Below are 57,671 nucleotides of genomic sequence, written 5' to 3' on the forward strand. Positions count from 1 at the left end.
TTGGTGCAAACTTTTTGGCCAAAAGAGTACATAGGGCCATTATACCTTGAAGATAGAGCAAAAGAGGCATACAAAGCTGTTGGAGAATTTCTGAGGTTTTATCAGCTTAATAAGATATTTTTCGGTAAGTCTACTTGCGAAAGTATAGATATGCTAATTAAGGAGTCCTTGCGTATTATAGAAGCTATGAGAGATTCACATTAATAGACGGCACTGAAGACTCGCAAGTAAGACAAAAAGATGTATGGCACGATGCATGGAACTCTATAAATGCATCCATACCTCATTGAAAGAAGAGTTAGAGAATGATTTCAGACAATTAATGGGGGTACTTTAACTTCAATTATACATAAGGCTTTTTTTTTCGTATCTCTATGTATCTTATTAGATGCAATGTAATTAAACTCAGTTTTTATGAATAGAAACGAGTATTTTGTGAAGTGTAAAATCCAATAAAAAATAAAATTTCAAGAAATTAGCTGATATTTATAGATCAGCAAGTTTATGTTTAGACGTTAATCTGGAAGGTCGCTATAGTTAGTTCAAGAATAATGAATAAGGAGATTAACGATGAAAAAAAATTGTTTGGCGTTTATGACTGTTTTGCTTATAGTACTGTTGTTTTCTCAGTCGACAACAAGAGCGGCATCTCCATTGAGTAATAAGGTAGATGGCATGCTTGGATTTTCTCCACCTACAGGAACTGAAGTTAAGGCAAGTAGTGAGTATTCTATTTACGTTGCGAAAAATGTAATTGATAGGAAATTAAAAAACGAATGGAATGCTGGTACATATAATGGTAGCATAGAGCTTAAATTTCCCGAGCCAACTGAGTTAAACTTTGTTCATATTAGCACTGCAGCAGAGCCTATTAGAGCGGTTTCATATCAAATATATGGTCTAAAGGATGGAAAATGGACCGCTATAAGTCAAAAAGAAACACAATCATTATCAGAAAGGTTCAACACACCTCCGCCAATTAAAGTTACACAAGGAAAATACGAAGGAATAAAGATTGATGGAGAAGGCGGGTCTTCTTGGTTGGCAATTGATGAGATAACTTTAGGTATTTTAGAAGATATTAGATTAAATGGTTCCGTTAAAGGAACGACTGCCACCTTAAATTGGAATACAATAAATGATGCAACAGGATATAAACTGCAATATGGTACTGATTCAGGGAGTTATAAAGATTCGGTTACAATTGAAGGGAAAGAAAGTTCAGTTTACCAAGTGCCTAATTTAGAATACGGTAAAACTTACTACTTTCAAATTGTTGCCATATTTAATGGAGTGGAAACCGTAATTTCCAATGAAGTTGTATTAGCTGTGAATGAGAAGGAGACCGACACTCCAACACCAGAACAACCTCCTGGCGACCGTGCGATTCTCGTCGTTACCATGACAACAGGTTTGGAGAAAGAATTCGACCTAAGCATGAAAGAAGTAAATGATTTCATCAACTGGTATGAAGCCAAGCAAGCGGGAAGCGGAAAAGCATCGTATGCGATCAATAAACACGACAACAACAAAGGGCCATTTAAGAGTCGGAAGGATTATATCCTGTTTGATCGGGTGTTGACGTTTGAGGTAAGTGAATACTAAAAAATGTGAAGTTCCTCCAGCTTAGCTGAAGGGGCTTCTTTTTGCTTCCCAGTGATGAATGAGCCAATACAATTACCCGAAAGGCTTGTTTCATCTTATTTTAGTGTAGCGTTTACAAAAAAACAGGATAACGAGCACAAAATGCAAAAGCGGATGTCCTTGACTGAACGATTGTGACATACCATTAGAGTGAAGGCTGATCTGTAACGCAGGGATTGAAGCCTTCAAGCATAGCCATGAATGGCGGATGGGAGAGCTGTAATGACAAAACGGGTAATTCTGTTGGAAGAAGGTACGGCAGAGATGAAAGGGCTAATGGGCAGTAAAGGGGCTGATCTTGCAGAACTTATCCATGCAGGGTGGTCTGTCCCAGCCGGATTTGTGGTCACAACGGAATGCTGTCGCGAGTTCTGTACCCGTCTTGGACATCTTTCCGGTGAAGGAGAGGAAGAGATTATTAACGCGATCCGGCATCTGGAACAGCAAACCGGGAAGTTCTTCGGACATTCGGTGAACCCGCTACTACTCGCGGTACGTACGGACCAGGATCGAACCTCAGCAACTGCGACACAATCACTGCTCAATGTTGGTCTGAATGATGTTACTGTGGAAGGACTCGCACGTCAAACTGGTGATCGGTTGTATGCACTCCAATGTTATCTAGATTACTTAGAGGAATATGGACAGCTGGTATATGCAATTCCGTCTGAATCTTTCACAGAAATATCGAGTCACGTCAAGGGTCGGGATGAAACGGAACTTGAATTAACCATTACCGAGTTTAAATATTTGATCGAAGGGGAGGGGCGTAACCCTTTTCCTCAAGATGTTCAAATTCAATTCAAAGAAGCAGTACGTGCGGTATATCATTCACAGCGTATTAAAGCATCCAGATCTCAGGACGAGATCATGCGTAAATCATATTACATCTCTTCGGAGCAAAGCGCTCCTGTTCTTATACAGACGATGATGCATGGAAAATGTGGAGAATCAAGCGGGATCGGAACAATATATACGTGTAACCCACTTACAGGAGAAAAGGGAATTACAGGACAATATGTCCCAACCGGGAACGCGAGCCAGACAGATCACAGCCTGGAGCGTTTACGGAATGACGAACCTGAGCTGTACACAAGTTTGCTGGAGATAGGTAGCCAGCTGGAGACGCATAAGGGAGAAGTGCAGGAAATCACCTTTGTGATTGAATCCGGCGCGTTGTATGTTGTGCAGACCCAGCCCGCACGATTATCCTCAACAGCCACACTGAGGAGTACTGTGGATTTTGTCCATGAAGGACTCCTCACCAAGGAGGATGCACTTCTTCGCATCGAACCTGCGCATATCACGGAAGTGTTGAAGCAACACTACACAGATTCTAACAGCGAAGCGAGCAATGGACATCTGCCCATACAGATCCAGCCAGTAACTAATGATGAATGTCCAGCTTATAACAACTCAGATTCACTTTTATCAGCAGATCTGCAACTACTGTTCAAGTGGGCTGATGAAGTGAAAGAGCTGAAGGTACTGGCCAATGTAGATCATCCACAGGATGCCATGACAGCACGGCTACAAGGGGCCGAGGGAATAGGTCTATGCCGGACGGAGAACATGCTGTTATCACCTGCGCGGTTACCATTTGTACAAAAAATGATTCTGGCTGACAGCGAATCCGAGCGCAGGCGTGGTTTGGAGCGTCTGTTGCCGATGCAGCAGTCTGATTTTGAACAAATATTCGAAGCGATGGATGGATACCCGGTAACGATACGTTTGCTCGATTCGCCGTTGCATGAACTGTTACCGGATCTGGGAGTGTTGGAGAAACGACGTGAGTGGTTACAAGCAGAGGAGTGGCAGGAGCAAAAAGACCATCAGGTTGAACTGGAGGAACTGGAGCGTGTCATTCGCAGAGTCTCTGAATTGCATGAACATAATCCGACATTGGGGCAACAGGCTTGTCGGCTGAGTACGGTATTCCCGGAAATCGTTGATATGCAGCTGGAAGCGATATTCCGCGCAGCGGTGAAAGGCATCCGGGAAGGCTGGTGGGTACGTCCCGAGATTATGATCCCGCAGATCGGTCATGTGCATGAACTTCAGGTGATGAGAGACCTGGTGGATCATGTGGCTGACCAAGTGCTGGGTGAAGAAAAGCGGCATTGTCTCTATAGAGTAGGGGCGATGATCGAAGCTCCGAGAGCGGCGCTGACGGCGACTCATATTGCACGCCAGGCTGACTTTTTCTCGTTTGGCACGGATGAGCTGACAGAGATGACATTTGGATATAGCCGTCATGAAGCTGAGAAGCGGCTCCTTCTCCTTCAACGTGATACGGACTCTCGTACGGTAACGAATAATCCATTTCATGTGTTGGACATTGAGGGAGTCGGACAACTGATTGAGATGGCGGTAGTCCAAGGTCGAATTCGAAAACCTCATCTGAAGACAGGGATCTGTGGGGAAAATGTTGTGGACCTGGAGTCGATTACGTTCTGCCACCGCATTGGACTGGATTACGTAAGCTGTTTGCCTGAACAGATCCCTTATGCACGAATTGCTGCTGCACAAGCAGCCATTAAGGCACAGAGAGAGGGAGCAGACACGCAGAACACGGATATTTCTACAATTGCGTAACGCTCACCCTGTCCTACACGGAACTTCCATGGAATAGCAACCAGAAAACTGTTATACTGAAATATGCGTTTTGTAAAATGAACGTAAAATTTCAGGGTAAGGGTTGAAAGCGACCATGTATAATTCCAAAAATGAACGAACTTCATCACGGACCTTATTCGCCGTGTTATTCATTCTTATGCTGCTGAAGCTGTCACTGCTGCGGTATTTCTTTTTCCAGGGTCTGTCCGGCATCGGTCTGTTAACTGACGCATTAGGCGCACTAACCGTGGTATGCCTGCTGGATCTGATCGTGCCCAAAGGCTGGAAGCGAGCAGTATACGGAGGATTCAATATTCTGTTTTCTCTGGTGTTGTTCGCGGCTACGCTGTATAACGTTCATTTCAGTTCGGTACCCACATATACCGCGCTAAGTGAGTTGGGGCAAGTTGCCCAAGTACGGGGAAGTATCGGACCACTGGTACGACCGGAGCACTTTCTGTTTTTTGCAGACATCGTACTGGCATTGCCAATATGGTTGATTATGCGCAAACGTGCTGGCGGGCGTAACCACAGTAGTTACCGCGATAGCGGTTTGACGTTTTGCAGAATTCGCAGACGTTACTGGGGCAAGCTCGGCGTTGCGCTTACTGCTGCATTCTGCATCGTGCTGTCTGGCAGTTTTATTGTCAAAGGTGAAACGATTGATAACGAGTTGGTGCGAGCCGAGAATCTCGGTTTCCTGAACTACCAGGTATCGTCTGCCATTCTGACGAGCAAAGAAAATGAGGCCATTGCCAATGGCAACATTAACGAAACCATTGCCAAGATCAATGAGCTGGTTAGCCAGTATCCGTATCAGGATAAACCAAGTGACGGTACAGCCGTGAAAGCCAAATATTTTGGTCAGGCCAAAGGTAGTAACCTGATTGTACTGCAACTGGAGTCCTTTCAGAATTTCCCGATTAATGCTTCATTGGATGGTCAGGAGTTAACACCGGTACTGAATGATCTGGCCAAAGAAAGCTATTATTTCTCTCATTTTTTCCAACAGATCGGACAGGGAAACACATCAGATGCGGAGTTCATGTCGAACACGTCTATCTATCCAACCGGAGTTGTTCCCATGTCAGCAGGGTATAGTGACCGTGAACTGCCGAGTCTTCCCAAGTTATTAGGTAAAGAAGGATATGAGTCCGAGACGTATCACGTTAATGACGTCACCTTCTGGAACCGGAACAAAATGTATCCGGCACTCGGATTCACTCGTTACTTCGACAAGCCCAGCTTCGAGAACGACAGATTCAATGACTTTGGACCATCGGATGAAGAGCTGTACCGTGTAGGTGTGGAAAAAATGACTGCGCATCAGGCTGCGACTCAGCCGTTCTATGCTCAGTTCATAACGGCATCGAGCCACTCGCCGTTTACGGTTCCCGCTGATCGTGCACGGATCACGATTCCTGCGACCATCACGAACAAGCTGCTTCACGATTATCTGCAAGCGATCAACTATACGGATTATGCCATCGGTCAACTCATTAATGAGTTGAAGGCGAACGGATTATGGGATAATACTACTTTAGTTCTCTACGGAGACCACTTTGGTCTGCCTGCTGACGAAGAGATTACACAGCAAATCCAGGCCAATCTGGGCGTTGCTTATGACGGCAAAGTAAGTCGATTCAACATCCCGTTTATGATCCACACGCCGAAACAGACCAAAGGACAATTGATCGAGCAGCCTGGCGGTCAGCTGGATATGCTGCCAACGATCATGAATCTGATGGGAGTTTCGCTCCAGGATGAGAAATTCACTGCCTTCGGACATGATCTGCTCAACATGGACCACAATGCCTTTGGTATCCGGTATTACTTGCCAACGGGTTCATTTGTCAACGATGACATTATGTTTATCCCGGGTGCGGGCTTTGACGATGGAACAGCCTATTCGCTGAAGACATACGAGACGGTAACGGATTTGGAACCGTATCGTGCCGATTATGAACATGTGCTCAGCCTGATGAAACTGTCTGACGAGTATGTGAAGTTGTTACCGAAACGTGCACCATAAATTAATTTTCTGCAATAGGTCAGATCAAAAACGTCACCAGTTCAAAAGCTGGTGGCGTTTTTTTGCATGTTTCTTGCACAAGTGTGGTAATAAAGAGGATAACTAAAGTTTGAAACTGTAATAATTAATGTTACAATGGAATGAGCAAGAATGAAGTGAGCAAAAGCGCGTAATATTCGCAGATCTCATATTCACAGAACTTATGAACCTAACAGACGAGAGGATTGAATATATATGAAACTGAGTGTACTCGAACATGGACATATCAATGAAGGACGAAGTGTACAGGATACGTTGCAGGAAACGGTGAAACTCGCACAACATGCGGATCAATTGGGGTACTCCCGGTTCTGGATGTCGGAGCATCACGGTAGTGGTGCGCTGTCATTCTCCAGTCCTGAAGTTATGATTGCACATGTGGCTGCACATACGGATCGGATTCGCGTAGGTTCCGGTGGCGTTATGTTACCTCATTATAGTGCTTATAAGGTTGCGGAGAATTTCCGTCTGCTGGAAGCTTTGCATCCGGGGCGGATTGACCTGGGGATTGGCAGAGCACCAGGCGGCATGCCGATTGCCAGCAGAGCTCTGAATGAAGGGAAATCATCGAATGTACAATTCTTTCCGCAACAGATTGCGGATCTGGGTGGATACTTCCATGAGCAATTGCCCGAGGATCATCGGTTTGCATCTCTGGTAGCCGGACCATCGGTTCTCACGGTACCAGAAGTGTGGTTGCTGGGTTCCAGCTCCGAAGGTGCAAGAATTGCTGCGGCACAAGGGACGTCGTATGCGTTTGCCCAATTCTTTGGAACACCAGGCGGCGAAGAAGCGATGAAACATTACCGCAGACATTTCAAACCGTCCATCCTGAATGACAAACCACATTCAATGATTGCTGTCTCGGCATTCTGCGCGGAGACAGAGGAAGAAGCTGCTGAACTTGCACGCAGCAATGAACTTTTCTTCTTACGCCTTGGACGAGGTCTTGAACAAAGTTCATTCCCATCTCTGGAGACGGTGAACAACTATCCATACACAGCGATGGAGATGGAACAGATTCGTCAACGTCGTTCTTTTTCCATCGTGGGAACACCGGATCAGGTGAAAGACAAAATTACCGCAATGGCTGAACGCCATGAAGCAGATGAAGTCATTATTGCATCAGCGGTCCATTCGTTTGAAGCACGTCTGCGCTCATTCGGCTTGATTGCAGAAGCCTTTGGACTCAAGCAGGACTAATGGTAAGCAAGCGGGAATAACTACTCTGAACAGACTGGAATCTTGCTCATGCAAGGTTCCAGTTATACTCTTGCGTGATCAGGGAGAGGAGAGATTCACATGCGCAGATGTGTCATTAGTGATATTCATGGCTGTTACGATGAATTTAATGCACTGCTTAAGCTTGCAGATTATAATCCGCAGCAGGATGAATTGATTTTACTCGGTGATTATGTGGATCGCGGTCCAAGCAGCAAACAGGTCATCGAACAGATTATGCAGCTTCAGCAACAGCACGATATTATGGTGATTAAAGGCAATCACGATGCCATGATGGTCAAGGCGTTAACCCAGGATGTTGAGCAATATGATCAACACTGGATTCGTAATGGCGGATTACAGACGATGGCAAGTTATCTGGATCTGGAACTTACTTATGATGAGCAACAGATAGATTGGGAAGCTTATGCTGAAGCCAAAAAGTGGATACGTACACACTATGAACACCATCTTCGTTTTCTGGAACAGCTTCCGCTGGTGTACGAGATTCCGGGTTATATTTTTGTGCATGCCGGGATCAACCCGGATATCGAGGATTGGAGAAGCCAGTCCGAGCGGGACTTCATTTGGATTCGTGAATCATTCTATTCCAGACCAACAACGATTAGAGAGACGGTCGTATTTGGACACACCCCCGTGAAGCATTTGCATGATGAGACAGGCATTTGGTTTGACCCGAGCGGAGACAAAATTGGCATTGATGGTGGTTGTGCCTACGGAGCACAACTGAACCTGCTGGAGATTAGCGAGGACGGCAGTCTACAGACCTTTTTTGTACGGCAAGGGCAGAGCGCGGAAGAGCCTGAGATTTAATGTTTTCGTTGCGTATCAGAGTTTCGTATGCTAATTTATAAGGTTGTACGATGGAATAAATAGGATACATACCATATCAGCTTGAGGGGAATGAACCAAGTTTGGCTATTTTCCAAAATGACTTGCCTGAGAATGATTTGCAATTAATTCGCTGTAAAGGGATTGGAATTTAGCCTTATTAGCGCTATAATCAGTAAGGTATGATTGAAATATGACATATATTTTCTATATAAGTTCAACTAAACTTTTTACACGAGAACGGAGAGGACAGAAAAAAGCTGGAGAAGCGGAGCGTTCGCCTTTATCACCGGATTTTCCCTTTAAAAGGGAATCAAAAAATCTGGGGATAACAGCGATCGGAAGGTTATTCTGTCATCGGAGTGGCAAGTGTAAACATTCTTTGGTTGAACTTATATAAATCAGAATTGACGGAGGGCTATGAATATGGAAAAAGCGTTAATCTTCGGTCACAAAAATCCCGACACGGATACGATCTGTTCGGCAATCGCCTATGCGGATCTCAAAACAAAATTGGGTCAGGACGTTGAAGCTGTTCGTCTCGGCGAAGTCAATGGTGAAACCCAGTTTGCACTGGATCAATTCAAAATTGCAGCACCGCGTCTGATTAAAACCGCTGCAAATGAAGTAAACAAAGTTATTCTGGTTGACCACAACGAGCGTCAGCAAAGTGTAAGCGATATTGAGGAAGTGACTGTTGTTGAAGTTATCGACCATCACCGTATTGCTAACTTTGAGACAAGCGGACCTCTGTATTTCCGTGCAGAGCCTGTAGGTTGTACAGCAACCATTTTGAATAAAATGTACAAAGAAAATGGTATTGAAGTGAGTGCACCGATTGCTGGTCTGATGTTGTCTGCCATTATCTCCGATTCCCTGTTGTTCAAATCCCCGACTTGCACAGAGCAGGACGTAGCCGCTGCACGTGAACTGGCTGCCATTGCTGGTGTAGATGCAGACACTTATGGTCTGGACATGCTGAAAGCCGGTGCGGATCTGAGCCAAAAAACAATTGCTGAACTGATTTCCCTGGATGCCAAAGAATTCGTAATGGGTCAATCCAAAGTGGAAATTGCACAGGTTAATGCTGTTGACGTGAATGATGTTCTCGTGAAGCAACCTGAGCTTGAAGCAGCTATTGATGCGATCATTTCCAGCAAAGGTCTCGACCTGTTTGTATTTGTCGTAACAGACATTCTGAACAACGATTCCGTAGCTTTGGCATACGGTACATCCACTAAAGCAGTGGAGAAAGCCTACAATGTGACGCTGTCTGATAGCAGAGCTATCTTGAAAGGCGTAGTATCACGCAAATCACAAATTGTACCGGTTCTGACGGAAGCATTCAACACGCTGTAAATCAAACCGATTGGCATATTCATACGCTGATATGTATTACAAATAAGTAGCAACACCATCCTAGCCTGCTCTGATCCGTAAATGGTCAGGACAGGCTTTTGATGTAGAGGAGGAAGAATGATGATCAAAAATGAAAAGATCAAAGCAGCCGAAGTGCAGCTGACCGGCCTGAATGGTGAAGATCTGGGTGTCATGTCCACGCAGGAAGCACTTCTACTTGCGAAGCAGCATAAAGTGGATCTGGTGTGCTTGTCCTTGATGACGAGTCCACCGCCATGCAAGCTGATTGGCGCAGGAGCAGCCAAAGCGGAAGCGCAGCAGGCGAAGAAAAAAGCGAGCAAATCCCCCGATAAACGTAAAGTAAAGGAAATTCGCTTGAACCTTGCGATGGAAGATCATGACCGGGAGACGAAGCAGTCTCAGGCGGAGCGCATTCTGAAGAAGGGTGATTCGGTAAAACTCGTCATCCAGGTGCATGGAGCCAAAGAAGGAGTTGCAGGCAAGGAGTGGGCTGAGCAGCTGAGCAAATCGCTGGCTGAATTCGGTAGCAAAACGACAGGTGTTCAGGTAAGTGGTAAACAGGTTGTTGTGCAACTGGACCCGAATGCGTAAACTGCCAGGTGCGATCCTCGGTGTAGTACAAAGGTAAGGCGAATGTTGATGCAGTAATGATCTTTTGGATGTAAAGAAAGCCCAATGAGGTGGCAGGCTAACTGCTGCTGTATTGGGCTTGTTTGTCATCACTTGGATTGAGGAATTGTTCGCAATTGAATGCAAAAGCCGTTTCCGTTTCAGTAGTTCAACTGCGTAAATAACGGCTGCCACCAAGTCGTACATATAACTGTCCGGGTAAAACAGGCGTAGAACCAGCGGCCATATTATTCTGGCTGTTTTTGGCGAATCGGGATAAATAAAAGAAGTCCGGATAGATCACCATATCCATTAAGTAGGCGGAGACTCGGCTACCTGGAACGCGGAACTGATTCAGGGTACGTATAATCTCTTCGCCACTTGCAATACCAATGCCATGACCATAATACAAGTTCTCGCGCAGCATGAACGTATTCTCTCCCTGCCACTCAGGGGTTTCCGGAGAAACATCTGGATTTTTGAAATACAGCACATCTCCTGGCAGGGCGGTTTCGCTACCGTTTTTTTCGGTTAATCGCAGGTCACTGTCATAATGCCAGTCAAAGAGTAACAGATTGCGAAACAGGGAATTAAAGGCGTCTTCGCGAATGCTTCCCAGCACGCCACCATACAGCACAATAACGGTAGCTGTTGCACATTCAAAAGCATATAAGTGTCCATTCCTCCAGATATCCCGGATGCCGTCGGCGGGGGTCACGTTTGATCTTAGCTCAAACCCACCTTCCGCATTACGATTCCAGTAGGCAGGATTACATCTGGATTTTTCAAAGGATGCAAAACTCACACCGCTTCGATCCAGCCCTTCCGCGGCTTCCACGAGAGAGCCCCTCAAGTCCCATTCAAATCGAAGATGATCCATGGATTGGTACACATACCTCGTTGGACGATTCTGGAGTTGCTGTAACCAATACCATTCAAAATCAGACCATTCCGAGCGGTTCAGCTGGACGGGTTGATTAGCAACAATGATCATGATCCATAACCTCCGTTCCTATTCGAATATTCAACATTGTATAATCGGGAGAGCACGGGTATTGTGTAGTATATGTCGATTCATGCAGGGATTTTGTCTGACCTCGTTTATAAATCATGGCATTTGGGGTAGTACTCTATAGATGAAGTTATGTTCAGGTCGATCTATTCATACGGAATACATTCAGATTCTCATAAAGGAGGACATGTAATGTCGAAATCCATTACAGAGAGCCGATCTCTGTTCGAACAATTGTATACGCACGCACCAATCGGCATTGCTGTCGCATCGCATGTAAATGGACGGTGGCTGCAGCTTAATCCTGCATTTTGCGAGATGCTTGCATACAGTGAAGATGAACTGATCGATACTTCGGTCATACATATGATCTACGAAGAAGATCTGCATATGGAGGAATTCCGCAGCAAGTTCTGGGAAATGACTCATGAAACAAGTCCGATGTACGAGACGGAGGTTCGTCTGAAACGAAAGGACGGTTCGTTATTGTGGGCAACCATTAGAGCATGCATTGTTAGGGATGAAACGAATGGTGAGCCATTGTATTTGCTGGTACAAGCTGCTGACATTACGAAACAAAAAGATGCAGAGGAAATCCTCATTGTGCAACGTAAACAATTGGAAGAGAGCAGTCGCATCTCTCGACTGCTGGCGGAGTCTTCACTAGACCTGATTGCAATACATGATGCCGATTCAAGTCGTACATTTAAATATGTATCAAATGCATGTAAAAGCATGTTGGGCTATGAGTTGGAAGAAGTTATAGGTAAGCCGGGAACATTTGTTATCTATCCGGAGGATGTGCCTTTGGTTGAAGCGTACGTAGAAGAGCAGAGAAAGGGTCTGGCTCCCAAACGGCTTAATTATCGCCTGTTACATAAGGATGGATCTACGGTATGGGCAGATACGATTACGCACTATGTATATGACGATTCAGGTGAATTAATGGAGATGGTCGCCGTAACCCGGGATATCACAGCCAGCCAGCAACAACAGTTAAGCATGCAGGAGTACAGATCGTTATTTGACTGTAATCCCCTAGGTGTGGCTTCTCTTGATCTGGAAGGCAATCTGCTGAAAGCAAATATGGGTCAGGAACAGTTGACAGGACACACCAAGGAGGAGCTGCTGAGTCGGCCTTTTGATCACCTCATTGATCCTGTGGATCTGGAGAAGACTCGATATCATTTTGAGGAAACGGTGAAGGGCAATGCACAGAGCTACGAGATAGGTTTAATTCACAAAAATGGGCAGCGAATTGAAACAAATGTGATTAATGTTCCTATTATACTTGAGGACAAAGTTGTTGGGGTCTACGGGATTACGAGTGACATTACAGAGTCCAAACGTTACGTCGAGGAAATCGAGAATCTTAGTTATGAACGGGCATTGATTTTGAATGGCATGTCTGAGGGTGTTATTGGACTGGACCTGGAAGGGAATCTGAACTTTGCCAATCCGGCCGCTGCGGAGATCATGAACTTCTGTCCAAGTGAATTGAATGGCAAACCATTAGAACAGATGATGATCCAAATGCAGAGCGAAGGCATCCCCTACCCATCCAAGGATACACCAATTCTACAGGCTGTTCGTGAGGGACGAGGTCTGCCACGTACCGAATCCGTATTCTGGAGACAGGATGGGTCCAGTTTCCTGGCAGAGTTCCAATTGAAGCCGATTATGGATCAGGGTAGAACGCGCGGAGCAGTGTTGGTTTTCCGTGATATGACATCTGTTAAGGACATCATACGTGCCAAGGAAGCAGCAGAGCATGCAGACCGGGCAAAGTCCGAGTTTCTCGCCATCATGAGTCATGAGCTTCGTACGCCATTAAACGGCATCATGGGCATGGCCCATCTGTTAATGGAAACCGAGCTGGATGATGAGCAGAAAGGTTTTGCGGAAATCATGATTGATAGCGGCGAATCCCTTTTGTACATTTTGAACGAAATTTTGGATTTCAGCAAAATCGAAGCAGGCAAAATGGATCTTGAGCGCGCACCTGTAGATATTAAGGCGATGCTGGGTGGGGTGATCGAGCTGTTTGCACTGAAGGCATCAGAGAAAAATATTGAACTCTATTGTGAAGTGTCGGATCATATTCCTGAACGCATTCGAGGGGATGAGACACGAATCCGGCAGATTTTGATTAATCTGGTGGGTAACGCCGTTAAATTCACAGAGAAGGGCCGTATTATGGTGAGCGTAGGTGCTGATTTTTCAGATGAGCATGGTCAGGATAACCTGATGTTGACCTTTAAGGTGAGAGATACGGGGATTGGCATTCCAATAGAAAAGCAGCATCAGTTGTTCCAATCCTTCTCACAGCTTGATCCGGCCATCAATCGTAAGTTTGGCGGGACAGGTCTAGGCCTTGCGATCAGCAAAAAACTGGTAGAATTAATGGGCGGCGCGATTGGTGTACAGAGTGAGATCGGTGAGGGGGCAGAATTCCAGTTCACCCTCGTAGTGGAGCGGTGGTTAGAGGAGAGTAATGACCCAATCGAAATCACCACGAATGATGAACTGCAATTGGATCGAGCGAATCTAGCCCATGACATCAAAATTTTGATTGCTGAGGATCAAGCGGTCAACAGTCATCTGTTGGAGGAGATGCTGCGAAAGTTTGGCGGAGTATGTGATATCGTTGAGAATGGTGCACAGGCCGTCGATTCATTGAACAAGATTCAATATGACCTGGTGTTTATGGATATTCAAATGCCCGTTATGGATGGGATTGAAGCGACCTGCCACATCAGACAGACCCACCCAGAAATACCGGTTATTGCAGCGATTACAGCTTTTGCAGGCGCCGGTGACCGTGAGGAGTGTCTGAAATGCGGGATGCAGGACTTTATCAGCAAACCGTTTCATTCCACAGAGATTAGCCGCGTACTGAATACATGGGTTCCATATATTCGCTCTCAAAGGGTAACGTAACAGAAAAATAACCTGCGCCTTGAAATTCAAGGTACAGGTTATTCTGTCATTTACGACCAGCCTCCGATTAAACCGGAGAGAGTCACACATTCGTCATCTTCCAAATCTGCAATCAGAGTGAGTTCTTCGTTGTCTTGTGGATCAACGGAGAATAATTCACGGCGTCCGTCCTCATGCACAATAATGACTAACTGATGGCCGCCCTTTGTATCAAACTGGTACTTAACTCCAATACCAGGTAGTGGGCATTCGCGGATATTCATGAAACCTGTCACCTCTTTAGCTTTGCTTAATAAAAAATTAACCGTTCACACAGTACGGATGTATTCTACTATCCATAACACCGTTTGGCAAGTCACAAATAAAATTGGTGTGAAGAATTAATTTTTTCCGCGATGTGATCTTGCACTGTGGCGCTGTCTGGCCCGCCTGCGACGAACAAAAAACCAAATGAGCAGAGCAGCAATTAATAATAGACCAATGACTGCAATTATGATGATATTCCGGATATTAGGAACCTGTACAGTCAGATCCAGTTTATTCATCTGGAGGGGTGAAACGTGCCAAATGAGCGTTTTTCCGCCATCCTCCACTTGATCCGCATTCGAATCGGCTGCTTTGATGGGCAAAGACAACTTAAAGTCAAAGTTAACGTCTTTTAACAAGAGGTTTTTAAGAAAGCTAGGCACCTTGTTAATTTGATTTTTGATCTCACCATCGGGCATGGACTCCATGAGATCGGCTTCTGCTGTAATGTGCATCTTGGAAGTGAAGAAGCCGGGGGAAGTTGTTTGTTCAACTTTGATCCCTTGTGGTAACTTGGACGTATCAAAACTGGTTTTATTGCTTTTTTCATAATGGGTGGTCGCTGTGAGCTGCTTCTGATCTCCCTGTTCCGAAACCTCTGCCTGGAAGTTATTTCGATTCAATGCATCTGCGATCAGAGGCATGAGATTGTCTTGTCCAATTTTTCCAAGAGCAGAGTTCTTTACGTTGAGATTGAGATCCAGATCCGTTGATCCATCCATATTTACCGTTAGATGGGCTTCTCCATCAGCACAGGCGGTCAAAACAGATAACATAAGGGCTAATAAAACAGTAAGAAATAGCTGACGTAAGGGAATGCGAGTTGACATGTCTTTCAACCTTTCTGCGTAAAAATCCAAATTCCATTTCATAGAAGTATAGTATACACCGTAAGCATGGCGGATGAAACTTTGCACCGTGCAGCGAGGTACGTATGATTTAGTGTGATCGGGGAAATAATCCATTTATTAAAATTAAAGATTTCGTATTTTTGTCAATGTTCGGTCAATTCAAACGGCGCTTCACCGTGTACACTAGTAGTAGTGTGATGAATATACGGAAGCAGGGAGGTTACATTCATGACATATATCATTATTATGGCCGTTATTATGGTCGTGGGCATGGTCGGAATGGGCTGGTTCTATCAGATTATGGATAAAGACCAAAGCTAGTATTGTTTAAATGTGAAAAGAAGAGAGACAACCTATAAGCTGGCTTCGCTAACGCGAGGCGGGCTTATTTGTGTGGGGAAAATTTTGAGGCACTGACCTTACATAAGTAAGTAATATTTGTAACCATTCATGTTGCACGATTTGACCGATGGACAAATATTTTTCGTAATTATGGGATTTTTTAGCTGCTCTTTTGTATAATAGGGGGTAGTTTAACTCGGGATACTCCCGAAATTCTGCCAAACAGGAAAGGGTGTACATAAATGAAATTTAGTGAGTATACGTATACACGTCCGAATCTGGAACACATCAAGACATCTTTCCGTGAGCTGTTGAGCGGTTTTGAAGCTGCGGCAACGGTTGAAGAACAGAGTGGGTTCATGGATCAGATTAACGCGCTGCGCAGTGATTTTGAGACACAAGCCCAATTGGTCTACATCCGTCATTCCATTGATACCAATGATGAGTTTTACAAGGCGGAGAACGAATTTCTGGATGAGAATGCACCAATTGTACAGGAATACATTACGGATTTTTACCGTGCATTGGTTAACTCCAAATTCCGCAACGAGTTGGAACAAAAATGGGGTTCACAGCTGTTCCAACTGGCGGATCTTTCACTGAAAACATTCAGCCCGGAAATTATTGAAGAACTTCAGAAGGAGAACAAACTTTCCACAGAATACAATCAATTGATCGCATCCGCTAAAATTCCGTTCGAAGGTGAAGAGCGTACGTTGCCACAGCTTCATCCATTTGAACTGTCCACGGATCGCTCCATGCGGGAGCGTGCTTCGGAAGCCAGATACACGTTCATGGCTGAACATGAAGCTGAATTCGATCACATTTACGACGAACTGGTTAAAGTACGTACACAGATCGCGAAGAAACTGGGTTATCCAAGCTATGTGGAACTTGGCTATGATCGCATGAACCGTACGGATTACAACGCCGAGATGGTTGCTAATTTCCGGGCACAAGTTCGTGATTATATCGTGCCTGTGGCGACCAAGCTCAGAGAGCGTCAGCGTAATCGGATTGATGTGGAGACGCTGTATTATTACGATCAGGGCTTCAGCTTCAAGACGGGTAACCCGACACCTAAGGGTGACGCGGACTGGATTATCGATAATGGTAAAAAAATGTACGCTGAATTATCACCAGAGACGGATGCATTTTTCCAGATGATGACCGAAAACGAGCTTATGGATCTGGTAAGCAAAAAAGGTAAACAGGGCGGCGGATATTGTACGTTCCTGAACGATTACAAAGTGCCGTTTATCTTCTCCAACTTCAACGGTACATCCGGTGATATTGATGTATTGACACATGAAGCAGGTCATGCTTTCCAGGTGTATGAGAGCCGTGATTTTGCAGTGCCTGAATACAACTGGCCGACATATGAATCGGCTGAGATTCATTCCATGAGTATGGAGTTTTTCACATGGCCGTGGATGCAGTTGTTCTTCAAGGAAGATACGGACAAGTACAAGTTTGATCACCTGTCTTCCGGTCTGTTGTTCATTCCGTATGGTGTAGCTGTGGATGAATTCCAGCATTTTGTGTATGCGAACCCGGATGCAACTCCAACGGAGCGCAAGCAGGCTTGGCGCAACATTGAGAAGACCTATCTGCCACACATCAATTACAAAGATAATGCGTATTTGGAGCAAGGTGGTTTCTGGCATAAACAGGGTCACATTTTCTCATCGCCATTCTATTACATTGACTATACGTTAGCACAAATCTGTGCATTCCAGTTCTGGAAACGCAGCAATGAGGACATGAAGTCCGCATGGGCCGACTATCTGACATTGTGCAAAGCGGGAGGAAGCCTGTCCTTCACTGGATTGGTTGAACTGGCTGGATTGAACTCTCCATTCGAGGATGGCTGTGTATCCTCCGTAATTGGTGAGATTGAGGCATGGCTTGACGGCGTGAACGATAAGGCGCTGTAAGCCTTCGTAAGGATGCTTTTAGTGTAAGTACCTTCGGTAAAGGTATAAGTAGTGGATAAAGCTTTAAGATAGATAAGTAAGACGACTTGGAGACCTTCGGGTGTCTGGGTCGTCTTTTTCATTACGGGGAAAAATCAACCTCAAGTGTAACATTTATCGGATTCATTGTGATTTATTTCACTATATCTGAAAACGGATTCAGTTACAATGAAGATAGTAAATCAGGGGTTACAGGAGGCTGGTTCAAATGGCAACACATGCATATTATGTTCCGCCCGTGAACTTGATGGGTAGAGGCTGTTTACAGGAAGCAGGTCAGATGATTGAACAGATGGGTATCCGCAAGGCGCTGGTTGTAAGTGATCGCCAATTGATAACTTCAGGCGTTGCTGAACAGGTACTGTCTATACTAAGAAAATCAGGGTTAGACTATGTAGTATATGATGAGGTTCAGCCTAATCCAACATGTCAGAATGTACATGATGGACTACAAGTATTCCAGGATCATGGCTGTGACGCCATTATATCGATAGGCGGAGGTTCACCGCAGGATGCTGCCAAAGGCATTGGTATTGTAGCTACGAACGGTGGGCATATCCGCGAATATGAAGGATTTCATCAATCAAAACATAAGTCCGTGCCACTTGTGGCGGTTAACACAACGGCTGGCACATCGAGTGAGGTGACAATTAACTACGTGATTACAGATGAGGAACGTAAAGTGAAGATGGTGATGGTGGACCGCAACAGTCTGGTCTCCCTGTCGGTTAATGATCCGGAGCTGATGCTCAGCAAACCTGCAAGTCTCACAGCGGCCACAGGAATGGATGCGTTGACACATGCCGTAGAAGCCATGGTTACACCGGGTGGATTTACAGTGACAAGTGCGACAGCTGCTGCAGCTGTTGAACTGATCTTTGAATATTTGCCAAGAGCGGTGAGAGACGGCAGTGATCTGGAAGCGCGGGAACATATGACGTATGCGTGTTTCCTTGGCGGGATTGCTTTTAATAATGCGGGGCTGGGTTATGTCCATGCGATGGCGCATCAACTGGGTGGCGTATATGATCTGCCGCACGGTGTCTGTAACGCAATGTTACTCCCCTATGTGGAGGAGTTGAACGCCAAGCATGTACCAGGCAAATTCCGTCATATTGCTAAGGCAATTGGTATGGATGTGAAGGGTAGAAGTGATGAGGAGTGTTCCGATTACGTCATTGAGGCCATTCGTCAGCTATCGAAGGAAGTCGGCATTCCTGAGAAACTGTCTGAACTGGGTGTAAAAGATCCCGATGTGGAACTGCTTGCCGATAACGCGATGAAAGATGCCTGTGCACCAGGCAATCCCTATCAACCGTCCAAGGATGAGGTGATGGAGCTGTTCCGCAAGATTATATAAGTGAGAACGTATCGAGTCGGAGGGGATCCGGCTCTTTTTTGTTTTTCAAATCTCGGATATTATATCTATGCCTTTGGGCATCTTCACAAATGGAGTTCAATGCGTAATAATGTAGGTCGGGCCATTGGCAACATATGACATCGACATCAGGAGGCATCATGAGACTTAGTACAAGTAACCTAAACACCTATATTAAGCAATATGAGACTTATTTAAGCGTGGAGCGTAATCTATCTCTTAAATCTATTAAAGCCTATCTGTCTGATCTCAACAGACTTGTAGAATGGCTTGATACTAAACATATTCATGATGTAACTAGAGAAAATTTACGAATGTATCTGGAACAATTAAACAGTGAACACACGCTTAAAGACTCGACCATTAAAAGAAAGTACATATGCTTCAAAGCATTTTTTAATTATTTGGTTCAAAGCGGAGATATAATCGAGTCCCCAATTATTGGTTTCGGAAAAAAATTCAAAACGGCAAGACGTATTCCAAAGACACTTTCTGTCAATGAGGTTGAAAAGTTATTAAATGCACCACAAGAGCACATGAAACAATTACACACGAGTTTTAGAAGAAGAATCAACCTTCGCAACGATGCTATCATTGAACTGCTCTATGTTATTGGAATTCGTATTGGAGAATTAGTGAATATTGATATGGAGCACATCGATCTCGAAGAGAAAACCGTGTTGATTTTTGGAAAAGGTCGTAAGGAGCGATTGCTCTACATTTCAAGCAGCGAAGTCATCCATAAAATTAAAACATGGTTGCATGCCCGCGAACATTTCGACCCCCAATCTGATGCCTTGTTCCTCAATAAATATGGTGATCGACTCTCCATTTACTCCATTGAGGATATTTACTCTAAATACAGGGACTTGTCTAAGGTTAGCAAAAAATCAACACCTCATTATCTCAGGCACAGTTTTGCTACACATCTGCTGAACAACGGTGCAGATTTACGATCAGTCCAAGAAATTCTCGGACATACCAATGTCAGCACGACCCAAATATATACAGAAGTGTCTGTTGAACGGAAGAAGGATGTGCTGTCGAGGTTTAATCCGAGAAATAATCTAAAAGTGTAGAGTAAAACCTCCAAATAACTATAAATTATTTGGAGGTCTTGTGATGAAAAGTATAGATAATAAAGAGGTTATAGATTTTTATAATAGTCATGAAGATATTTGGCCAGAGGGTGATAACTGGCATAAGTACACAAAACAACAACTAACACGGTATGTAAACAAGTATATAAAAAAAATTAAAAATGATATTCCATTAAACATACTTAATGCAGGATCAGGAGGCAGCACATATAATCTTAAAGAAGAAATGCACCATTTAGATTTAACGGGTAAATACATATCTCACTTCAATAAATATACTGTTGGAAGTGTTGAAAACATGCCGTTTGAGAACGAGTCATTTAATTTAGGAATTTGTGTTGGAAGTGTGCTTAATTATTGCAATGCGACTAATTCAATATCTCAACTTTCGAAAGTTATCTCTTCAAAAGGATACTTAATCCTAGAGTTCGAGAGTAGTTGGAGTATGGAATTCTATAAGTCATCAGTTCATAAAAAAAACGTTGAAATGGCGGTTACACAGTACTTTAATACAGAACATAAATTATGGGTTTATTCCAAGAAATATATCCATCAAATACTAAAACAAAACGATTTCAAAGTAATTGATTTAGATAGGTTTCATATATTAAGTAGTTATGCTTATAAATACTATAAAAATGAGAATAAGGCGGCACTATTCGCTAATTTTGATATTCTTTTTCGCTTTATTCCAGTTCTTTCACAGTATAGTCATAATATAATAATGCTGTGCCAAAAACATTAAAATTTGTCTCCCTTCTTGCTTGTCACCCATACAACAATAGCTGAAATTATAGCAGGAGCAATTCCAGCAAAACCATATGAGATATCGAGACTAAATCCAAGTAACTTAAACAGATAAATTGATGCAACAACTGTTAATATAGGAATGAATATTATGGATAGTCCCATGATCATATATTTTATTGTTTTACTTCTTTTTTTACTTGCTGGAACTGAACCTGAAGTTATTTGGATATGTGAATCATCTATATAACTTTTGTTGTACTTGACAGCAACATTACTCTTATCATTCATACTTTTTTTAAAATAACTATAATGCTTATCTAAATTAATTTTGTACAATTTCAACTCAGATTCCTCTAAAAATGGAATGTACCAATTAAAGTAATAAGAGTAATATATATTCTTTACAATACTATCGACAGTATCTCTAGAGAGTTGTGATATCTCTGAATTAGTTTGCAAATAGAGCTTGCACTGAAACGAACTCTCGAAGTTATTATTTCCTAATTGTGGTTGTACATAATCAATATCAATACAGCAGAAATTTTCCATATAGATGAGTTTCTTTAAAAATGCACTTTCCTTGTCGATTTGCTTTCCATTTTCACGATCACTAATTTCAGTGATCCAATAATCGACCGAAAAATTCATTCTATCTTTAAAATAGTTTTTTATTAAACTGAATACTGGAAAGAATACAGCATTTACCCTAAAATCCTTGCTAAAAGTAATGTAATCAAATAAAACAAATCTGTTATGCGAGAAATACGCTGTTTCTGAGAACCCAATGACTACATTATCTAGATAAACTGCAAAAACCATAAAGTTAAAATCAGCATTATCTCTACTCTTGTCTATCCAATATGATATCTCATTGCTAGCTGTTCTAATTTCTACTGGTGTTTGATCTTCATATATTTTCAAAGCTTTGATATAGTCTTCATCATCTGATTTGCTTATTAATTTTATTTTGTAGCAATTTGTTAATGTACTCAATGTTAACCTCCAAATAATTTATAGTTATTAGTATGTAATTTTCTGATAGATTGCTTTGGCAATTCTGATCATAACTTCTATACTACATCTATCTATTCGACACATTTCTATATAATCCTCTAAAAATTTACAAATTGATTGCCATTTTATGATTCGTAAGACCTGCGTTTTTGATTTTATAGGTTTATGGGTCTAGTAGTGTCACACTTTTACCATGAATTTTCCAAAAGGAGTTTACTTCTCTTATATCGAATACAATATGAATAACAGCGGCAAGAGAAAGGGTAATCTTACCCGCAACTTGATGTCGATGTTTTCCAGTAAGATTCCCCAGTCCGTTTCGTGTTTAATGTTAAATAGGAGTAGACTATTTCATTGTTCACGAGCTACACCTTAAGTTCTGCATCTAACATTCACCTCTGTAAGACAGTCAAGCAATTCTACACCAGCATCATCTCTATTTCAGGCTTTACAATCCAAGAAGTTCAACTGCAACAAAGATTCACTGGTTACACATCTGTACAGCAAGCTCCTAATCAAGACAACAGTGTCCACACAACAGAATATCGATTATGGGCTCTGAAATGAATCAGAACGAATGCACGTGGAGGAGGCTGTAATGATGGCGAAAAAAGAAGTCGTAGCGATGCTACTTGCCGGAGGGCAAGGTAAGAGGTTAAAAGGATTGACCAAATCACTGGCTAAGCCAGCTGTATATTTTGGGGGCACGTACCGAATCATTGATTTCCCGCTGAGTAACTGCTCTAATTCTGGTATTGATACAGTGGGTGTATTGACCCAATATGAACCACTTGTCTTACATTCCTATATTGGCATTGGCAGTGACTGGGATCTGGATCGGAAAAACGGCGGGGTATATGTACTTCCTCCACATGAACGTGAAGACGGTAGCAACTGGTACCGGGGTACAGCGGATGCGATCTTCCGCAACCTGAACTTTATTGAACAATTCGATCCTGAGCATGTGCTCATTCTGTCAGGGGATCATATCTATAAGATGGACTACGAAAAAATGCTCCAGTATCACAAAGAAAAAGATGCGGATTGCACCATATCGGTCATTGATGTCTCATTGGAAGAAGCCAGCCGGTTCGGAGTGCTGAACACCAACGATGACTATAGCATCTATGAATTTGAAGAAAAACCTCCTGAGCCCAAGAGCACACTGGCTTCCATGGGTATCTATCTCTTCAAGTGGGATGTACTGAAACGTTTCCTGATCCAAGATGAACAACAGGCATCCACCTCCTATGATTTTGGTAAAGATATTATTCCTTTATTGCTTGAAAATGAAAAATCCTTATATGCGTATCCATTTGAAGGTTATTGGAAAGACGTTGGTACCATTCGCAGTCTGTGGGAATCCAATATGGACCTTTTGGACGAAGACACACCGTTTAATCTGAATGATCCGGACTGGCGTATTTTCACACGTAATCCGAACCAACCTGCACAATACATCTCACCTTCGGGCAAGGTGCGGAATTGTATTATTAGTGAAGGTACTGTAGTGCATGGTGAGGTCAATCATTCTGTGCTGTTCTATGGAATTGAAGTTGGTGAGAACAGTGCGGTCATCGATTCGGTGATCATGCCAAGAGTGAAAATCGGGCAAAATGTGCGCATTTACCGAGCTATTATCGCAGAAGGATTGGTTATTCCGGATGGAACACAGATTTCGCCTGCACCGGAAGATGAGAGTGATATATTGCTCGTGGATCAGGAAGAACTGGAACGTCAGCTTCGCCAAGGAATAACCAGCAAGGCCTAATTGAAGTCAAAAGGACGGTGCATGCGATGAAACAATTGATCGGAGTTATTAACCTTGACCATGAACTTGAAGAATTGAAGGAATTGACGTATTTTCGCTGCGGAGCCGCGGTGCCTTATGCCGGACGTTACCGTCTGATCGATTTTGTTCTATCCAATATGATGAATGCAGGCATTGAGAGTATTGGTGTATTTGTACGGCGAAAATATCGCTCGTTGATGGACCATCTTGGTGACGGTAAACCTTGGGATTTGGATCGCAAGCATGGGGGTATGTTTATTTTGCCACCAGACTGGAACGATCCAACAGATACATCACAAGGGGACTTGCAGCATTTCCATAACAATTTGGACTTTTTCCACAGAGGGGCAGGACAATATGTTGTGCATGCGGGCAGTCGCCATGTGACCAAAGCAGACCTCCAGGATGTCTACAGGTATCACATCAGTAAAGGAGCGGACGTTACACTGGTCTGCAAAAAAGTAGATCAGCTGCTGCCTGAACATGACGCCTGTGTCAAAGTTGAACATGACGGGGACGGTAACGTGGTGGACATTCACCAAAGCGCTAATCACCCGAATATATATACAGAAATTTTCATCATGGAAAAAGAATTGTTCTTGCGCCAGGTGCAACGCTGCATCGATCATGGCGAGAGCCATTTCTTCCGGGATGTGATTCAAAAAAATCCGGATGGATTGAATATCGCTGCGTATGCATATGATGGCTATCACGCAGTCATCAATTCCATTGACAGTTATTATCGCAACAGTATGGATCTGCTGAACACAGGGCAATATGAACAACTGTTCAAGGAAGATCCGATCCAGACCAAAATTAAATACGAAGCGCCTGCCAAATACCTGGATACCGCCGATGTTAAACATTCACTTCTCGCGAATGGCTGCATTGTTGGTGGAGAGGTGGAGGACAGCATTCTGTTCCGTGGGGTACAGGTGGCCAAGGGTGCCAAAATAAAAGGTTCCATCATCATGCAGAAATGTTACATTGGTGAGGGGACGGTACTTGAGAATGTCATTCTCGATAAAGACGTGAAGCTGACCGGAGGACAGACGCTGATCGGCGACCCGTCGAATCCATACATTTTAGCGAAAAGTACTATTATCTAATGCCCACACGTAACCGATATCTTCTATAAATATATATAAAATAAAAATCCTGTAGGATGGATTTAAGGTTCATGGACGAACGTTGTTTGGTAAGAGCGTAGGCAGTAAGTGAAGGGGACGAAATCGATTCTGAAGAAGCGTAGCGGTCTCCTAAAAGCTTTCTGCAAGAAAGCTGCTTCGAAAGCATATGCTGTCTTCAAATTTTACCCTTGATTATATAAATTCAACTTAAACATTTACACAAAACGGAGAGGACAGAAATGACCTGAAGAAGCGTAGCGCTCGCCTTTATCCCCGGATTTTCCCATTTTAAAAAGGAATCAAAAAAATCTGGGGATAACAGCGATCGGAAGGTTATTCTGTCATCGAAGTGTCCAGTGTAAATATTCTCTAGTTCAATTTATATGAACCGCCACCATCCTGCAGGATTTCCCCGGGAGGAACCTACTTTTGTTTGACAACAAGGAAACGTTCAAGAGTATATTTACACGGAATCTGGTCAGCAAATTGGGCAAACCGATTGAAGAAGCAACACAGGAAGACGTGTACCATGTACTGGGAAGCATGATTCGTGAATATGCAGGCCAGGATTGGGCAGCGTCGAATCAGGGGTTCAAGCAGCGCCAGGATAAACAGGTCTATTACTTCTCGCTGGAATTCCTGATTGGACGTCTGCTCGGCAACAATCTGTTGAATGTGAATGAATTGGAATTGGTGCGTGACAGTTTAGCTGAGCTGGGCTTCTCCTTGGAGGAGATAGAAGAACAGGAGGCGGATGCAGGACTCGGTAATGGAGGTCTGGGACGACTCGCTGCTTGTTTCCTGGATTCACTCGCATCACTACGATATGCAGGACATGGTTGCGGGATTCGATATAAATACGGGTTGTTTGAGCAAAAAATCATCAATGGTAATCAGGTAGAGTTACCCGACAATTGGCTGGATAAGGGCAATGAATGGGAAGTCCGCCGTCCAGACAAAAAGGTGGAAGTACAGTTCTGGGGCCGAGTAGAAGCTCATGAGCAGGATGGAGAATATCAGTTTGTTACAAAAGATGCCGAATCGGTTGTCGCCATACCGTATGACGTGCCTGTCATCGGTTATGGTCAAACCCATGTGAATACATTGCGTCTCTGGAGTGCAGAGCCAAAGCGCGAGACTTCACTCGACACCCCTTCGAACTATTACGGTTATCTGGATTATAGCCGATCGGTTGAATCAATCTCGGAATTCCTGTATCCCGATGATTCCCAGTACGAAGGAAAGTTGCTGCGATTGAAGCAGCAATACTTCATGTGCTCAGCAGGTGTACAGAGCGCCTTGCGTACGTTCAACAAGCTGGAGCTACCGTATGATCGTTTGCCTGATAAAGTGGCCTTCCACATTAATGACACGCATCCAACCTTGGTTATTCCAGAACTGATGCGCATCCTGATTGATGTGAAGGGTTACGGCTGGGATGAAGCATGGGATATCACAACCCGTACTGTATCGTATACCAATCATACAACGCTTAGTGAGGCGCTTGAGAAGTGGCCTGTATCCATGATCAGCAGGCTGCTGCCACGAATCTACATGATCATTGAAGAGATCAACAAACGCTTCTGTGGCATGCTGCTGGACCGGTATCCGGGAGATCAGGATCGCATAGGGCATCTGGCTATTGTTGCAAACGATCAGGTACGGATGGCGCATTTGGCGATTGTAGGCAGTCATAGCGTGAATGGTGTTGCTGCTCTGCACACCGAGATTTTGAAAGAGCGCGAGATGGCTCCGTTCTACGAACTGTATCCAGAGCGTTTCAATAACAAAACGAATGGTATCACCCATCGCCGCTGGTTGATGCATGCCAATCCGAAACTGTCGGATCTCATCACGGATACAATCGGTAACGAATGGATAACAGAGCCGGGCAAGCTGGACCAGTTGGCTGGTTTTGCGGATAATACATCATTCCAGGAGCAGTTCCGTTCAATTAAGCGGGATAACAAAGAGCGGCTTGCTGCGTATATTCTGGATCATACCGGGACAGCAGTGAATCCGGATTCCATCTTTGATGTACAGGTGAAGAGACTACACGGGTACAAACGTCAACTGTTGAACATTCTGCATGTTATGCATTTGTATAACCGGCTTAAGAATGATGCTTCGTTTGATATGGTACCACGTACGTTCATCTTTGGTGCCAAGGCAGCGCCGAGTTATTATTTTGCCAAGAAAATTATCAAGCTGATCAACAACGTGGCTGACACGGTGAATCGGGATGCGGCCGTGAATGACCGCTTGAAGGTATTTTTCCTCGAAAATTATTCCGTCTCTCTTGCAGAGAAGATCATTCCCGCTGCGGATGTTAGTGAACAGATCTCAACCGCAGGTAAGGAAGCTTCCGGTACGGGCAACATGAAATTTATGATGAACGGGGCTTTAACGATTGGCACGATGGATGGAGCCAACGTGGAGATGGCGGAGCAGGTTGGGGAAGAAAATATGTTCATCTATGGTCTGCGTGCAGACGAAGTACTTGAGTATTATCGTTCAGGCAGCTATCGTCCGAATGAGATCGTGCAGCACGATGAACGCATTCGCGAGGTCGTGGAGCAACTGGTGCATCCAGGTGCATTCTGTTATCGTGACGGGGAGTTCTGGGATATTTATGACTCCTTACTGGCCCATGGTGACGAATACTTTGTATTGCGTGATTTTGCTGCTTATGCCGACGCGCATGCTGCGATTGACCAGGCGTATCGGGATATTCCGGGCTGGACTCGGAAAGCGATATTAAACACGGCACATTCCGGCATATTCTCCAGTGATCGTACCATTAGTGAGTATGCGACAGATATCTGGGGTATTCATCCCGTGTCCGGGAACTGGAAAGGTTAAGCATAGATTGTTAAACAAACAAGTCCCCTTGTTCACAAGAGCTATCTCTGTTGGTAAATCAACCAGCGTAGAGAGCATCTCCTTGTAGAACAAGGGGGTTTTGGCATACAGTGTATCATAGTGTCATTCAACTTGAAGAGAATCGGAACTCGCGTATCTTTCGTCATACAAGTTCGCACACAAAATCAAAAAAAAGATCTGGATCTCAGTCATACTACATAAGAAATCGTTTGATATTTTGAATTAGATAGGGGAGCCGTCACTATGGATCATTACACACGAATTCAGCTTGCTATTGAGTATTTGGAGCAGCATTTGCAAGATGATTTTAATATCAGAGAGACGTCCGCTGCTGCGAGCTTTTCGGCGTTTCATTTTCAGCGTTTATTTCAGGCGATCACGGGATTCACGGTACTGGAGTACGTGCGCAGACGCAGATTAACGGAAGCTGTAGGGATGCTGCGGGGCACATCGGAAGGCATACTGGACATTGCGATGAGCTTTGGCTATCAATCTCAAGAGGCATTTACCCGTGCATTTTCAGCCTACTTTGGAATGACACCGGCGAAGCTGCGTAAGGTGGAAGTGGATCAGTTGTCTCTTCTGAAGATGCAACAGAGCATTGATTTTAACGATTATCGAACTCGGCTTGATGGAACTTTCCATATGAACACACCCCGTCTGGTCACACGGGAACCGAACTGGATTGTCGGCTATGAATATAAGACCAACCTGAATGACAATCAGCATTATGCTGAAATACCCGGATTTTATCACGATTTTGGCATGGAACAGAAATTCATGGCGATCCCGGAGAGGACACGCCCTGATATGGCTTATGGTGTGGCCTGTCATTTTGAAGAGGATGGAGCATTTTCTTTTATTGTGGGTGAAGAAAGCAGTGGAGCATCACAGGTACTTGAACCCGGTTTTGCTTCGATTGAAATTCCAGGTGGCTTGTATGCAGAATTCACCGTGGAAGGCTCAGGGCAGGATATTCGGAAAATGATCTATGGCAGCTGGTTGCCGCAGTCGAACTATGAACGGAGGGAAGGACCAGACTTTGAAGTGACGGATGTCTGGAAATCGACCCCTGAACAACTGGACATGAAGATATATATCCCGTTAAAATAGACCTTACCGCTTCGCGGAATTCAAGGTCGGAGGACAGATGGATGAGCGAAAAGTCGTGGCTCCACTCCAAGTGGATACTGACCATTGTTGCTTGCATGGCAGTGCTTTACCTACTGATTATGGGCATTTTACTGTTTGTCAGTGGACGAACACCTAGCATGTATTATCAATATAATCTCGTACCCTTCGAGACGATTCGTCCACTTCTTATGGAGAGGGAGAGGTACAATACAGATACCTGGGTCAAAAACCTGTTTGGCAATATCGTATTGTTCATTCCACTGGGCATCTGGATCCCATGGTTGTTTCGAAGGTGCCGTACGTTCCTGACCTTTACATCTACAGTTGTTTTGCTTCTGCTGGGTGTTGAGGTCACACAATTGATTACACGTGTAGGTTCGTTTGATGTGGATGACATTATTCTGAACACGATCGGTGCCTGGATAGGTTACACTGGATTTAAGTTAGTCTTATATTCACAAAAAAAGACTCGGAATTGAACCGCAGATCGCGGTCCATGACCGGGTCTTCTTGCATAAGATACCTTTCAAATGTTTACAAGGGAATCATTTCGGATAAAACATATTAACGGCTTATTTATATCGTGAGCAGAGTTTATATATAAATTTAACTAAACATTTACACGAAACGGAGAGGACAGAAATAACCTGAAGAAGCGAAAGCGTTCGCCTAAAAGCTTTCTGAAAGAAAGCTGCATCGGAAGCATAAGCTATCACCGGATTTTCCCCTTATAAGGGGAATTCATAAAATCTGGGGATAACAGCGATCGGAAGGTTGTTCTGTCATCGGAGTGTCCAGTGTAAATATTCTTTAGTTCAATTTATATATTGAACAATGATGAGAGCGAGGTGGGCGATATCGTTTGGTGGAAAGAGAGTGTGGTATACCAGATTTACCCGAGCAGCTTTAAGGATTCGGACGGAGATGGATATGGCGACTTGCAGGGGATCTATGAGAAGCTCGATTATTTGGAGAATTTGGGCGTAGATGTGATCTGGCTCTGTCCCATTTACGATTCACCAGGACATGATAACGGATATGATATCCGGGATTACTACGGCATTTTACGCAAGTATGGCACGATGGAGGATTTTGATCGATTATTGGCAGAGGCCCACAAGCGTGGTCTCAAGATCATGATGGACCTGGTGCTGAATCATACGTCAGATGAACATGCGTGGTTTGCCGAATCACGTTCATCAAAGATGAATCCGAAGCGGGACTATTATATTTGGCGTTCAGGCAAAAATGGGCAGGTGCCGAATAATTGGGAGTCCTATTTTGGGGGTTCGGTGTGGAAGCATGATCCAGAGACAAATGAATATTATCTGCATCTGTATTCAGAACAACAACCGGATCTCAACTGGAACAATGCACAGATGGCAGAAGAGATGTATGAGATGGTGCATTGGTGGCTGGAAAAAGGGGTCGACGGATTCCGTTTCGATGCAGTAGCGCATATCGCCAAGGCAGAGGGGCTGCCAAGTGCACACAATCCGGATAATCTGCCGGTGGTTCCAGCGTATCAGCTCTTTTCCAACCTGGAACAGGTACACTCCATCCTGAAGAAACTGAATAACATGATCCTGAAACCCTACGGACCCATGACAGTTGGTGAGACTTCGGGACTTGGGCCTGAGCAGGCCTTGGCTTATGTGGGGACGGATCGTGACGAGCTTAATATGGTATTCCAGTTTGAGCATATGTTCATTGATGCTAAATCCTCCGGAATTGGTAAGTGGAACTATAAGGAATGGAAATTGACCGATCTCAAAGAAATCATGAGCCGGTGGCAAACGGTTTTGCATGGTAGAGGCTGGAACGCCAATTATATGGGCAACCATGATCAGCCACGTCCGGTTTCCCGTTTTGGTGATGACGGTAAATATCGGGTGCGTTCTGCTCAGATGCTGGCGACATGGATGCTTACACTCGAAGGGACCCCCTACATCTATCAAGGAGAAGAGATCGGCATGACCAATGTCGCTTTCCCGAATATCGAACAATACCGGGACATCGAGACCAAAAATTATTTCAATCATTACATTGGTCAAGGTAAATCAAAGCATGAAGTTATGCAGGCGATCTGGCTGAAGAGTCGCGATAATGCCCGCACGCCGATGCAATGGGATGAGACGGAACATGCAGGGTTTACCCAGGGTCAGCCGTGGATTCAGGTGAATGATAATTATCCTGAGATTAATGTGGCTGATGCCGAAAGTGATCCGCAATCCATTTTGCATTATTACCGTAAGTTAATTGCCCTTCGCAAACAACATAAAGTACTTATCTATGGTGCGTATGAACTGCTGCTACCGGATGATCCGGATATCTATGCCTATACCCGAACGCTGGAAGATGAGCAGATGCTGGTCATTCTGAATTTCCGTGGGCATGAACCTGAGATGCACTGGCCGGAAGGTTGGACTTCCGAGCATGCCAAGCTGATCATCAGCAATGTGAGCAGACGTTATTCTACCGATGAAGGTGCGATTCAGCTTCAGCCGTATGAAGCAAGAGTATATCGTAAGCAGCGGTGACACGGAGGCTAGCGTGATTTTGCGTTGGTGAAGAGGTATGATTTATAATATATAGTGGTTTTCAAAATAATAAAACATATGTCGGGAGGAATCCAAATTGTTGAATATTACGTTCCACGGTCACTCCAGTGTACAGCTGGGCACAGAAGAAAAGTCTCTGATCATTGATCCCTTCCTGCGTGGCAACGAGCTTGCCGTCACGAAGCCTGAAGATATTAAGACAGATGTTGTGTTGCTGACACATGCACATATGGATCACATCCTCGATGCTGAACCTATTGCCAAAGCAAATAACGCCAAAGTTGTGGCTATTGTTGAATTGGCTACATATATGTCTTGGAAGGGTCTGGATACACTCGGCATGAACATGGGCGGAACGGTAGATCTTGAATTTGCTCAAGCTAAAATGATTCAGGCGTTCCATACTTCCGGGATTGTGCTCGAAGAAGAACAACGGATCATGTATGCAGGGTTGCCTGCTGGATATATCATTAATATTGGTGGTAAAACGATTTTGCATGCCGGAGACACAAGTCTCTTCGGGGATATGAAAATGATCGGTGATCGTCATGATATTGATGTAGCTTTCTTGCCGATTGGTGGACATTTCACCATGGGACCTGAGGATGCGCTGCAAGCGGCCGAATGGTTTAATGCCAAACTGACGATTCCGGTTCATTATGATACGTTCCCGGTAATTCGTCAGGATGCGGAACACTTCGTGCAGCAACTTGCTGCAAAAGGGTTGGAAGGACGTGTGCTAGCCCCGGGAGAATCGATTACCCTGTGATGCACATTTAACCGCTGTTCAATAATAAATGGATTTATGGAAAAAGACGAATATCACGTCAAGATAACTGACGCGGTATTCGTCTTTTTTCGGTTTTAGGTTCAATTTTCACCAATAGAGTTGGTACAAATGACAAAAAAATTGAAATTCCATTGTTGAACTCCCTTTTAGAATGATATAAAAAGTTACACGGAAACCAAACGGAAATCCGAATTGACCGCAAACAGGGGGAGCGTTCATGTCATTTATGAAATCATTATTTTTTCAAATTATTGTAGCGGTAATCATCGGGATTGGCGTAGGCATCCTGTGGCCGGATCTGGGTAGCCTGCTGCAACCGCTCGGAACAGGTTTCATCAAATTGATCAAGATGATCATCGCACCACTGATTTTCATGGTGATTGTAACAGGTATTGCCAAGATCGGTGATCTGAAGTCGGTAGGTCGCATCGGGCTGAAAGCCATCGTGTGGTTCGAGATTGCAACTACAGTGGCACTGGTACTTGGATTGGGAACAGCCAATCTGCTTCGCCCCGGTGCCGGAATGAACGTGGACCCTTCAACCATAGATGCAAGCGGCATTGAAGCAAAAACCAATGGTTCCGAGTTACCGCATACGGTAGACTTTATCATGAATATTATTCCGACAAGTGTTGTAGATGCCTTTGCACAAAATGCACTTCTGCAAGTATTGCTCGTGGCATGCCTGTTCGGGGTTGCCCTGGCAGCAACAGAGAGTAAGGCAAAAGAGAATGTACTGACGCTGATTGAGAACTTGCTCGGCATTGTGTTTCGTATCATCGGTTATATCATGAAACTCGCACCAATTGGTGCATTTGGAGCCATGGCTTACACGGTAGGTGCTTATGGGGCTTCCACATTGTCGTCCTTTGGTCTGCTGATTCTGGCCTGTTACGGCGCAGCACTGCTGTTTTTGGTCATGTTGGCATTGGCTGCCTGGTGGATTACCGGGCTAAATTTCCTGCAATTTGTGAAATATACCCGTTCTGAAGTGATGCTGGCGATTGGAACCGGATCATCAGAAGTGGTGATGCCACGCATGATGGACAAACTAACCAAGGCGGGTTGTGATCGTGCGGTTGTGGGTCTTGTAGTGCCGACGGGGTACTCGTTTAATCTGGATGGCGCTTCGATCTATTTATCCTTGGCAACGGTTTTTGTTGCTCAGGCCGTAGGGATTGAACTGACATTGATGCAGCAGATTACGATTTTGCTGGTGTTGATGTTAAGTTCCAAAGGCATGGCAGGAGTACCTGGCTCCGCATTCTTGGCCCTGTCCGCAACGGCAGTGGCTGTCAATGCTTTTCCGGTAGCAGCGGTTGCTCTGCTGCTTGGTGCAGATCGATTCATGGATACAATGCGTGTATTCACCAACTTGATGGGCAACTGTGTCGCAGCATTTGTGGTGGCAAAATGGGAAGGTCTGCTGGATCAAAAGCGAATGCGTGCCGTACTCTCTGGTGAGATCAGTGCCGCTGAACTGGAAAGGGAAGAGCAAGCTGCACTATCTTTATTGAAGTTGAATATGCAGGAAAAACAAGGGAAAGCCGTTGTTTCACCAGAGATGTCGTAAGAGGCGTGTCTCCGCTGTGGTGATGAAGTCAAGTGACAGCAACCCTATAATAACAATCCATTACAACAGTAAAAAATAGTAGATACATTTAAAAAGTTCAACCAAGTTCAACCAAATTAGACCGTCTGTTGCCCGCACCAATGGTGGGAAGAACAGACGGTTTCTTGTTGTCCCAATACAGATATCATTGGGTTCACGAACGCAGGTTCCAAAATAAATGTTACAGAGGAAAGATTTATGGGGAATGTGTAGAAGAGGCGGAGAATATACATATTATAGTTTCAACTTGTATATACATGTTTACTTATGTAATATAGATATGAAGTTAACCGAGAACATCACATGAGAGCATTACAATTTATTGGAGGCGTTAACATGAGTTCTAATAACACAACTCCGTCATCTTGGTGGAAGACATCAACGGTGTATCAGGTATATCCGAAGAGTTTTAATGATACAACCGGATCGGGTGCTGGTGATATTCGTGGATTAACCGAGAAGCTTGATTATTTGCAGCATCTGGGTATCGATATTGTGTGGTTGCAGCCGGTATATGTATCCCCGCAGCATGATAATGGATATGACGTAGCGGACTATTACCGGATTAATCCGGATTATGGGACGATGGAGGATTTTGACGAACTGCTGAAAGGTCTGAAGGCTCGTGATATGAAACTGATGATTGATATCGTGGTGAATCACTCCTCGACCGATCATGAGTGGTTCCAGCAATCCCGTTCTTCCAAGGATAATCCGTATCGGGATTATTATATTTGGAAAGATCCTGCCCCGGATGGCGGTGTGCCAAACAACTGGCAATCCAAGTTCGGTGGGCCCGCGTGGCAGTATGATGAACAGACGGAACAATATTTCCTGACTTTATTTGATAAAACGCAGGCAGATCTGAATTGGGAGAATGAAGAAGTACGCAAAGCTGTACGGGATATGATCAAGTTCTGGGCGGATAAGGGTGTGGATGGTTTCCGTATGGACGTGATTAACCTGATCTCCAAAGACCAGCGTTTCCCGGATGATGATGGTAGCGTCTCACCGGGTGATGGACGCAAATACTACACGGATGGACCGCGTGTGCATGAGTACATTACCGAGATGTACGATGAAGTATTCGGGCCTTACAACATGGTGACTGTAGGGGAAATGTCTTCCACAACACTGGAACATTGTATCCAATATTCGAACCCGGCTTCCCGGGAGTTTTCGATGACGTTTAACTTCCATCACCTGAAAGTGGATTATCCGAATGGTCAGAAGTGGGAACTGATGCCGTATGATTTCGAAGCGATGAAGCAGCTCTTCAGTGAGTGGCAAACTGGCATGCAGGCCGGTGGAGGTTGGAACGCGCTGTTCCTTAATAACCATGATCAGCCTCGGGCACTGTCCAGATTCGCCAATGATGGTGACTATCGTGCCGAGAGTGCGAAGATGCTTGCAACAACGATACACGGCATGCAAGGTACGCCTTATGTCTACCAGGGAGAAGAGATCGGCATGCCGAATCCGGTCTGGAATGACGTTAGCGAGTTCCGCGATATCGAATCAACGAATATGTACCGTTTGCTTCAGGAAGAACGAGGCAAATCCGCTGAAGAAGCATTCAACATTGTAAAAGAGCGTTCCCGGGACAACTCCCGCACACCGATGCAGTGGAATGGAAGTAAGAACGCCGGATTTACTACCGGAACACCTTGGCTGAAGTTGGATGAGCGGTATCCTTCCATTCACGTGGAACAGCAGCTGGCTGATCCAGATTCGATCTACTATCACTACCGCAAATTGATTGCCCTGCGTAAACAGGTTAACGTGCTGATTGACGGTCTGTATGAACGATTGGACGATGCACACCCGAATGTATTCGCGTACGCACGGACCAATGGAAGTGAAACTCTGATTGTTGTATCCAACTTCAGTAAACGAGACGTCACGTTCTCGCTTCCGGAAGCGGTCTGGAATGATCACATTGCAAGCAAATCAGCAGAGTTACTCATAGGAAATACGGAGGCAACCCCTGTGCTGACGCAGGAAATCTCTCTCAGTCCGTATGCATCCTATATGTGGCTTGTGCCACAACAGGACTAATCACATTTTATAAATAGGAAGTGACACTATGGCAATCGATAAAAAACAGGTTGAGGAGATCGTCCGGGCTGTCGGTGGCAAAGAGAATATTGAAGCTGCAACACACTGTGTTACACGACTCCGGTTTGCCTTGTATGATGAGAGTAAAGTGGATACCGAAAGTCTGGATCAGAATGATCTGGTTAAAGGTCAGTTCTCTTCTCAAGGACAATTCCAGGTCGTTATTGGGCCTGGTCTGGTGGATAAAGTCTATGATGAGATGATTCAGATTACCGGGGGAGATCGTTCTTCCAAGGATGATGTGAAGGCGGTTGCTGGTAAAAAGCAAAATCCAATCCAGCGAGCGATCAAAACACTCTCGGATATTTTCATTCCGATCTTGCCTGCAATCATTACGGCAGGTCTTTTGCTCGGGATTAACAATATTCTGACAGGTCCAGGCATTTTCTTTGATGGAAAATCACTGGTGGATGTTTATCCAGCCTGGAAGGATCTTGCGTCCATTATTAATACGATTGCAAGTACAGCCTTCACGTTCCTGCCGGCTCTAATTGGTTGGGCAGCTGTAAAAAGGTTCGGCGGCAGTCCGCTGCTCGGGATCGTGCTGGGTCTCATTCTGGTACATCCCGATCTGCTGAGTGCATATGGTTACGCTGATGCTGTGAATAATGGCACGGTGCCAACATGGAATCTGTTCGGTTGGGAGATTGAGAAGATTGGTTATCAAGGGCAGGTTCTACCGGTACTGGTATCGGCGTATCTGCTTGCGAAGATGGAGATTTTCCTGAATAAAAGGGTACATGATTCAATTAAACTGCTAGTCGTTGCACCAGTCACGTTGCTGATTACCGGATTCCTGGCATTTACGATCATTGGACCAGTTACATTTGCTATTGCAAATGCAATTACTTCCGGCCTGATCTATGTTTACGATTCATACGCGGCGCTGGGTGGTCTGATCTACGGTGGTCTATACGCTTTGCTGGTTATCACCGGTATGCATCACACGTTCCTTGCGGTAGATGTTCAGCTCATCGGTAGTCAGGGCGGTACGTTCCTGTGGCCGATGCTGGCATTGTCCAATATTGCACAAGGTTCAGCGGCACTTGCGATGATGCTTGTCCTGCGTGAGAAGAAAATGAGAGGACTTGCGGCAACGTCCTCGGTATCGGCCTTCCTCGGGGTAACTGAGCCGGCGATCTTCGGAGTGAATATCCGTTACCGTTATCCGTTTATCTTTGGTATGGTCGGTTCCGCAATTGGTGGTGTGCTGCTGACGATGAATAATGTTCAGGCAACCTCCATCGGTGTAGGTGGCGTACCTGGATTCCTGTCGATTTTCCCTAACAAATGGGGTGTTTTCTTCATCGGCATGGCGATTGTCCTTGTTGTGCCGTTTGTACTGACCGTTATTTTTGGTAGAGCCAAAATGAGAAAAGAAGATCGTAATGCAAGCAATGAAAACGTTGCTGAGCCTAAAGCAGCTACATCTCAGTCTACTTCGGGCGTTACCTCATCGACTGCAAATACAGATCCGAACCAGCGCACACGTAGTGCTGCTCAAGTAGGGGATGAAGCCGTGAATACGCTGGAAATCATGGCGCCTTTAACAGGCCAGGCTGTTTCACTGGAGCAAGTGCCTGATCCGGCTTTTGCCGAGAAACAAATGGGTGAGGGTGTAGCGATTGAACCTTCCGGCAACGTGGTAGTTGCTCCGTTTGATGCTCAGGTAGCTCATGTGATCAAAAGTAAACATGCGGTGATTCTTGAACATGCGAGTGGTTTACAGGTACTGATTCATGTCGGGATTAATACAGTATCCCTCAAAGGTGAAGGCTTCAACATGCATGTGGAAGCTGGCGAACATGTAAAGGCTGGACAAAAGCTATTGGAGTTTGATCGTAAGGTAATTGAAGATGCGGGATACCCGCTGATTACACCGATTATCATTCCAGATGGTCAGGATATGGTTGAATGGGTGGAAGTCACGACAGGTGATGTTACATCTAATCAAAATGGTGTGTTGAAGGTTCATCTGAAAGGTTAATTGAATACAACAACAAGAAGGGGCTGCGTGATGCGTAGCTCCTTTTTGCTGTATGGTCGTTATTTTCATGACGATCATGGTAAACTGTATATAAAATGGAAGAATCACATTTTTAAAATAATGGTGGTTGGAAAGGTTCTTCTGACAAAGCAAGCTTCAGGCATGTTCGAGTCGTGGAATTCATATGGTGGAGAAAGAGATCCTAGTCAATCGATGAGGAGGAGAGCCATGACACGTATTGCGGTGATGGTCATTCATGGGCTGGGTATGCGGAAGGATGGGTACGCGGACAAGCTGATTGCTTGTTTGCATAAGGAATTGGACAAGGTGATGGTCTTGCCTGGAGCCTCCAAACAGATGCTGGATATCGAACCTGTATATTGGGCGGATGTATTTGAGGAGCGGGAAGAGGCGCTCTTTCAACAGCTCGTCAGTTCTCCGGGATTGAACTTTCAGGCGTTGCGTCGATTTGTCATCCATTACCTGGCTGATGCGGTTGCTTATCAACCGGTGGAAAATCAAGGCCATAACTACGATGCCGTACATCGAACGTTGAATCAGGCGATGCATACCCTTGCACAGCGTAATGGACCGGAAGCTCCGCTCTGTGTGGTTGCCCATAGTTTGGGTGCCGTAATCGCCAGTAACTTCTTCTACGATCTGCAATATCCCTCCAGTCGTGTGCCTGAGGTTGTGGATGTGAACTCGGCTCTGGAGCGGGGGGATACGCTGACCAATTTTTACTCCTTTGGTACAACCCTGCCCTTATGGAGTTTGCGTTACCATGACTTTAGTTGCCCAATTCAGGTGCCCTCTTCCCATGTGAATCAGTACTATGCCGGACTGGAAGGGGAGTGGGTGAACTTCTACGATAGGGACGATATTCTGGGTTATCCATTACGCCCCATTGATCCCGCTTATGAGAAAGCGGTGAAAGAAGATATTGAAGTGAACTCTGGTGGCGTGGCTATGAGTTGGAACCCGCTAAGTCATGGAGGGTATTTTTCCAATCGAAGTATGAATCGGAGAATGGCTCAGGGGCTCGCTCGAACCTGGACCTGGATAAATCGCTCATAATTAAGAGGTAGTTCAAAAAGTCCGCTTTTGATTACGAAGGATTCCTAATGGCATCATCAGCATCGAATATGGAATTCAGCCCATCTTCTTGGTATTGAAAACCGGTCTTTTCTTTTTGAACATGTATTGTAAGTAATATAAGTATTGAAATTAGGAGGGAATATGTATGGAATGCAGGACAGGCTGTGCCGCATGTTGTATCGCGATTTCCATATCATCACCGATACCGGGCATGGCTCATGGCAAGCCGGCAGGTGTACGTTGTGTGCAGCTTACCGATGATAATCGCTGCGGAATTTTTGGCCAAAAAGATCGTCCTGCGGTATGCAGTGGATTGCAAGCTGAGGAAGAGATGTGTGGTAGCACCGATCAGGAAGCATTTGATATTCTAACCTGGTTGGAGCAAGAAACTGCACCAAAGGTAATATGAGTAGGTTGTTTTAATGAATTGGGATAATTATACTTAATAGGGAAGAAGGTTGATTAGGGAGAGGAGACGCGAATCCATGGGGCTTGTTAAACGTTTTGTATTGGTTGTAGTGAATATGATCGGAGAGTTATGGATGGGGTTTTACCGACGTAACTCGGATTATTATGACCATCAGACTTCGGAGTCCAAAAGTAAGATTGGCTATTATGCATTTATTATTGGGGCAACAGTGGTTACGGTGGGCATTGTAGGCTGGATGTACAACCGAATTTATTCATAAGTAGTCATTATGCTTAAAATTGAATGAAGCCAAATGCTGAAGTTAAGTCTGTACAAATAAAAGAGAGTATCCGCAGGATGTGACATCAAATGGATACTCTCTTTGTCATGGAATCGGGGCGAAATATGATCATTGAAGTGAGGGCTCTGCTTTCTTTTCTTTTAACATATGTACAAGAATCATCTTCAGTACGGAAGAGACGATGAAAAAGATAAACAGGATGCGGAACAATTGATACCCGGATACAACCGAAAGATCGGCATTCACTTCATGTGCCATGATACTCATCTGATCCATCCCGCCAGGGGCCATACTGAGTAGTGAGGTTGCCGCGGAGAGGGAGAACACATTCATTAATAGATAACTCAATCCAAGCGCACCAACAATGAGCAGTACACTACTCATCACCGCTAGCGTGACTGTCTGTGTCTTGCGTTGCAACTGTTCCGGCTTGAGCATCAGTCCAACGTGGCTGCCAATCATCAATTGCGATACGTTTAAGAGAGAGGTTGGCAGACTGGACGTGTGCATCGTTGTACTTAATTGAACGACACACATGACGATCATGGGACCCAGCATAAAGGCCGTCGGAAATCGGAGTTTGCGTGCAACCCATGCACCCGCTACACAGAGCGGAGCATAGACAAGAATCTCCGGGAAAAGGGAACCCCACGTTGCTACGTCAATGAACGGATGATCCAAACCTCTACCTGCGGTACCTCCAATCCACGGACTGAACAGCAGGAACGGAACACAGAAGACAATCATGATCAGCCGAGTCACCTGCAAAAAGGTAACTAGCGTCAGATTGATAGATTTCATTTCTTCTGCAAGGGACACCATCTGGGACAGTCCTCCTGGAATGCTGCCAACCAGCAGGGAGGGGAAGTCAAAGTCGGTTATCTTTGAAGCGATGTAGGCCGTAATTACACACAATCCGATTAACAGCAAGGTCATCAGAAGCATCATAGGAAGTTGTTGCAAAATGCCGTGCAGTGCCTCTTTTGTTAAGGTGAGTCCAATCGAATAACCTACAATCAGAATGCCATAGTCCCGAATGGAGGCAGGCCACATGAGGGGCCATTTGGCGACTTGGGAGCCAAGCAGCATAAATACCATTGGCCCGAGCAACCACGGGATTGGTGTATGAATGGCTGTGAACAGCAATCCGCCAAGAACAGAGACACCCAGACTAAGAAAAAACCGAAAGACAACGTGGGAACCAAGCTTGCGCATCAGTTCCATCCGTTTAGCCTACCGGTTGAATGAGGTGGTATGAGATTCAGGTATGCATTCAGGTTTAATGAAGGATTCATGTTCATGTGTGATCACTCCTGATGATGAGATACGTTGCGTTATCTGCGGAACAACCAGACTGCTACTGTTCAACTCATTAAGATCCTGCGAGAGCCGTAGCGGAAGGTTTGGGTTCTCTGAACATTACAAAGTACATCAGTGATGAAATAACATATAGACAGCCTGTGATGCTGAAAGTGATCGCGTAACCCCAATACGTTCCGTACGTGGTGACCAGATAGGATTGAACGGGTCCCATGGTCGCCCATCCAATCATGAACGAGGTCTGCATCAGTGAATTGGCAATGCCGCGGCGTTTGTCCGAGATCCGATCCACCAGTATGGCTGAATGAATGGGATTGGCTGCGTTCATCAATGCTTGTCTGAATAAGAAACTGAGCGAAGCGATGAACAACAGATTGGTGAAGCCTGTTAATAGAAGGAAGGGTAGCGACATGACCTGGAAAATGACAACGGCTCTTACGCTTCCGACCTTTGCCGCCAAGGTAGGACCAATCAGCATGGATACAATCGTCATAATCTGACCAAGTGCAATTAGTAAGCTCATGCCGCTCAGAGAAACCGAGAATCGATTGGTGAAATACAGATTCAAATACGGTACAACCAGTCCGGAACCTAATCCAATTAACAACTGAGTCACTATAAACTGACCAATCAGTCGGGAATCTTTTTTCTTCGTGATCGAATCGTCCGTGCTTGGGGTATTTGTTGAACTTTCTTTTAGATCCGTATTGGGTTGAAGAACGGGTTGCGCCGGAATCGTGGTCTGCGGAGCAGCCTTGCCTTCGGTTACAAATAACAGTGGAATAAATGCAGCTAGTGTTGCTGCACCACCAACAAATAAAACCGTCTGCAATCCGGTCACTTTGGCGAGTCCTGCCGTATGTAACAAATCTGCGAATACGCCGCCACCCAGGCTACCAAGAACCTGGGAAGCGAGCACAAGAGATGAATAATAACTGAACATTTTCAGCCGCTGGCTTTTCTTGACGTTTTCCGCCAGATAAGGAATGGCCAGTACTTGGAACACCCCAGCGAAAAGGCCAGAGAATACCGCGAACCAGATCAGTCCTGTAGCCGAATAATCGAAGGAGCGTCCGATCAGAAAGATTCCGCTGAATAACGCCCCGGTAATGAGTAATCGCTTGCGGCTGAACAGATCACCACATAGACCGATAGGAACAAACATAATGGCTGTTGCGAGTGATTGAATACTTACAATCTGGCCGTTCATTGTATCATTATAGCCCAGACCCTGAATGTACAGATTGTACAAGACAGAGAACATGCCATTTCCGATCTGATACAGAATGCTAGCCAGGAAAAACAGTTGAATATTGCGGGACCAGCCGCGAATTTCATCATTAATATGTTGTAAAACTCTCAAGTGGTTCCCCCCAGTCTGCCTGTGCAGTGATTCCAGTTTAACAGGAAAGGGGAATTTGCGGAAGAATTGACCACTGTTTATTTTGGTTCAGGGGCATCAATCACACGAGCAATGACGAATCCATCGTAACCTTTGCTACCGACCGTTTGCAGTGCTGTAGCTTCAAGTCGAGGGTGATCCGCGATCAACTGCAGGAATGATCGAACGCCCTGAACTCTGGGGTCTGTGCTGTCTGTGCGGATCACTTCACCGTCCCTGACGATATTATCACCAATAATAAGACTCCCCGTCCGAGTCAGTCGCAGGGCCCATCTCAGATAATCGGGATTACTCGGTTTGTCAGCATCGATGAAGATCATATCAAACGGTTCCCTGTATTCTTCCTGAACATCGGGAAGGGTGGTTAGGGCAGGACCAACTCTCAGGTCAACCTTGTGCATCAGTCCTGCTCGTGTGAGATTGGCTCGGGCCAAGTCTGCATGGTGTGATTCCGATTCCAGTGAGACGATGCGTCCGTGTTCAGGCAGCGCTCTTGCCATCCAGATGGTACTGTATCCACCCAATGTGCCTATTTCAAGTACACGGGATGCGCCTTGGATTTGCAGCAGGAGCTGAAGTAACTTTCCTTGATTTGGTGTTACGTCATGAGCAGGGAGTCCAGCTTCGGTATTGCTTTGCAGTGTATGTTCCAGCAGGGAATCTGACGGAATCAGCAGATCATTCATGTAGTCGTCGACTTGAGTCCAGGTATGCTGTAGGTTCGTCGTATTTATATTTTTCATGTTTACATGTTCCTTTCCTTGTTCCTTGTATTGGATTTCATATTTCAACTATAAATGGAGTAGATGTATAAATAAAATATATATTATGTATGTTAATATAACTTCAGGTTATGTATTTGACGTGGAAGAGGTGTAAACATGAATCTGCATGGATTACGATTATTTCATGCCATCGTGAGATATGGCGGGGTCACTCGTGCCGCAGAGGAACTAAATATTAGTCAACCTGCGGTATCTTCTCAGGTGAAGAAGTTTGAACGTGAATTGGGAATCCAGCTTTTTGTTTCGGAGGGAAGAAGACTGGTGCTTACGGATGCGGGGATACAGTTGACAGGTTATGCGGAACGTCTGTTCATGCTGGAGCAGGATGTCGAGAATTTTGTACAGGATTTTCGGGAGGGCAAGAAAGGACTGATCCGTCTTACGGCAACCTACTTGCCTTCAAATTTTCTGTTGCCGGGCTGGATTGCGCGGTTTAAGCAAATGCACGAGGATGTGGAGATTGTTGTTAGCACAACCAACACCCGGATGGCTTTTGACCAATTACTTCGTTATGAGGCAGAGATTGCAGTGTATGGTGGAAGTGGCATTACACATGCAGGTGTCCAATGGGATGAATTATTTGACGATGAGATGTGGTTTGTTGTGCACCCTGACCATCCGTATGCGGGAAAAGAAATCGAGCTGCATGAGATGATGGCAGAACCGTTCATCATGCGCGAAGAAGGCAGTGCTACACGTGAGCGACTCGTTTCCCTTTGCACAACAAATAACCTGGCCGCTCCCCGCATTGCGCTTCAGTTCAACGGGCTGAACGAAACGATTAGTGCGGTGAAGGCAGGTTATGGGGCCAACTTTATATCTTCTTTGGTTGTGAACGAAGATGTGCAGCAAGGCAGGCTGGCACGTGTGTTTGTTCGAGGTGTACAGCTGAGAAATACGGTTGCCGTATGTACACGAGCCGGGGAGGTATTATCACCTGCTGCACAGCATCTGGTCAAGCTTATCCGCCAAGAAGCTGCTTTGATGAAATAAATAGCGTGATTGTACTTAAAACAATTTAAAGTACGTGTTCAAAAAGACTAGTTTTCAGTATCCTAAAGCGGACTTTTGAACAGCCACTTGAACATGGACAGGGTACTTCTTCTATTATTAACTTTTATTAACTTTCGCTTTGTTGTGAAGTTCCCCATGCATGTAATCGGGCGTATAGGGTTACGCCGCCAATGATCAGGACAGGAATCCAGACTGCAATCATGGGCACACGGTGGAACAACAATGCGGCTGCAATGACGCCGATCAAATAGATGACAACAGCACCTGCACGAAGGTAGGAATCTGTGGACAAGGCTTTGGTTAACGATCGGATATTGGCATGTCGCAGCTTTTTGAGGATGTTTACGGTATCCTCGACCACAGCGGCCAAATTATTGGTGAGCACGGTTGTTGAGATGCCAGCAATGCCAATGCGGCGTGCCGCAGTTGTTTGCATCCCCATTGCAACGGCTAGGATGACAATTAACAGATAGGACAGTTGTTCTGAAAATGGACTAATCATGGCGATCGCGAACAGCAGGAGCAATATGCTTTCAACAGTAAATACAGCTGTGACCTTAGAAGACCAGCCATTTTTGGTCTGCACAGGTCCAACCATATGTGCTGTAATGGCATTGCCGGCAATAAAACCGATGAGAGCAAGCAATGACCGCAGCACGACAAATTCCTGAGCACGGGCAATGGCAATACCGAGCAGTACAATATTTCCCGTCATATTGGCTGTGAGCACATGCCCCAGTCCCAGATATCCGATCAGGTCCACCATTCCGGCAGACATGCAGAGTAGCAACATGGCGTATTTTTGGAGGGTGCTTTGATTCATCCTATCCGTCCTTTCAAAAAACGTAGCCCCTCCAGTATACAGCCATAACCCATGCATCTTCAAAATGAAATTCATCGCGCAAGACTTAAGGTGCAGCGAGCCAATCAAACATATTGTTCACCGCTGACTGATGTATTTTCTCGTGAAAATGATGATCCTGCCCGCCATAAGCATGAAATGTGACGTCTGCACCTCGCCGCTTAAGCCAGTGATACATTCGGGTTCCGTGACTATAATTCACTTGTGTATCTGATGTACCATGCATGATTAGCACGGGACAAGATAGTTTGTTCGCTTTCGACAAGGGAGAACGGGCGAGATAAGCTTCCGGAACTGCGCGTGGGGAACCACCCAGCACCCGTTTCAATGTGCGCCTCAGGTCGGTTCGCTCATGGTAAGTGCGTTCCACATCGGCGACACCGCTCCAAAGAACTAACTTATGTACTCTGTCAGGTCCCTCATTATAGGTCGTTGCGGTATGTACAGCATTAATGGCCCCACGGGAGAACCCCATTAACGATATCCGAGTCGAGTCGACAAAGGGTAAACGCTGTATCAACCGGTAAGCGGCATGCACATCTTCGGCATCTTTCCCGCCATACTCGTCACGGCCCTCACCTCCTTCGTTGCCACGATAGGATGGGGCGAACACGATATAACCTTTATGTACAAATTGCTCAAGCCAAACGGTATTTACCCCGCCATAGCTGCCAAGTCCGCCGCGGCAATAGATCAGAACCGGCCACTGTTCCGTTAAGTTATCCGTATCATGTATTGTTGCAGCAGGGTAATGGCTGGCGATTGGTTGCAGATGTATAGATGTATGTATGGAAGCGAATTCCGGAAAGGCAGAGGAAACAGAGCCGGGATGAGAAGTTTCATATGTCGTGATATCAGGTAATGAGCAACCTTGTGGCAGGTATAAATAAGCTTTAACCCGAAGTGTATCGGATGAATACGTCACTTGATAGAGCAGTAAAATCCACCTCTTTTATTAATAATTGCGGGCCAAATGAAAGGGATGCTTCTATAGGATGCGCGTAAAATAAGTTCCCATACCTTCCAGGCTGAATCGCCAGCTCAAATGTGAGAAATTCGTTTATTGGCTCCATATGATTTATAATGGTTCAGGAGACATGTGGATTGACCGCTTGTTCTCATATTCATAAAACTAATTTTAGTGTGCAGAAAGAAAGGGAGAAAGCCATGATGAACGCTCCACATCCAATCGATCAATTCAAGAAATTCAAATATGAAATTACCAGATTTATGATGATCTATAAATTTGCTCTGGATCAAATGGAGACCAAGATTGAAGTCCTGAAGGAAGAATTCCAGTCTTTGCATGATTACAGTCCAATTGAGCATACAAAGTCCAGACTGAAATCACCTGAGAGCATTATGAACAAGATGTTCCGCAAAAATCATGAGTTAACGTTTGAGAGCATTAAGCAAAATATCAAGGATATCGCCGGGGTACGGATTACATGTTCCTTTATCTCGGATATCTATCGCATTAAGGATATGCTGTGCAACCAGAGTGATCTGCGTGTACTGGAGGTCAAAGACTACATCGAGAATCCAAAGCCAAACGGCTACCAAAGCCTTCACCTTCTGGTGGAAGTGCCTGTGTACATGTCCAATGGTGAGGAACGAGCATGTGTGGAGATCCAGATCCGTACAATCGCGATGGATTTCTGGGCGAGTCTGGAGCATAAGATTTTTTATAAATACAATAAGGATGTTCCCGAGCATTTGACCAGAGAGTTAAAGAGTGCGGCAGATTCGGCAAATGCGCTGGATCAACAGATGGAGCGACTTCACCGGGAAATTCAGGAGATTAAGGACGCCGATAACGAGCGGGATGAAGAAGAATTGCGCCGTATTATTATTAACAATCAACAGTTCACATTGCCATCCAACTTGCTCAAGCTGCTGGGTAGCGGGGAGTAGTATTTGATGAAAAGTACAACAGTTTCATTGAACACAAACTCCACATCTCGTGTACGGATGGCTTTAATTCTGGGGACACTGTCGGCCTTCGGGCCGTTGTCCCTGGATATGTATTTACCCGCATTGCCCACGCTGGCTGATGAGTTTGGTTCATCTACTTCGTATGCTCAACTCAGTCTGACGGCGTGTATGATTGGACTTGCGGTTGGACAGTTGCTTGCCGGACCTCTAAGTGATGTGCGTGGTCGGCGAACACCGCTCATTGCAGGGCTTGTGCTCTATACTATCGCCTCCATACTTTGCCTAGTCAGCCCGACGATGGGCTCTTTTGTTGTGCTGCGGTTCATTCAAGGTGTAGCTGGAGCAGCAGGGATTGTCATCTCACGCGCAATCGTCAGAGACGTATATTCGGGCCCGGAACTGACACGGTTCTTCTCTCTGTTAATGCTGATTAACGGCGTAGCCCCGATTGCTGCACCAATCATTGGTGGACAATTGTTGACGTATACATCGTGGCGCGGCGTATTTATTTTGCTCAGCCTTATCGGTATACTGACGCTGTTGGCTGTCATTTTCGGTCTTGGAGAGACATTACCTTCCAATCGCAGATCAAGCGGAGGATTGAAGCAGACATTACTTACGTTTCGCCAAATCGCGGGGGATCGTCAGTTTATGGGTTATGCGTTAACCCAAGGATTTGTAGCTGCTGGCATGTTTGCGTACATATCAGGTTCACCGTTTGTGCTTCAGAAAATATACGGGGTATCCCCGCAAATGTTCAGTGTATGCTTCGCCATTAACGGGTTAGGCATTATTCTGGCCAGTCAGATTGCCGGTAGACTTGCAGGAAAGGTATCAGAGAATCGCCTGTTAATTGCGGGGCTGCTAACCGCGGCGCTCGGAGGAACTTCATTGCTCATCGCCATTTTGGCTGGAGGTAATCTAATCTCTGTACTGATTCCGCTATTTTTGGTGGTATCCAGTGTTGGGTTGGTCAATACCGCGTCCTTTGCCTTGGCGATGGCCAATCAGGAGAAGTCGGCAGGCAGTGCTTCTGCGCTTATTGGTGTGATGACGTTCCTGTTCGGTGGTATTGTCGCTCCACTCGTAGGTCTCGGAGGAGAAGGCACAGCTGTGCCAATGGGAATCGTTATCGCGTGTGCTGATCTCGGTGCCTTGGTGATTTATTTCCTAATGGTCAGTAGAGGCGGGAAGCGCCAGAACGATCAAGTGTTGAGTTAAAGGTACTGATTCTGTACACCTTGCGTTTATGGAGTCTTAGTAATGTAAAGGTACATCTGGATAAAAGGACGAAAAAGAGCCTCACTTGGAAGGAATTATGCTTCCAAGTGGGGCTCTTGCTGTAGGCAAGGACAGGTTTAGCAGAGCGCAAACAAAATCTGTGTATTGGACAGTATACCTGGCGTGAGGAATGGATAGAAGTACCCCACCACAAAACCAAACAGATTAATTGCAGGCCACATCAGGTAGACATCATTGTATGTGAAGACAAGGGACCATCGGTTATAGCAAAAGTTGGGCAGCGCACGTTCTTCGTTCTCTCGAGGTGCCGCTGCACCAGTCTGTGCAAATTGAACCGCTTGAGTGAGGCTTTGCGGCTGTTGCTGGAGGAAAAGCGGAAGCAGACCCGGGCTGCTTTTGATCAGGTTATACAGAAAAAGCATTTCTGCCGGAGGCTGACCTACCGGACGAGGATAGGCACTAAGTAGGGTGGGCAGGTTGCCTTGAGTCAGTTGCGCAGGTACGCCCGGTGCTGTACCCGGAATTGTACCTGGAATGCCTCCAGGGATATATGGACCGGGTCCTCCGCCTGGAATGTATGGAGGATAGGTGCCTTGACCGCCAGGGATACCAGGAAACGTCGGACCACCCGGTGTGCCGCCACCGCCACCTCCTGGGAACAGTGGAGGTAATTGAAAGGAACGGTCTTCTCCATAACTTAGATAAGGGTTATATTCGTAATACATGTACAGAACATCCTTCCTGTCGTCGTATTCTGCATTCAGCATATGGCGGCATCCGCCTATATGTGAGTGCCGCCAAGAAGATTTTATATGATCTATATAGTTGAACTAATCCTTTACACAAACGGAGAGGATAGAAAAAACCTGAAAAAGCGAAGCTACAAGCTTTCTGCAAGAAAGCTACTTCGAAAGCATACACTCGCCTAAAAGCTTTCTGAAAGAAAGCTGCATCGGAAGCATACGCTATCCCCGGATTTTCCCTTAGAGAAAAGGGAATCGAAAAAATCTGGGGATAGCAGCGATTGGAAGGTTGTTTTATCATCGTAGTGTCAGTGTAAACAATCTGTAGTTCAACTTTATAGCGCAGAGCAAAATCGAATTGACAACTGAACTGATAACAATTATCATTGTCAATGGAATCGGACAAATGTACATACGGATATTATATGTATCAATAATAGTTTCAATATTTTTGAACATTGAAATCTGTCACAATAACGCCGAATAAGGTTTTTATAATGAATTGAAAGGGGATATATCAAGTGTTTAAGAGAAATAAAAAGATGATCATGCTTCTAATGACGGTGATGGTTATGTCCATCTGGTTGGTCGCGTGTGGAACAAAAACGGCAGAGAATGGAGCAGCAGGAGAGAGCGAGACAACAACGGAGACAGAGACACAAACAGAAGCCGCTACAGAGCGCACATTAACAGATGCAATGGGACACGAAGTAACAATTCCCGCAAATCCGGAGCGCATCATCGCGTCTTATCTGGAAGACCATCTTGTTACACTCGGTGTTAAGCCAGCAGCACAATGGGCCATCAACAACGGCAGTGGTTTGCAGGATTATCTGCAAACCGATCTGAATGGTATACCTGGTATTGCAAGTGATCTACCTTTTGAAGCCATGGCCAGTTTCTCACCAGACCTGATTATTATGGGTTCTGAAAGTACAGTTGAAGGGGAGAAATACGAACAGTACAACAAAATTGCCCCTACTTATGTACTCGGAGATGAGGTCAACAAGGACTCGCGTCAGGCTCTGCTCAAGATCGGCGAGCTTCTGAACAAATCGGATGTAGCGCAGAAGGCGCTTGACGATTATGATGCCAAGGCAAAGGAAATCAAAGAAAAAGTAACTGCTGTTACTGGAGGAACAAAGTCGGCCGCAGCGTTGTGGTTGTTCAATAACAAGTTTTATGTTGTAAGCAACAATGTTTCCAGTGGTGAAGTGATGTACAACGAACTTGGACTTGCAGAGCCTAATGTTGTGAAGGAAGCATCTGCGAAGGCAACGGGTAACTGGTCTGAGATTTCATTGGAGAAGATCGCGGAAATGGACACAGACTATCTATTCCTGGTGAACAGTGACAAGGGAGCAGGCTCAGAAGCGCTGAAAGATGCCGTATGGCAGAGCATTCCTGCTGTAAAGACAGGTAATGTCTTTGAATTCACCCGGTCCAGTAGCTGGTTGTATAGTGGAGTTCAAGCGAATCTTCAAATTATGGAAGACATTCAGAACAGCATCGTTAAATAAGAAATAGCCAATACGAAATGGCATGTTCAAACTCCTTGGTGCAGTGGGCACCAGGGAGTTTTTTTGTTAATTTAGCATTTTACGATATATAATAAAGAAGTAGAAACATTGTCGTATCATGAAGTAGAGTTGTCATTTGCTTCACGAGCATGGAAGGGGATATTTACATATGTACACATTGGATCCACGTGAAATAACGGGGAGAGACAACTATAAACTGATGAGTGGTTCGGTGGTGCCACGTCCAATTGCTTTTGTGACGACACTTTCAGATAAGAATGGTGTAATTAATGCAGCGCCTTTTAGTTTCTTTAATGTGGTTAGTTCGGACCCGCCGCTGTTATCCATATCTATTGCACGTAAAGACGGTATCATGAAAGATACTGCACGTAATGTGATTGCTCATCAAGAACTGGTCGTGCATATCTGTGATGAAGCAATCATAACAGAAGTGAATGAGACAGCAGCCATACTGGAACCCCACGAAAGTGAGCTTGAGCGGACAAAACTGACTACAGTGTCAAGTACCAAGGTTGCTGTGCCAGGAATTCAGGAAGCACTCATTCGGATGGAGTGTGAGCTGTATCAACACATTCCGATCACGAATGATGAGGGCAAACCAGTGAGTGACCTGCTACTGGTACGCATTGTACAGTATCATTTCAGCGAACAAGTCTACAATCCGGACAAGGGCTATGTCCTGATGGATCATTTGAAACCAGTCAGCCGACTGGCGGGTAATGATTATGCCAAGCTTGGGGAGAGATTCACGATAATTCGGCCTGAATAGTTCTGACAGATCGAATATGTAATATAGGAACGGGTTTAATCCGGTATCAAAGGCGGACAGCACGTGCGAAACTCGCATAAGTTGTCCGCCTTTGCTTGTTAATATGAACATAAACAGGACAGGTAGTGAATAGACTTGTACTATATCCTGCACACATGTCATATGAACCTATTTTATATATAGGTTGTTTAAAAAGCCTACTTTTGAACACGTACTATAAGGGGGTTAAGCCGATGAACCAGCTTGAGGCAAATACTGGGGCAAGTATTATGGGAATAGGAACGGCGTGGCCTGCCCACCGTATTGAGCAAAAGGATGTGTCTGCCCGTCTCGCGCAAGCGCTGGAACATGAGCCGGATGCGAGAAGGTGGGCCAAACGAATCTTTAATCAGTGCGGTGTGGAGACTCGGTATACGTGTGAACCAAATCTGCTTGAGCCTGTTGATTCTTGCCGATATTTACCCTTTACCAATGCGGACGAGGTTCCGACTACATCCGAGCGTATGGGCAAATACAAAGCTGCTGCTGTTCCACTTGGTCTCGAGGCGGCCGGACAGGCCATTCAGGATGCAGACGTAACCTCCTCGGAAATTACACATCTCATTACGGTGAGTTGCACGGGGCAATTCCTGCCCGGACTTGATGTTCGGCTGATCCAACAGCTTGAACTGTCACCGCAGATCAACCGGATTCCACTGGTGTTTCAAGGATGTGCAGCCGGTCTGAAGGCGATCCAACTGGCGAATTCCATTGTAACGACAGATCAGAAGGCTACGGTTCTCATCGTGTGTGTGGAACTATGTACACTTCACTTTCAGCCATCTGCCAAACGGGACGACCTGTATGCTGCATCTTTCTTCGGAGACGGTGCCTCTGCCTGTATTATTGGTGCGTCCGGAACAGACCGTAATGAATGTTTTCGACTGGGCCGAGGGCACTCAACGCTGCTCCCGGATTGTGCAGAAGAAATGATCTGGGAAGTGGGCAATACAGGCTTTGATCTCTACCTGTCACCACAGATTCCGAAGCTGCTTGGTTTGCATCTCGGTCCAGAGGTAGAACAGTTGCTGGAGGGAAGCAGTTTACCGGAAATATGGGCAATCCATCCGGGAGGCAGAGGCATCGTGGATGCCGTTCAGAAGCTGTATCAGTTGACAGATGAGCAGGTCTCCTACAGCCGAAACATCCTGCGGGATTATGGCAACCTGTCGTCCGTGACGATTCTTTTTGTTCTTCAAGCCATCCGCGAGGATTACAGACAGAAGGAAGAGCATTCCAGTGGGATAGCGCTGGCCTTTGGCCCGGGACTGACAGCAGAGTTACTTCCTTTTAAATACATCCCTGCCCCCATAGCGAACAGAACACCTGTGAATCACGGCATCCAATAGTTCGCGAACCCGAGTGAAGGAGATATACACCGCAAGTGTATGAATGTGCTTATGATCTTACCCTTACCGATGAATATAATCGAATGACTAATCTGATCGCAGAGGAGCTTAGGTATGGGTTATCGCAGACTTGCTGCCTTCATCAGCCGATATCCGCGGTTCATTATTCTCTGCTGGGTATTTATCATCGGGATGTCAACGGTCTGGGCGTGGAAGTTACCTGACATTGTTCAGGATCACGGATTAAAACGGGTTCACGGGGATGCGCAAGCGGTTGAACTTGTTCTGGAGGATGAATTCGGATCTCCCGCTGATCCGGTTATTCTGGTGTTTGAGAAAAAGGAAAATACCTCGCCGTTACAGTTCAGGCAGTGGATCAAGGATCGTTTGACACAGGTTCAAGTGTTGCCTGCGGTAACCTCTATCGCGTCCCCTTTGGATGCTAGCGAAAGGGTGACGCTTAAAGACCATAGGGCATATTCCCTTGTGAAAATGGATGTGACCGCGCATCAGATGGGTCCCCCACTGGAGCAGTTGCGCGCCGTGCTGGAAACAGACGGTCCAGGTACGGTGCAATTGACGGGGAAGGCAGTCGTGCAGCAGGATGTCAATCATCTGAGCTTTCGTGATCTGGAACGGGCAGAGATGGTGGGCCTACCGATTGCCCTGATCGTTTTGTGTTTTGCATTCAGAGGGCTATATGCCGCGTTGATTGCTGTCATGATGGGGATCAGTGCTGTGATTACTGCGATGGGAGTCACGTCACTCCTTGGTTATCATCTGGAATTGTCCAACTTTATCATTAATGTGATTCCCATGGTGGGCATGGCACTGAGTATAGACTTTGCCCTGATCATCCTGAGCAGGTACAGGGAAGAAGTTCAGCGGGCTTATGAAGATGAAGGCGAAGCTAATGTCCAGGGCAGAAGTCTGTTTATGCAGAACGAGGTTTTGCGTAGGGAGATTCTTCAGCGAACACTGCGTACAGCAGGCAGAGCGGTGTTGTTCTCGGCAGCTTGCGTGCTCCTTGGGCTGCTGGGTCTGCTCTGGATCAGACTGCCGATGTTTCTGAGTGTATCCTTGGGGGCCATCATCGTTCTGCTCCTATCGCTGCTTTTAAATGTAACACTGCTTCCAGCCGTGCTGTCACTGTCTACGGGTCGGATCTTCAGGCGAAAGTTAGTCCATTGGTTACCTAGACGCTCGGTCTGGCATCGATGGTCAGCGATGGTCATGAAACGACCCGTCAGTATGACCATTGGAGGTACGGTTGTGCTGCTCCTGTGTGTTTTTCCAGTGACCCGGCTGGAACTGTCCGTCCCGGATGCTTCTTCACTGCCAGAGAGAATGGAGTCCCGCCAGGCAGCAGAGCAGTTGCAACATGATTTGGGGCAAAAGAATACCTCCGCCATCGAGATCGTGATTGGCGGACAGCAGGAACTGTTGACTGCCTCTCACTGGCATTTGGCCCACAACAAAGCCCGTCAATTACTGCAGGACTCGGGCGTATTGAGCATTGTTTCACCATGGGGCCTATTACAGCCGAATCAAAATGGCTCGCAGAGCCTTTTTCAAATTCCACCGTCGGCGCTCACTCCTTCCATAGAAGACAAGGAGTCAATAAGGACGGCATGGCTGCGTTCAACGGTCTCTGATCATTCCATACGCTTAATAGCCAACGTGTACGGGGAGCCCGGGTCGGAGCAGGTCGCAGACTGGCTGGAACGAATGAGGAATAGCGATCATGCACCAGGTTCCAACAACGTAAAACTACGTTATGGTGGGGAAGCTGCCAAGCAGTATGAAATAATGCAGGAAGTCACAAGTCAACTGCCCAAAGTGCTGGTATTTGTAGTGGTCACCAATTATCTTGTATTACTGGCTGCATTCCGATCGATGCTCATTCCAATCAAGGCAATTGTGATGAATCTGCTCAGCTTAGCCGCTTCATTTGGCATATTGGTGTGGGTGTTCAATGAAGGACATCTAGGTATGGAGCCGTCAGCTATTGCGATTATGATTCCTGTATTCATTGCAGGATTGGTGTTTGGCATATCCATGGATTATGGTGTGTTTATGCTGAGCCGTATTCAGGAAGTGTATAGACGAACCGGAGACAGTGATGTGGCTGTCCAACAGGGATTGGCTTCTACAGGTCGTCTGGTCACCTCCGCAGCGGCCATTCTGCTTGCGGTGACTGTGCCGTTTGCTTTTGCTGAAGTCGCAGGTGTGAGGCAGTTAGGGATCGGAATCACGGCAGCGGTGTTGATTGACGTTACATTAATCCGTCTAATACTGGTACCTGCATTGATGAAATTAATGGGCAGGTGGAACTGGTGGCTGCCAGGTCAGATGAAATGAAGGGTATTTCCGTAACCTGTCTTCAGGTTGGAGATATCCTTTTTTTGGCTAGAAAGCGTGTGATTCTATTCAAAACAGGCAAACATGTTCAATTCATGGGTGACATGGATGTTCTATAATGGATGGGATTAATTCCATATCACAGTCTTATATCTACGTTATCCTACTAAAAACAGGAGGGACACAGGCCCATGTCTGATATTGAAGCCTATCTACAACAACAAACGAATATTCGTGGTCGTTCCGCGTATCATGCAGATCAACCCCTGGAGTTATGGCGCAGTCAGTTACGTACACGTGTGAAAGAACGGCTGGGAGGTTTTCCCACGATGGCGGCCGCACTGAATCCTGTCTTACTGGAGCGCATTACATGTGACGGATATATTCGGGAGCGGATTGAAATCACGACCTATGCAGGACTTCGCATGCCTGTATATTTATTAATTCCTGGTGATGGAAGCGTTACTGATACAAAGAGACCTGCTATCGTTGCTTGTCATGGGCATGGCTACGGTAGCAGAGAGATATCGGGTATGGAACCGGATGGGTCACTACGGACAGGCGAGCCCGGATTACACAAGGACTTTGCAGTAGCTCTTGTGAAGCGTGGTTATGTGGTTGCGGCTCCAGAGTTGCTCGGATTTGGTGATCGAAGACTGGAAGAGGACCGCGATGCGCCACCAGGGGTAAGCTCCTGTACGAAGATTGCTGCGCATCTGCTCATGGTGGGGAAGACCCTCGCCGGTCATAGGGTGTATGAAACAACACGTGTATTGGATTATGTATCGACTCGGCCAGAAGTGGATTCGGAGCGAATTGGAAGCATGGGTATCTCGGGCGGGGGGCTGGTGACCGCATTTACAGCCGCGTTGGATGAACGGTTCAGGGCAACTGTGGTAAGCGGTTATGCAAATACATTCCAGGGCAGCATATTGGATCGGAACCATTGTCTGGACAACTATGTGCCAGGTATCCTGCGTGAAGCGGAATTGCCGGATCTCATCGGCCTGATTGTGCCTAGGCCACTTTTTATTGAAGCCGGAAGTGATGATCAGGTGTTCCCCATCCATGCAGCGAGAGAGGCGTATACCCGTTTGACACACATATATGAGCAGGCGGGAGCATCAGAATCACTGGATGCGGATTTCTTTACCGGTGCACATGAGATTAGCGGAGTGAAAGCCTATGACTGGCTTGACCAAGTTCTGTGAAACTGAGGCTTAAAAAAACTGAAAAAGCGAAGTTACAAGCTTTCTGCAAGAAAGCTACATCGGAAGCATAAGCTATCACCGGATTTTCCCTTGAGAAAAGGGAATCGAAAAATCTGGGGATAACAGCGATTGGAAGGTTATTCTGTCTTCGTAGTATATTCGAGAGGAGAATTCAGTGATGAAATGGTCAATATCGGTTAAGCTTCTGCTCTGTTTTGTTCTGTTTGCGAGTACAATGGGCATCGGTTTGGGAAGCAGTGGAGGGCAAGTCGCCGAAGCGGCAACGGACAATTACAGATTTGATTTTGGTTCGGGTGGCGTTGAGAGCGGTTACACAGGCGTGTCCGCAGGAGATGCTTATACGCCCACGAAAGGTTATGGCTTCAACACACCTGCACAGATGAGGAATGTGTCTGCCTCAGGAAGCGGGGTTAAGAGTGACGCTGTGCAGTTTCTGACTTACGGCACCAAGAGCACCAATACCTTCAATGTGAATCTGTCCAATGGCCTATATGAAGTTAAAGTGGTCCTGGGCAATACTGCCAGAGCGAGTGTGGCTGCAGAAGGTGTCTACCAGATCATCAATATGACAGGCAACGGGGCAACGGACCAATTTCAAATTCCGGTGACTGACGGGCAATTAAACCTGCTGGTTACAGAAGGAAAGACAGGTACGGCCTTCACACTTAGTGCACTCGAAATCCGGAAGTTATCCAATCAGACCGTTACCAACCGCACAATCTACATTGGTGGTGACTCAACAGTTTGTAATTACTATCCGCTGGGTAGCAGTGTACAAGGAGGTTGGGGACAGCTGTTTCCGTCCTATGTGAACAATTCCATCTTCCAGGTTCGAAATATGGCGGCAAGTGGTCAATTTGCGAGAGGTTTCCGCGATGATGGTCAGATGGAAGCGATTCTCAAGTATATCAAGCCGGGAGATTATTTTATTTTGCAATTCGGAATTAACGATACCAATGCCAAGAATAATACAACGGAGGCGCAGTTCAAAGAGATTATGCGGGATATGGTACGTAAGGCGAAGAACAAAGGAGCAACGGTGATCCTCTCCACGCCTCAGGGCCGGGCAACAGATTTTAATACAGCCAATGTGCATCAAGCGGAGAACCGCTGGTACAATCAATCCACACGTGCACTCGCTCAGGAAGAGGGGGTTACCCTTGTTGAACTGAACAAGCTGAGTTCAGCCTATTTCACGTC

The 57,671-nt window shown here is 45.5% G+C and carries 45 protein-coding genes (2 of these 45 running past the window's edge); 35 read left to right on the forward strand and 10 right to left on the reverse strand.

Annotated features, from left to right (window positions below; genetic code table 11):
- The 8 genes from MHI55_RS13380 to infC form a co-directional block, all read left to right on the forward strand.
- Nucleotides 1–204, forward strand: partial view of a hypothetical protein gene (locus MHI55_RS13380; RefSeq protein ID WP_340390229.1) — the 3' portion only. It extends 270 nt beyond the left edge of the window; 204 of the gene's 474 nt are visible here — the last part of the coding sequence; its start codon lies off the left edge, out of view; its stop codon occupies nt 202–204.
- A gap of 366 nt (nt 205–570) precedes the next feature.
- Entirely contained in the window at nt 571–1,605 is a 1,035-nt protein-coding gene (locus MHI55_RS13385; RefSeq protein WP_340390231.1) for a fibronectin type III domain-containing protein, read from the forward strand.
- Between the two features lie 261 nt (nt 1,606–1,866).
- Nucleotides 1,867–4,239, forward strand: a complete 2,373-nt coding sequence (locus MHI55_RS13390) for a putative PEP-binding protein (protein ID WP_340390232.1) — start codon at nt 1,867–1,869, stop codon at nt 4,237–4,239.
- A gap of 115 nt (nt 4,240–4,354) precedes the next feature.
- Nucleotides 4,355–6,292 (forward strand): LTA synthase family protein, encoded by a 1,938-nt coding sequence (locus tag MHI55_RS13395; protein ID WP_340390233.1) that lies wholly within the window; start codon nt 4,355–4,357, stop codon nt 6,290–6,292.
- Nucleotides 6,293–6,526: 234 nt separating this feature from the next.
- Nucleotides 6,527–7,534, forward strand: coding sequence for an LLM class flavin-dependent oxidoreductase (locus MHI55_RS13400; protein ID WP_340390234.1), 1,008 nt, complete (start codon nt 6,527–6,529; stop codon nt 7,532–7,534).
- A 99-nt stretch (nt 7,535–7,633) separates the two neighbouring features.
- Nucleotides 7,634–8,386: a metallophosphoesterase family protein gene (locus MHI55_RS13405; RefSeq protein WP_340032774.1), complete on the forward strand. Its 753-nt coding sequence runs from the start codon at nt 7,634–7,636 to the stop codon at nt 8,384–8,386.
- A gap of 444 nt (nt 8,387–8,830) precedes the next feature.
- Nucleotides 8,831–9,763, forward strand: a complete 933-nt coding sequence (locus MHI55_RS13410; protein ID WP_100528825.1) for a manganese-dependent inorganic pyrophosphatase — start codon at nt 8,831–8,833, stop codon at nt 9,761–9,763.
- A 120-nt stretch (nt 9,764–9,883) separates the two neighbouring features.
- A complete protein-coding gene (gene infC / locus MHI55_RS13415) occupies nt 9,884–10,375 on the forward strand; it encodes a translation initiation factor IF-3 (protein ID WP_047842654.1) in 492 nt (163 codons plus the stop codon).
- Between the two features lie 187 nt (nt 10,376–10,562).
- On the opposite strand, the gene MHI55_RS13420 is transcribed toward infC, so the two are convergent.
- Nucleotides 10,563–11,387, reverse strand: a complete 825-nt coding sequence (locus MHI55_RS13420; protein WP_081745900.1) for a protein-glutamine gamma-glutamyltransferase — start codon at nt 11,385–11,387, stop codon at nt 10,563–10,565.
- A gap of 210 nt (nt 11,388–11,597) precedes the next feature.
- On the opposite strand from MHI55_RS13420, the gene MHI55_RS13425 reads away from it, so the two are divergent.
- Nucleotides 11,598–14,345, forward strand: a complete 2,748-nt coding sequence (locus tag MHI55_RS13425) for a PAS domain S-box protein (RefSeq protein WP_340390236.1) — start codon at nt 11,598–11,600, stop codon at nt 14,343–14,345.
- A gap of 50 nt (nt 14,346–14,395) precedes the next feature.
- On the opposite strand, the gene MHI55_RS13430 is transcribed toward MHI55_RS13425, so the two are convergent.
- Complete coding sequence (locus tag MHI55_RS13430) at nt 14,396–14,608, reverse strand: hypothetical protein (protein ID WP_017688899.1); 213 nt, start codon at nt 14,606–14,608, stop codon at nt 14,396–14,398.
- A 117-nt stretch (nt 14,609–14,725) separates the two neighbouring features.
- A complete protein-coding gene (locus MHI55_RS13435) occupies nt 14,726–15,373 on the reverse strand; it encodes a hypothetical protein (protein WP_340390238.1) in 648 nt (215 codons plus the stop codon).
- A gap of 713 nt (nt 15,374–16,086) precedes the next feature.
- On the opposite strand from MHI55_RS13435, the gene MHI55_RS13440 reads away from it, so the two are divergent.
- The 4 genes from MHI55_RS13440 to MHI55_RS13455 all read left to right on the forward strand — a co-directional run bounded on the left by MHI55_RS13440 (nt 16,087) and on the right by MHI55_RS13455 (nt 21,043).
- The gene (locus tag MHI55_RS13440) at nt 16,087–17,781 is read left to right on the forward strand and encodes a M3 family oligoendopeptidase (RefSeq protein WP_340390240.1); all 1,695 of its coding nucleotides are present in this window, start codon (nt 16,087–16,089) and stop codon (nt 17,779–17,781) included.
- Between the two features lie 247 nt (nt 17,782–18,028).
- The gene (locus MHI55_RS13445) at nt 18,029–19,180 is read left to right on the forward strand and encodes an iron-containing alcohol dehydrogenase (RefSeq protein ID WP_036608771.1); all 1,152 of its coding nucleotides are present in this window, start codon (nt 18,029–18,031) and stop codon (nt 19,178–19,180) included.
- A gap of 158 nt (nt 19,181–19,338) precedes the next feature.
- Nucleotides 19,339–20,277 (forward strand): tyrosine-type recombinase/integrase, encoded by a 939-nt coding sequence (locus tag MHI55_RS13450; RefSeq protein ID WP_101313923.1) that lies wholly within the window; start codon nt 19,339–19,341, stop codon nt 20,275–20,277.
- Nucleotides 20,278–20,320: 43 nt separating this feature from the next.
- Nucleotides 20,321–21,043, forward strand: coding sequence for a hypothetical protein (locus tag MHI55_RS13455; RefSeq protein ID WP_101313924.1), 723 nt, complete (start codon nt 20,321–20,323; stop codon nt 21,041–21,043).
- Here MHI55_RS13455 and MHI55_RS13460 read toward each other — a convergent pair.
- Nucleotides 21,040–22,041, reverse strand: coding sequence for a hypothetical protein (locus MHI55_RS13460; RefSeq protein ID WP_340390242.1), 1,002 nt, complete (start codon nt 22,039–22,041; stop codon nt 21,040–21,042). The two genes, MHI55_RS13455 and MHI55_RS13460, sit on opposite strands and share 4 nt — an antisense overlap.
- Nucleotides 22,042–22,663: 622 nt before the next feature.
- On the opposite strand from MHI55_RS13460, the gene MHI55_RS13465 reads away from it, so the two are divergent.
- The 13 genes from MHI55_RS13465 (at nt 22,664) to MHI55_RS13525 (ending at nt 39,856) form a co-directional block, all read left to right on the forward strand.
- Complete coding sequence (locus MHI55_RS13465; protein ID WP_036608767.1) at nt 22,664–23,833, forward strand: glucose-1-phosphate adenylyltransferase; 1,170 nt, start codon at nt 22,664–22,666, stop codon at nt 23,831–23,833.
- Nucleotides 23,834–23,859: 26 nt separating this feature from the next.
- Nucleotides 23,860–24,963 (forward strand): glucose-1-phosphate adenylyltransferase subunit GlgD, encoded by a 1,104-nt coding sequence (glgD, locus tag MHI55_RS13470; protein ID WP_036608765.1) that lies wholly within the window; start codon nt 23,860–23,862, stop codon nt 24,961–24,963.
- Nucleotides 24,964–25,413: 450 nt separating this feature from the next.
- Entirely contained in the window at nt 25,414–27,846 is a 2,433-nt protein-coding gene (locus MHI55_RS13475; protein WP_036608763.1) for a glycogen/starch/alpha-glucan phosphorylase, read from the forward strand.
- Nucleotides 27,847–28,110: 264 nt separating this feature from the next.
- On the forward strand, nt 28,111–28,980 hold the full coding sequence (locus MHI55_RS13480; RefSeq protein ID WP_340029728.1) for an AraC family transcriptional regulator: 870 nt from the start codon (nt 28,111–28,113) through the stop codon (nt 28,978–28,980).
- A gap of 41 nt (nt 28,981–29,021) precedes the next feature.
- On the forward strand, nt 29,022–29,480 hold the full coding sequence (locus tag MHI55_RS13485) for a VanZ family protein (RefSeq protein WP_051449712.1): 459 nt from the start codon (nt 29,022–29,024) through the stop codon (nt 29,478–29,480).
- A gap of 369 nt (nt 29,481–29,849) precedes the next feature.
- Complete coding sequence (locus tag MHI55_RS13490; RefSeq protein ID WP_143781014.1) at nt 29,850–31,541, forward strand: alpha-glucosidase; 1,692 nt, start codon at nt 29,850–29,852, stop codon at nt 31,539–31,541.
- A 97-nt stretch (nt 31,542–31,638) separates the two neighbouring features.
- Nucleotides 31,639–32,331, forward strand: coding sequence for a metal-dependent hydrolase (locus MHI55_RS13495; protein WP_338708621.1), 693 nt, complete (start codon nt 31,639–31,641; stop codon nt 32,329–32,331).
- 238 nt (nt 32,332–32,569) lie between these two features.
- Entirely contained in the window at nt 32,570–33,925 is a 1,356-nt protein-coding gene (gene dctA, locus MHI55_RS13500; protein ID WP_036670619.1) for a C4-dicarboxylate transporter DctA, read from the forward strand.
- A 375-nt stretch (nt 33,926–34,300) separates the two neighbouring features.
- Nucleotides 34,301–36,022 (forward strand): alpha,alpha-phosphotrehalase, encoded by a 1,722-nt coding sequence (gene treC / locus MHI55_RS13505; RefSeq protein ID WP_340390244.1) that lies wholly within the window; start codon nt 34,301–34,303, stop codon nt 36,020–36,022.
- Nucleotides 36,023–36,050: 28 nt separating this feature from the next.
- The gene (treP, locus tag MHI55_RS13510) at nt 36,051–38,069 is read left to right on the forward strand and encodes a PTS system trehalose-specific EIIBC component (protein ID WP_340390246.1); all 2,019 of its coding nucleotides are present in this window, start codon (nt 36,051–36,053) and stop codon (nt 38,067–38,069) included.
- Nucleotides 38,070–38,297: 228 nt separating this feature from the next.
- Entirely contained in the window at nt 38,298–39,146 is an 849-nt protein-coding gene (locus tag MHI55_RS13515; RefSeq protein ID WP_338708624.1) for a chemotaxis protein, read from the forward strand.
- A gap of 166 nt (nt 39,147–39,312) precedes the next feature.
- Entirely contained in the window at nt 39,313–39,576 is a 264-nt protein-coding gene (locus MHI55_RS13520; RefSeq protein WP_017688873.1) for a YkgJ family cysteine cluster protein, read from the forward strand.
- Between the two features lie 76 nt (nt 39,577–39,652).
- Nucleotides 39,653–39,856: a hypothetical protein gene (locus MHI55_RS13525; protein WP_017688872.1), complete on the forward strand. Its 204-nt coding sequence runs from the start codon at nt 39,653–39,655 to the stop codon at nt 39,854–39,856.
- Nucleotides 39,857–39,985: 129 nt separating this feature from the next.
- On the opposite strand, the gene MHI55_RS13530 is transcribed toward MHI55_RS13525, so the two are convergent.
- The 3 genes from MHI55_RS13530 to MHI55_RS13540 form a co-directional block, all read right to left on the reverse strand.
- Entirely contained in the window at nt 39,986–41,101 is a 1,116-nt protein-coding gene (locus MHI55_RS13530) for an AbrB family transcriptional regulator (RefSeq protein WP_340390247.1), read from the reverse strand.
- 148 nt (nt 41,102–41,249) lie between these two features.
- A complete protein-coding gene (locus tag MHI55_RS13535; protein WP_036608748.1) occupies nt 41,250–42,560 on the reverse strand; it encodes an MFS transporter in 1,311 nt (436 codons plus the stop codon).
- A gap of 77 nt (nt 42,561–42,637) precedes the next feature.
- Entirely contained in the window at nt 42,638–43,342 is a 705-nt protein-coding gene (locus tag MHI55_RS13540; RefSeq protein WP_315371614.1) for an O-methyltransferase, read from the reverse strand.
- A 138-nt stretch (nt 43,343–43,480) separates the two neighbouring features.
- Here MHI55_RS13540 and MHI55_RS13545 point away from each other — a divergent pair, with 138 nt between their 5' ends.
- Nucleotides 43,481–44,377: a LysR family transcriptional regulator gene (locus tag MHI55_RS13545; RefSeq protein ID WP_036608744.1), complete on the forward strand. Its 897-nt coding sequence runs from the start codon at nt 43,481–43,483 to the stop codon at nt 44,375–44,377.
- A 127-nt stretch (nt 44,378–44,504) separates the two neighbouring features.
- Here the strand turns inward: MHI55_RS13545 and MHI55_RS13550 are convergent, their stop codons facing one another.
- Together MHI55_RS13550 and MHI55_RS13555 are read right to left on the reverse strand one after the other, a co-directional pair.
- Complete coding sequence (locus MHI55_RS13550) at nt 44,505–45,221, reverse strand: YoaK family protein (RefSeq protein WP_340390248.1); 717 nt, start codon at nt 45,219–45,221, stop codon at nt 44,505–44,507.
- Between the two features lie 85 nt (nt 45,222–45,306).
- Entirely contained in the window at nt 45,307–46,185 is an 879-nt protein-coding gene (locus MHI55_RS13555) for a prolyl oligopeptidase family serine peptidase (protein ID WP_340390250.1), read from the reverse strand.
- A gap of 245 nt (nt 46,186–46,430) precedes the next feature.
- Between MHI55_RS13555 and MHI55_RS13560 the strand changes: the two genes are divergently transcribed.
- Both MHI55_RS13560 and MHI55_RS13565 read left to right on the forward strand, forming a co-directional pair.
- Nucleotides 46,431–47,174, forward strand: coding sequence for a GTP pyrophosphokinase family protein (locus MHI55_RS13560; RefSeq protein WP_036608962.1), 744 nt, complete (start codon nt 46,431–46,433; stop codon nt 47,172–47,174).
- A 6-nt stretch (nt 47,175–47,180) separates the two neighbouring features.
- Nucleotides 47,181–48,416: a multidrug effflux MFS transporter gene (locus MHI55_RS13565; RefSeq protein ID WP_340390252.1), complete on the forward strand. Its 1,236-nt coding sequence runs from the start codon at nt 47,181–47,183 to the stop codon at nt 48,414–48,416.
- 137 nt (nt 48,417–48,553) lie between these two features.
- Here MHI55_RS13565 and MHI55_RS13570 read toward each other — a convergent pair whose 3' ends face one another.
- On the reverse strand, nt 48,554–49,204 hold the full coding sequence (locus MHI55_RS13570; RefSeq protein ID WP_339187927.1) for a hypothetical protein: 651 nt from the start codon (nt 49,202–49,204) through the stop codon (nt 48,554–48,556).
- A gap of 497 nt (nt 49,205–49,701) precedes the next feature.
- On the opposite strand from MHI55_RS13570, the gene MHI55_RS13575 reads away from it, so the two are divergent.
- The 6 genes from MHI55_RS13575 to MHI55_RS13600 all read left to right on the forward strand — a co-directional run.
- Nucleotides 49,702–50,700, forward strand: a complete 999-nt coding sequence (locus MHI55_RS13575) for an ABC transporter substrate-binding protein (protein ID WP_084650154.1) — start codon at nt 49,702–49,704, stop codon at nt 50,698–50,700.
- Between the two features lie 169 nt (nt 50,701–50,869).
- The gene (locus tag MHI55_RS13580; protein ID WP_339187925.1) at nt 50,870–51,490 is read left to right on the forward strand and encodes a flavin reductase family protein; all 621 of its coding nucleotides are present in this window, start codon (nt 50,870–50,872) and stop codon (nt 51,488–51,490) included.
- A gap of 233 nt (nt 51,491–51,723) precedes the next feature.
- Nucleotides 51,724–52,878: a type III polyketide synthase gene (locus tag MHI55_RS13585; protein ID WP_339187923.1), complete on the forward strand. Its 1,155-nt coding sequence runs from the start codon at nt 51,724–51,726 to the stop codon at nt 52,876–52,878.
- A 114-nt stretch (nt 52,879–52,992) separates the two neighbouring features.
- Nucleotides 52,993–55,239 carry an MMPL family transporter gene (locus MHI55_RS13590; RefSeq protein ID WP_340390254.1) on the forward strand — a complete coding sequence of 749 codons (2,247 nt, stop codon included), beginning with the start codon at nt 52,993–52,995 and terminating at the stop codon, nt 55,237–55,239.
- A gap of 191 nt (nt 55,240–55,430) precedes the next feature.
- Nucleotides 55,431–56,450 carry an alpha/beta hydrolase family protein gene (locus MHI55_RS13595; protein ID WP_339187919.1) on the forward strand — a complete coding sequence of 340 codons (1,020 nt, stop codon included), beginning with the start codon at nt 55,431–55,433 and terminating at the stop codon, nt 56,448–56,450.
- A 235-nt stretch (nt 56,451–56,685) separates the two neighbouring features.
- A protein-coding gene (locus MHI55_RS13600; protein ID WP_340390598.1) for a GDSL-type esterase/lipase family protein crosses the window boundary here: on the forward strand, nt 56,686–57,671 show its 5' portion. Its footprint extends 130 nt past the window's final position; the window shows 986 of its 1,116 coding nt (coding positions 1–986); the start codon lies at nt 56,686–56,688; the stop codon falls past the right edge of the window.

Origin of the sequence: Paenibacillus sp. FSL E2-0151 (genome assembly GCF_037993015.1) — a bacterium.
Lineage (GTDB): Bacteria > Bacillota > Bacilli > Paenibacillales > Paenibacillaceae > Paenibacillus > Paenibacillus amylolyticus.

Excerpts from the sequence above, each read along its gene's own strand:
- glgD (WP_036608765.1), top strand. The coding sequence starts at position 23,860 with ATGAAACAATTGATCGGAGTTATTAACCTTGACCATGAACTTGAAGAA.
- MHI55_RS13455 (WP_101313924.1), top strand. The coding sequence starts at position 20,321 with ATGAAAAGTATAGATAATAAAGAGGTTATAGATTTTTATAATAGTCAT.
- MHI55_RS13530 (WP_340390247.1), bottom strand. The coding sequence starts at position 41,101 with ATGGAACTGATGCGCAAGCTTGGTTCCCACGTTGTCTTTCGGTTTTTT.
- MHI55_RS13450 (WP_101313923.1), top strand. The coding sequence starts at position 19,339 with ATGAGACTTAGTACAAGTAACCTAAACACCTATATTAAGCAATATGAG.
- MHI55_RS13590 (WP_340390254.1), top strand. The coding sequence starts at position 52,993 with ATGGGTTATCGCAGACTTGCTGCCTTCATCAGCCGATATCCGCGGTTC.
- MHI55_RS13405 (WP_340032774.1), top strand. The coding sequence starts at position 7,634 with ATGCGCAGATGTGTCATTAGTGATATTCATGGCTGTTACGATGAATTT.
- MHI55_RS13545 (WP_036608744.1), top strand. The coding sequence starts at position 43,481 with ATGAATCTGCATGGATTACGATTATTTCATGCCATCGTGAGATATGGC.
- treC (WP_340390244.1), top strand. The coding sequence starts at position 34,301 with ATGAGTTCTAATAACACAACTCCGTCATCTTGGTGGAAGACATCAACG.
- MHI55_RS13525 (WP_017688872.1), top strand. The coding sequence starts at position 39,653 with ATGGGGCTTGTTAAACGTTTTGTATTGGTTGTAGTGAATATGATCGGA.
- infC (WP_047842654.1), top strand. The coding sequence starts at position 9,884 with ATGATCAAAAATGAAAAGATCAAAGCAGCCGAAGTGCAGCTGACCGGC.
- MHI55_RS13445 (WP_036608771.1), top strand. The coding sequence starts at position 18,029 with ATGGCAACACATGCATATTATGTTCCGCCCGTGAACTTGATGGGTAGA.
- MHI55_RS13570 (WP_339187927.1), bottom strand. The coding sequence starts at position 49,204 with ATGCTGAATGCAGAATACGACGACAGGAAGGATGTTCTGTACATGTAT.
- MHI55_RS13520 (WP_017688873.1), top strand. The coding sequence starts at position 39,313 with ATGGAATGCAGGACAGGCTGTGCCGCATGTTGTATCGCGATTTCCATA.
- MHI55_RS13595 (WP_339187919.1), top strand. The coding sequence starts at position 55,431 with ATGTCTGATATTGAAGCCTATCTACAACAACAAACGAATATTCGTGGT.
- MHI55_RS13420 (WP_081745900.1), bottom strand. The coding sequence starts at position 11,387 with ATGATCATTGTTGCTAATCAACCCGTCCAGCTGAACCGCTCGGAATGG.
- MHI55_RS13400 (WP_340390234.1), top strand. The coding sequence starts at position 6,527 with ATGAAACTGAGTGTACTCGAACATGGACATATCAATGAAGGACGAAGT.
- MHI55_RS13485 (WP_051449712.1), top strand. The coding sequence starts at position 29,022 with ATGAGCGAAAAGTCGTGGCTCCACTCCAAGTGGATACTGACCATTGTT.
- MHI55_RS13550 (WP_340390248.1), bottom strand. The coding sequence starts at position 45,221 with ATGAATCAAAGCACCCTCCAAAAATACGCCATGTTGCTACTCTGCATG.
- MHI55_RS13540 (WP_315371614.1), bottom strand. The coding sequence starts at position 43,342 with ATGAAAAATATAAATACGACGAACCTACAGCATACCTGGACTCAAGTC.
- MHI55_RS13430 (WP_017688899.1), bottom strand. The coding sequence starts at position 14,608 with ATGAATATCCGCGAATGCCCACTACCTGGTATTGGAGTTAAGTACCAG.
- MHI55_RS13435 (WP_340390238.1), bottom strand. The coding sequence starts at position 15,373 with ATGGATGGATCAACGGATCTGGATCTCAATCTCAACGTAAAGAACTCT.
- MHI55_RS13425 (WP_340390236.1), top strand. The coding sequence starts at position 11,598 with ATGTCGAAATCCATTACAGAGAGCCGATCTCTGTTCGAACAATTGTAT.
- dctA (WP_036670619.1), top strand. The coding sequence starts at position 32,570 with ATGTCATTTATGAAATCATTATTTTTTCAAATTATTGTAGCGGTAATC.
- MHI55_RS13580 (WP_339187925.1), top strand. The coding sequence starts at position 50,870 with ATGTACACATTGGATCCACGTGAAATAACGGGGAGAGACAACTATAAA.
- MHI55_RS13585 (WP_339187923.1), top strand. The coding sequence starts at position 51,724 with ATGAACCAGCTTGAGGCAAATACTGGGGCAAGTATTATGGGAATAGGA.
- MHI55_RS13385 (WP_340390231.1), top strand. The coding sequence starts at position 571 with ATGAAAAAAAATTGTTTGGCGTTTATGACTGTTTTGCTTATAGTACTG.
- MHI55_RS13390 (WP_340390232.1), top strand. The coding sequence starts at position 1,867 with ATGACAAAACGGGTAATTCTGTTGGAAGAAGGTACGGCAGAGATGAAA.
- treP (WP_340390246.1), top strand. The coding sequence starts at position 36,051 with ATGGCAATCGATAAAAAACAGGTTGAGGAGATCGTCCGGGCTGTCGGT.
- MHI55_RS13440 (WP_340390240.1), top strand. The coding sequence starts at position 16,087 with ATGAAATTTAGTGAGTATACGTATACACGTCCGAATCTGGAACACATC.
- MHI55_RS13565 (WP_340390252.1), top strand. The coding sequence starts at position 47,181 with ATGAAAAGTACAACAGTTTCATTGAACACAAACTCCACATCTCGTGTA.
- MHI55_RS13410 (WP_100528825.1), top strand. The coding sequence starts at position 8,831 with ATGGAAAAAGCGTTAATCTTCGGTCACAAAAATCCCGACACGGATACG.
- MHI55_RS13480 (WP_340029728.1), top strand. The coding sequence starts at position 28,111 with ATGGATCATTACACACGAATTCAGCTTGCTATTGAGTATTTGGAGCAG.
- MHI55_RS13395 (WP_340390233.1), top strand. The coding sequence starts at position 4,355 with ATGTATAATTCCAAAAATGAACGAACTTCATCACGGACCTTATTCGCC.
- MHI55_RS13465 (WP_036608767.1), top strand. The coding sequence starts at position 22,664 with ATGGCGAAAAAAGAAGTCGTAGCGATGCTACTTGCCGGAGGGCAAGGT.
- MHI55_RS13560 (WP_036608962.1), top strand. The coding sequence starts at position 46,431 with ATGAACGCTCCACATCCAATCGATCAATTCAAGAAATTCAAATATGAA.
- MHI55_RS13515 (WP_338708624.1), top strand. The coding sequence starts at position 38,298 with ATGACACGTATTGCGGTGATGGTCATTCATGGGCTGGGTATGCGGAAG.